This window comes from Acidimicrobiales bacterium (genome assembly GCA_040219085.1).
Classification (GTDB): Bacteria; Actinomycetota; Acidimicrobiia; order Acidimicrobiales; family JAVJTC01; genus JAVJTC01.
The window spans coordinates 56123-113793 of the sequence record JAVJTC010000003.1 but is presented as its reverse complement, the minus strand read 5'-3'; the positions used below and the strand labels follow the sequence as shown (position 1 = coordinate 113793).

The following is a 57671-nucleotide window of genomic DNA, read 5'->3' as shown; positions in this document are numbered from 1 at the left end:
CGACGACGGCGCCAAGAAGGGGCTGTTCAAGAAGGTGACCGGTGTACCGGTCGCTCTCGTGAAGACACCGCTCGTCGTCGTGACGCGTCTGGTGAAGGGGATCGTCCACGCCCTCGGCGAGGTCCTGAAGCTTCCGGTGCGCGTCATCGGCGGGTTGGCCCGGCCGTGGAAGGGAAAGAAGAGCGACTCCGACGGGGAGTGATCCGGTCCGTCGGGAACCGGCGGGCCCTCGACGTCGTCCAACCGGTGTACTGCAGCCGATGAACGGAGACAGACCCGTGCGACGCCCACTCGCAGCCCTGCTGATCCTGGTGGCCCTGATCGTGGTCGCCTGCGGTTCCGACGGTTCGGACACCGCGACGGGCGATGATGACACAGCCTCCGGCGGCGACGACACAGCCTCGGACGGTTCGCCCGACGATGGGCAGTCCGCGCCCGGCGGCGACGACAGCGCGTCGGATGCTCCGCTCGACGATGGACGGTCCGCCTCCGGCGGCGACAGCACAGCGACGCGGCCCGTGGACGGGGTCGACGCGTACCCGGTGGCGAATCTCGACGTCACGGTCACCCACCCGGACAGGGCGGCGGTCACCTACGTCGTGTCCTGTCTCGGGGACACGGCGACGGTGCTCGGGTCGACGTCGGTCCGAGCAGAGTCGGCCTGCCTCGCGCTGAACGATCCTGAGGTCGTCACGCTGCTCACCGAGGGGCCGGCGGTGGATCGGATCTGCACCGAGCAGTACGGGGGCCCCGACGAGGCCGTCATCGGCGGTCTTCTCGACGGTGTCGAGGTGGACGTGACGATCACCCGGACCAACGGGTGCGGGATCGACGACTGGGACCGTGTCCTGGCTGCCGTTCTGCCACCTGCGATAGGCGTCACGAGCTGATCCTGTTCGGCGATCCGTGACCCGACCGGGCCGCCGCTAGGCTCGGGACCCCATGTTCGAAACACTTTCCGAACGCTTCGAGGGGATCTTCTCGGGCCTCAAGGGCAAGGGACGCCTCAAGGACTCCGACGTCGACGAGGTTCTCCGTGAGATCCGAGTCGCCCTTCTCGAGGCCGATGTCAACGTCGGTGTCGTCCGATCCTTCCGTGACCGGGTGCGTGAGCGCTGCGTCGGTGCCGACCTGCACGCGGCGCTGAACCCTGCCCAACAGGTCATCAAGATCGTCCACGAGGAACTGATCGCGACCCTCGGCGGCGAGGCGATCCGTATCGAGTTCGCCAAGAAGCCGCCCACCGTCGTGTTGATGGCCGGCCTGCAGGGCTCGGGGAAGACAACCAACTCCGCGAAGTTGGCGCGGTGGTTCAAACAGCAGGGACGCAACCCGCTGCTGGTCGGTGCGGACCTCCAACGGCCCGCGGCGGTCGAGCAGCTCCGCACCCTGGGTGGCCAGATCGACGTGCCGGTGTTCTCGGAGCCGAGCGATCCCGTCGAGGTCGCGCGCCGGTCTCTGGAGGAGGCGGCCGCCACGGGGCGTGACGTCGTCATCTGCGACACCGCCGGACGTCTCGCCATCGACGCGGAGCTGATGGGCCAGGTCCGTCAGATCTCCGAGGCCATCGAGCCGGACTACACCTTCCTCGTCGTGGACGCGATGACCGGCCAGGACGCGGTCGGCGTCGCGCAGGCCTTCCACGAGACCCTCGAGCTCGACGGCGTGATCCTCACGAAGCTCGACGGCGATGCCCGCGGCGGTGCAGCGTTGTCGGTGAAGGAGGTGGTCGGGCGCCCGATCGCATTCGCCTCCACCGGCGAGCGCGTCGAGGACTTCGACCTGTTCCACCCCGACCGTCTCGCCGGACGCATCCTCGGGATGGGCGACATGCTCACCCTCATCGAGAAGGCGGAGGGCGCCTATGAGGCGGAGGAGGCCGAGAAGGCCGCCGAGAAGATCCTCGACGGCACGTTCACGCTCGACGACTTCCTCGATCAGATGCAGCAACTCAAGAAGATGGGCCCGCTGACGAGCCTGATGGGGATGCTTCCCGGCGTGCCGAAGGAGGTGCGCGACGCGGAGATCGACGACCGCCAGATGGCGCGTGTCGAGGCGATGATCACCTCGATGACCTTCGAGGAGCGCGCCAATCCCGAGATCATCGATGCCTCCCGCCGGTCACGGATCGCAAACGGCAGCGGCATGAACCCCTCCGATGTCAGCCAACTCTTCAAGCAGTTCCGTGAGGTCCAGCGGATGATGAAGCGGATGGGCGGGCTCGGGTCGAAGCGCCTCGCGAAGAAGAAAAAGAAGAAGGGCAAGAAGGGCGGGCGGGTCACGCCGTCGAAGGCACAGAAGGCGAACGCGGCGAAGTCGCTGTCGTTGCCCGGACTCGATGACGGGGCCGGCGGTCTGGACCTGGACGAACTGCGTCGCCTGGGCGGCGGTTGACGTCGCTGCGGCCGGTCTTTCGCCCTCTGGGAAACCGCGGCGGCCCGACATGATTGAAGTCGTCGCACAATCCGGCACAATGGTTCGCTGCGTCCAACGGCTGATCGCCGTGCACGGGCGCCGACGATCTCTCATCTCCGACTTCGAACAAGGATCACGAACGCCGTGGCAGTGAAGCTCCGCCTGATGCGGATGGGCAAGAAGAAGCAACCGACCTACCGGGTGGTGGCAGCCGACGCGCGTTCGCCGCGCGACGGGCGGTTCATCGAGATCGTCGGGTTCTACGATCCGCGCCGTGACCCGTCGGTGGTCAAGATCGACAACGACAAGGCGTTGCGCTGGTTGCGCGACGGTGCGAAGCCCACCGAGCGGGTCGAGAAGTTGTTGAAGATCTCCGGTGCCTGGGAGGAGTTCAGTGGCGAACCGCCCCCGCCGGCCGTGACCCGCATCGCTGACGCCGCTTCGGATGCCGCGGAGGCTGTCGCCGACAAGGTCACCGATGCCGCGGAGGTCGTGGCCGACAAGGTCGCCGACGTCGCCGACGCCGTGGCTGACAAGGCCGAGGACGTGGCCGAGGCTGTTGCGGATGTCGCTGCGACGGCTGCGGACAGCGTCGCTGACGCCGCAGAAGAGGTCGCTGATTCCACGGACGACGCCGCTGAGGCAACCGACACCAGCGACGAGGGTGCCGATACCCCCGCCGACGACACAGACGATTCGAAGGAGACCGCGTGAGCAACGACATCGGTGCAGCAGAGGCCGTACTCGATCTGATCGTGCGCTCCATCGTCGACGATCCCGACGCCGTCGACATCGAGGCCAGCGAGAACGAGAACGCGCTCCGTCTGGATGTGCGCGTCGGTGACGGCGACATGGGGCGCGTCATCGGCAAGCGTGGCCGCATGGCCAACGCCATCCGCACCGTCGTGGCCGCTGCCGCTGCCACCGACGGCGAAGAAGAGGTCGAGGTCGAGTTCATCGACCAGTGAGGCCGTGTCGCCCGTGAACACCCCGGGTGACGACAACGTGATGCTCGAGGTCGGGACCGTGACCCGGGCTCACGGACTGCGCGGTGAGGTCGTGGTGCAACTCGTCACGGATCGCCTCGAACGCGTTCAGCCCGGATCGGTCCTCACGGTGGCGGGCCGCGAACTCGAAGTCGTCGGCTCGCGTCGCGACAAGAACCGGTGGCTCGTGCGGTTCGCAGGTGTCTCCGACCGGGATGCCGCCGAGGGTCTGCGGGGGCCGGTGACCGCGCCCGCCCTGGACGACCCCGATGTCCTCTGGGCCCACGACCTGATCGGGCTTCGCATCCTCGAGGGCGGAGTCGACCGCGGTGAGGTCGTCGCACTCCAGGAGAACCCGGCGAGTGATCTGATCGTGTCCGACTCGGGTGTTCTCGTGCCCCTGCGATTCGTGACCGAGGTATCGGACGGTGCGGTGAGTGTGGAGGTCCCGCCCGGGCTCTTCGAGCTGGGTGACGATGATGACACCGGCGAACCCGCCGGGGACGATGGCGGGTCCTGAGACCGTGCGCATCGACGTGCTCACCATCTTTCCCCGCCTGGTCGACGACTTCGCATCCGAGAGTCTGATCGGCAAGGCACGGGCCGCGGGGTTGCTCGACGTCCGTGTCCACGACCTGCGTGCGGCCACCCATGATGTGCACCGCTCCGTGGACGACACGCCCTTCGGCGGGGGGCCGGGCATGGTGCTGACCGCGCCACCCATATTCGAAACGGTCGAGGCCGTCGAACCGCCCCGGCCTCTGATCCTGCTGTCACCGTCGGGTCGGCGTTTCGATCAGGCCGAGGCGCGTCGCCTCGCGTCCCTCGGTGGGTTCACGATGCTGTGTGGCCGCTACGAGGGCGTCGACGAGCGGGTCCGCACGGCTCTCGTCGACGAGGAGTTGTCCGTCGGGGATTTCGTGGTGTCGGGGGGCGAGGTGGCGGCGCTCGTCGTCCTGGAGGCCGTCGGTCGGCTCGTACCGGGGGTCATGGGCAACGTCGGGTCGGCGACCGAGGAGTCTTTCAGCGACGACCTGCTCGAGTATCCGCAGTACACGCGGCCCGCCGAGTACCGCGACATGGTGGTCCCGGAGGTCCTGCGCTCGGGTGACCATGGACGGATCGCACGCTGGCGCAGGGCCCAGGCTCTGCGCCAGACGATGCGACGCCGACCGGACCTGATCGAACGGCGCGGAGGCCTGACCGACGCCGAACAGACGCTGCTCGACACCGAACTCGACGGGTGAGCGCCGTCGCCCACCGTCGAGTCGAGACGGAAGTGGGCGTCACTGATTGGTGTCCGCACCGCAGGCCCGTATCATTGTCGGGCCGTACGGTCCCGTCCGGACCGACCGCTCCGAGGAGCTCTGCGATGAACCCCACCGACCTGGTCGACAAGGCCAACCTGCGCGACGACATCCCCGAGTTCGCGCCCGGCGACACCGTGCGCGTCCACGTACGTGTGGTCGAGGGAAACCGCGAGCGCGTCCAGGTGTTCGAGGGTGCTGTCATCGCCCGCCAGGGCTCCGGCGTGCGTGAGACCTTCACAGTCCGCAAGGTGAGCTTCGGTGTCGGCGTCGAGCGCACCTTCCCGGTCCACTCGCCCATCATCGCCATGATCGAACGGGTGGTCCGCGGCGATGTCCGCCGGGCGAAGCTCTACTACCAGCGTGACCGCATCGGTAAGCGCGCGAAGATCAAGGAGAAGCGGGACCGCTGATCCCCCGACGGTCGCCCCGCCGGTGGACCGTCACACCCTCGATCTAGCGTCGTGGCGTGTCCCACTCCCGATCACAGCGAAGGCCTCTCCGGTGACCGCTGGTCGCCGCCGAACCGGCTGTCACGGTGAGGACCGGGCCGCAGCGTGGTACAGCGAGAACGGTTTCACCGTCGTCGCCCGCAACTGGCGCTGCGATGTGGGCGAGATCGACGTCATCGTGCGGCGCGGCCCGCTCCTGGTCGTGGCAGAGGTCAAGACCCGCACCTCGGACCGCTTCGGCCATCCGGCTGAGGCCGTCGATCACCGCAAGCAGCGGCGGCTGCGGCGTCTGGCGGCCCGCTGGCTCGCCGAGTCCGGCGAATGGTTCGAGGAACTCCGCTTCGACGTCGTGGCGGTCACTCCGCGCACGGTCGAGGTGATACCGGCGGCTTTCTGATCCTGCGCCGGCTCGTCGTTACGACAGCGGCCGCCGCCGGGTCCTGCGCTGCCAGCAGCCGTGGTGCCAGTGTCGACGCAGATCGGGAGCCTCGGGAGGGACGGCCACGACGTGCCCGGTCCCGGGACCGATGTCGCGGTTGCACCCCGGACAGAGGTACGTCTTCGTCGCCTCGTACGGCTGGACGCGGCGCGGCTCGGCATCGGCCCAGAGGGCGTCGACGGGATCCATCTCAGCCGAAGAGTGCCCAGGCGACGAGGGCGACCGCCACGAGGATCCCGGCCACGACGAAGACGACGTCGAATCGGGTGCGTTGGTGGCGGCGCGTCGGATCGAATCCCACGGTGGCCAGTATCGCCGGTCCGCCGTGGGTATCGTCGGGTACGTGCGAGACCCCCTTGTGAAGAGCCGCAGTTCGCGCGCCACCAGACGTTGGCGGCCGGTTGCGATCATGGCCCCCGTCGTGTTCACGGTCGCTGCGCTGACTGCCGCATGCGGTGCTTCCGAGCCCCCCGAGATCCCGCTCACCAACGACGGACAGGCCGACCCCGTCCTCGTCGAGGGCGCCGAGGTCTACAGCGCCCGGTGCGCCGCGTGCCACGGCGACGACGGCGGTGGTGGGCGCGGTTCCAAACTCGCCGACGGTCGCATGGTCGAGGTCTATCCCGACGTGGCCGACCAGCTCGAGGTCGTCAACGCCGGCCGCCGTGCCATGCCGCGCTTCGACGACAAGTTGACCCCCGCCGAGATCGAGGCCGTCGTCAGATACACCCGCGAGGTCCTCTGACCGGCGTATTCGGGCGCCGGTGCAGGGTTCCGGGGCTTCTCTGGCGAGGGTGTCCGTGCCGGGCCCTTTCGCCTGTCACTGTGCAGGGCTAGGTTCCTTCTCACCGGATGGGGTCGCCCATCTGGTTTCGAGCTTCCCCCACGTTCCACCTTCTGGTTCGAGGAGAAGCTCCCGTGCTCGCCACCGTTCCCGCCGCCACCCTCCATGGCGTCACCGGCCGTCCCGTCGTCGTCGAGGTCCATGTCGCATCGGGCCTTCCGTCGTTCCACATCGTCGGCCTGCCGGATGCCTCCTGTCGCGAGGCCCGTGACCGGGTACGCGCGGCGATTGCCTCGTGCGAGTTGCCCTGGCCCCAACGTCGGATCACGGTGAACCTGGCGCCGTCCACGTTGCGCAAGGAAGGTGCGGGACTGGACCTCGCCATCGCGGTGGGGATCCTGGCGGCGACGGGTGAGATCCCGGCCGAAGCCGTCGCCGATGCTGCGTTCGTGGCTGAACTCGGTCTCGACGGAGCGCTCCGACGCGTCCGGGGAACGCTGAGTCTCGTCGACGCGGTGGACCGTCCCCGGGTCGTTGTCGCCCCGGACGCCGTTGCCGAGGCGGCCCTGGTGGGCCGCCACGAGGTGTTGACCGTGCGGGACCTCGGCGGGGTGGTGCGTTGCCTGCGGGGCGACGCTCCGTGGGCCGACCCCCCGGAGCCGGCTCCGGTCCCGTCGCCGGAGGACCTACCGGACCTCGCTGACGTCCGCGGGCAGGAACTGGCGCGGCGGGCGCTGGAGATCGCCGCCGCCGGCGGACATCACATCTTGATGGTCGGTCCCCCCGGGGCCGGCAAGACCATGCTGGCGCGGCGACTGCCCGGGCTGTTGCCGCCGCTCGACCGGGAGGTCGCCCTCGCCGCCACGAGGGTCCACTCGGCATCCGGGCTTACGCTGCCGGCCGGTGGACTCGTGACGATGCCGCCGCTACGGGCACCGCACCACTCGGCGTCGATGGTGGCGCTGGTCGGTGGCGGAGCCGGCGCGATGCGCCCCGGAGAGGTCTCCGCAGCACATGGGGGCGTTCTGTTCCTCGACGAGTTGGGCGAGTTCTCGCCGGTGGTCCTCGACGCACTACGGCAACCTCTGTCGGAGGGCGTCATCCGGGTGAGCCGTGCCAATGGCCGCGCGACCTACCCCGCCCGTTTCCTGCTGGTGGCCGCTATGAACCCGTGCCCCTGCGGTGAAGGCTCGGCCCCGGGGGCGTGTCGCTGCTCGGAGGTCGCCCGGTCGCGCTACGTCCGGCGCCTCTCAGGCCCGCTTCTCGACCGCTTCGACCTGCGAGTGGCCGTGGGGCGCCCGTCGCCGGAGGACCTGCTGCGAGGCGGCCCGGGCGAGTCCTCGTCCACTGTGCGTCAGCGGGTCCGCGCTGCACGCGAGCGCGCCGCGCAACGTGGAGTCAGCGTCAACTCGCTTCTCGACGGTGACCAACTCCTGCGGTGTGCGCCCTTCGACCGGGCGGCGACGACGGTGGTCGAGCGCCGACTCGCGGCCGGGGGCCTCAGTGCACGGGGACTCGTGCGCATCCGCCGTCTGGCGCTGACCCTCGCGGACCTGGCTGGTGTGGAACCGCCGTTGTCGGAACAACAGGTCATCATGGCCCTGACACTGAGATCGGACCCCTTCGGCGTCGCATCGGCGGGGGCTGCGTGAGGTGGGCGCCGACATGGGTGCCTGTCCCGACGACGACGAGGTCGCCGCGGCCCTCCTCGCAGGCCTGCCCGGGATCGGCCCGGCCCGACTGGCGCGCCTCCTGGAGGGTCCGCCTCCGGGTGCGGTGCTGGCCTCGTTGGTGGAGCGGCGGCCCATCGTCGGGCACGAGCCCGGGTTGGTACAACGGTGGCGCGACGCTCTCGACCGCGTCGACCCGGGGGACATTCGGGAGGCGCTCGAGGCCGGCCCCTATCGGGTCGCCTGGCGCGGCGCGCAGCGCTATCCACGACGCCTCCACGGCGACCCCGAGCCTCCCGGTGTGCTGTTCTTCGCGGGACGGGAACTCGGCGAGGGTCCCCGTGTCGCAATCGTGGGGACGCGGCGGTGCACACGCTACGGGTTGGACGTGGCCCGCGAGCTCGGACGGTCGCTGAGCGTCGCCGGGGTTTCGGTCGTCTCCGGCCTGGCTCGCGGCATCGACGCGGCTGCTCACGCGGGGAGCCTCGACGTCGGGGGAACGGCGCCCGTCGCCGTGGTCGGTAGCGGGGTGGACACGGTCTACCCGACCTCGAATCGCGAACTCTGGGCGCGCGTCGCGAGCGCCGGGACCATCGTGAGCGAATCGCCGCTCGGTGCGACGCCGAAACGGTGGCGGTTCCCGGCTCGCAACAGGCTGATAGCGGGTCTCGCAGATGCGGTCGTGGTCGTGGAGTCCCGCGAGCGGGGAGGGTCGATGTCGACGGTCGAGGCGGCGTTGCGTCGAGGCGTCGACGTCTTCGCCGTCCCCGGTCCCGTGCGTTCCGCGGCATCGGCGGGAACGAACCGGTTGATCGCGGACGGGGCTGCTCCCTTGTGTGACGTGGGTGACGTCCTCCTCGCGATCGGCCTCGACCCGGTGCGTCACGCGTCGCTGGCGGCATCGTCACGTGCGCCGGCGGGCGACGAGAAGGCAGTGCTCGACGCCGTCGGTTGGGCGCCTGTCACCGTCGACATGGTCGCCCGGGCGGCGCAGATCGACCTCGAAGATGCCGCGGTGATCGTGGAGCGGCTGGTGGTCACCGGGCGCCTCACCCGCACGGGCCAGTGGATCGAACAGGTGGCGGGCCCATGAGTCGAACGCCTCTGCGATACCGGCCAGGCCGGGGTGGCACCGGTACCGTGTATCTCCGTGGCTTGGTCGGTCGAGGATTTCGCAGCGTCGTTGACGTCGGTGGCTCCGTCGACCGCGGCCGTGTACAGCCGCGACGCACGGGATTTCTCACAGTGGGCCGACGAGTTCGTCGCCGGTGGGCCCGACGCGGTGGACCGAGCCGTGATTCGTCGGTACCTGGCGCACCTGGCGGCCCGGGACTACGCCCGAGCCACCGTCGCCCGGAAGGTCTCCGTGCTGCGTCGCTACTTCGACTGGCGACGACGGACGGGGCGCAGCGGGGTGGATCCGACGGTGGGGGTGTCCGCTCCCACGGGACACCGACGGTTGCCCGAGGTTCTCGACGGGCCTTCGCTGGGCGCGCTGTTGGACGCCAGCCGGCCGGGTCTGGCCGACGAACCGGAGCACCGTCGTCGCCGCGACGACGCCGTGGTGGAACTCCTGTACGGGTCCGGTCTGCGCGTCAGCGAACTGTGCGGAATCCGCCGGGGCGACGTGGACCTGACCCGGAGTCGGGTGATCGTGACGGGGAAGGGCGCGAAACAGCGCTACGTACCGCTCTCAGATCCCGCCTCGGCGGCGGTCGGCGAGCACCTGGAGACCACGACGGGTGGGCTTGGCGACCCGCTGTTCCACAACGAGCGCTCGAAGCCGCTCACCCCCCGCGACGTGCGGCGGATACTCGACCGGCGGGCCGTGCGCCCGACTCACCCCCACGCGCTGCGGCACACCTTCGCCACGCACCTTCTCGATGGTGGGGCAGACCTGCGGTCGGTCCAGGAGTTGCTCGGGCACTCGAGCCTCACGAGCACCCAGATCTACACACATGTCAGCCGGGAGCGTCTGCGGACCGTCCTGGAGAACGCCCACCCGAGGGCCTGACCGCCCATGATCGAACCATCGCTCGAGTCGATCTGGAAGGACTTCCTGGACGGGGACTCGCCCACGGCGCGGGACCGGCTGATCGTGAACTACGCGCCGCTCGTCAAGTACGTGGCCGGGCGGGTCGGCGCAGGTCTTCCCAACAACGTCGAGCACGCGGATCTCGTGAGCTACGGGATGTTCGGCCTGATCGACGCGATCTCCCGTTTCGATCCGGGTCGGGGATACAAGTTCGAGACCTTCGCCATCCCCCGGATCAAGGGGGCCATCCTCGACGAGTTGAGGGCGATGGACTGGGTGCCCCGGTCGGTCCGGGCCCGGGCCCGGTCGGTGGAGAAGGCGATCGCGGAGTTCGAGTCCGAGCACGGCCGTTCACCCGAGGACGAGGAGGTCGCGGCGGCCATGGCGATCAGCGTCGAGGAGTTCCACCGGCTCCTGTCCGACGTGTCGCTCGCCGGGATCAACGCGCTCGACGAGACGCTGGGTGGCGAGCGTGGGGACTCGGTGACCCTCGGCGACACGGTCGCGGATTCCGGTCCCGGCCCGGTCGGCCAGTTCGAGGTCCAGGAGATGCGCCACATCCTGGCGGAGTCCATCAACAGGCTGAGCGAACGCGAGAAGATCGTCCTGACGCTCTACTACTACGAGGGCATGACCCTCGCGGAGATCGGCGAGGTGCTCGGCGTGACCGAGAGCCGGGTGTGTCAGATCCACACGAAGGCCGTCCTGCACATGAGGTCGCGTCTGAGCGCCGCGGACCGCGGCTGACGCCAGGGCCCTCGGTGGGGGTCACCGCAGCGCTTCTCGCGGTGCTCGTCGCGGTACTGGCGGTCGTGCTCGCCGCTCCGGCTTCGGCCGGACACGCCCGGGGAGCGATGGCTTCACCGGACGAAACCGTGGATCGCGTCGTGTACCAACCACCGGTGGATGCGGCGGTGGTCGACCCCTTCCGTGCCCCTCTGCACTTCGCAGGGCCGGGGAACCGTGGCCTGGAGTACAGCCCCGCCCCGGGGACGGGGGTGGGGGCCGTTGCGGACGGCCGCGTCGTGTTCGCAGGGCCCGTGGGTGGCGATCTCCATGTGACGGTTCTCCATGCGGACGGCGTACGGACGTCGTACTCGTTCGTCGCGCGGATCCTCGTCTCCACGGGTGACGTCGTGTCGCGCGGGGAGGCCATCGCCGTGTCGGGGTCCGTGCTGCACCTGGGCGCACGCGTCGGCGACGACTACATCGACCCGGCGTCGTTGTTCGAGCGGACCCGGGCCCGCCTGGTGGGAGTCGGTTCCGCTCCGGCGCGGCCCGGGCCGGAACCGGGGGGCTCCGTCGTCCGAACCGCGGGACCCGCGGCATGGCCGGACGCGGCCGTCACCGCCGTGGTGCAGGTCCGCGAGCTGTTCAGGCGGTGGGGGGACCTCCTCCCGACGTGGTCCCGGTAGTATCGGGGGCCGTGCCCGGGACGTCCGGGCGCACCACGACAGATCCTCTCCGGTCCCACCCACGGTCGCCTCACGGCGCGGGACGCGGAGTCCGCCCAACCGATGGGGAGAAGAAACCATGGCTCCGGTCGTCACTATGCGCCAGCTGCTCGAGGCAGGCGTCCACTTCGGTCATCAGACCCGACGGTGGAACCCGAAGATGCGCCGCTACATCCACGGCGAGCGCGCCGGGATCTACATCATCGATCTCAAGCAGACCCTCGGACACATCGAGAACGCGTACACGTTCGTGCGCGACATGACCGCCGAAGGCGGCACGCTGCTGTTCGTCGGCACCAAGAAGCAGGCCCAGGACCCGGTTCAGTCCTTCGCCGAGCGCTGTGGGATGCCCCACGTGAGCCATCGCTGGCTCGGCGGCATGCTCACGAACTTCCAGACCATCTCGCGCCGGGTCGGCAAGATGGCTGAGTACCAGCGCATGCGTGATTCGGGTGAGCTCGCCGCGATGCCCAAGAAGGAAGCTCTGTTGATCAGCCGCGAGCTCGAGAAGCTCGAGCGGAACCTCGGCGGCATCCGCAACATGACCGGGCTGCCCCAGGCCATCTTCGTGCTCGACACCAAGAAGGAGCACATCGCCGTCACCGAGGCGAACAAGCTCGGCATCCCCATCATCGCCGTGGTGGACACCAACTGTGACCCCGACGTCGTCAAGTTCGTGATCGCCGGCAACGACGACGCCATCCGGTCGGGCCAGCTGATGTGTCGCATCATGAGCGATGCGGTCATCGAGGGCCGCTACGTGAAGTCCCGTCGCGAGGACGCGGTCGAGCGCAGCGAGGCCGAGGAGGCCGAGGTCGCCCGTCAGCAGGCCGAGGCGCGTGCCGCGGCTGCCGCCCAGGCCGCCGAGCGCGAGGCACGTCTGGCTGCGCAGGCCACGGCTGAGGCCGCCCCCGAGGCGCCCACTGCCGCACCGCAGGCCGAGGCGCCCACTGCCGCACCACAGGCCGAGGCCGCCCCCGAGGCGCCCACTGCCGCACCACAGGCCGAGGCGACCCCCGAGGCGAGTGACGCCGCGGGCGAAGCTTCTTCCTGACCCGGTCGACGACGACCAATCGACGAATGAAGACGACGATGCACAAGGAGTCGGCGACAGATGGCTGACATCAGCGCCAAGGACGTGAAGGCTCTCCGTGACGCCACGGGTGCCGGGATGATGGACGCCAAGAAGGCGCTCACCGAGGCCGGCGGCGACATGGATGCCGCGAAGGACATCTTGAAGACCAAGGGTCTGGCCAAGGCCGCGACCCGTGCCGACAGGGAGAACGCCGAAGGAGCGATCGCCGTCCTCTCCGACGGGTCGACCGCGGCGCTCGTGCAGCTGCGGTGCGAGACCGACTTCTCCGCCAAGGCGGAGGACTTCGTGGCACTGGTCGACCGGATCGCCGACGCCGTGCTGGCCGAGGGCGAGGACGCCGCGGCTGGTTTCGCCGACGACATCGATGAGCTGAAGCTGTCGAAGAAAGAGAACATCGAGCTGGGTCGGGTCGTGCGCGTCGTGGCCGCCGACGGTGCGCTCCTCGACACGTATCTGCACCTGCAGGACGGCCGCGGGGTGAACGGCGTCATCGTCGAGGGAACGGGCGTCGACGCGGACACCCTGCACCAGGTGGCTCTGCACGTGGCGTTCGCCAAGCCGCAGTTCCTCAGCAGCGACGAGGTGCCGGCCGAGGAGGTCGAGCGCGAGCGTGCGTCGGCTCTCGAGATCACCAAGGCCGAGGGCAAGCCCGAGCAGGCCTGGGACAAGATCGTCGACGGTCGCCTCAAGGGCTGGCTGAAGGAGCGGGTTCTGCTCGAGCAGGGTCTGCACGGCGACAAGATCACCGTCGCTGAGACCATCGGGTCGGGAACCATCGCCCGCTTCGTGCTGGCCTACGTCGGAGACTGACGCACGACTCCGGGGGATGCCCCGCTACCACGGCCGGCGAGGTGTAGCGTCGTCTCGACCATGAATCACTCCACAACCGGACCGCACGCGCCCGGAAAGACCAAACCGCGCTGGGGACGAATCGTCCTCAAGCTCTCGGGCGAGGCCTTCGCCGGAGACCAGGCCTACGGCATCGACGGGGCGATCGTCGCCGCACTCGCCCGTGAGATCCTCGACGTCCGTGAGGAGTTCGAGGTCGACATCGCCGTCGTCGTGGGTGGCGGGAACATCTGGCGGGGGATGTCGGGAGCGGGCGCCGGTATGGACCGCGCCCAGGCGGACTACATGGGAATGCTCGCCACCGTCATCAACGGGCTGGCCCTGCAGGACTGCCTCGAGCAGATCGGCCAGGACACCAGGGTCCAGACGGCGATCCACATGGCTCAGATCGCCGAGCCCTACATCCGCCGCCGGGCCATCCGCCACCTGGAGAAGGGTCGGGTCGTGATCTTCGCCGGAGGCACCGGAAACCCGTTCTTCACCACCGACACGACCGCTGCGCTGCGCGCGGTCGAGATCGAGGCGGACGCGCTGCTCAAGGGCACCCACGGGGGCACCGACGGCATCTACACCGACGACCCGAAGACCAACCCGGATGCCACGCTGCTGACCGAGTTGAGCTACATCGACGTCCTCAACCGGGGCCTTCGGGCGATGGACTCGACCGCCATCACCCTGTGCATGGACAACGACCTGCCCATCGTGATGTTCGACCTCATGTGCAGCGGCAACGTGCGGTCCATCCTCGCGGGCGACACCATCGGTACCCTGGTCCGCTGAAGGGACGGCGATGAGCGACGAGTTGATCCAGGTCATCCTCGACGAGGCCACCGAGCAGATGGCCAAGGCCGTCGAGCATGCGAAGCAGGAATTCGCGGGCATCCGGACCGGGCGCGCCACCTCGGCCCTGGTCGAGAAGCTGCCTGTCGAGTACTACGGCAGCGAGGTGCCGATGCAGCAGCTCGCCAGCTTCAGCGTGCCCGACGCCCGCCAGCTGGTGATCTCCCCGTTCGACAAGGGGGCGATCGAGGCGATCGAGCGGGCGATCCGCATCGCCGACCTGGGTCTGAGCCCCTCCAACGACGGCGTCGTGATGCGCCTGGTTTTCCCGCCACTCACGACCGAACGTCGCCGTGAATTCGTCCGTCTCGTCAAGTCGATGGCCGAGGACGGCAAGGTGAGTATCCGCAACGCCCGACGTTCGGGCCGACAGGACCTCGAGGAGTTGGACAAGGCCGGCGACGCGTCCTCCGACGACGTCCAGCGTGCGAGCAAGCGCCTGGACGACGTCACCCACTCCTACGAGGCACAGATCGACGAGTCGCTCGCGCACAAAGAGCGCGAGCTGCTCGAGGACTGAGGACACGTGGACCAGGACCGATTCGGACCCGATGACGAACCCGACGACGATGGGCTCCGGCTCATCGGCGGGGACGACGATCTGCCGCACTGGGGAGATCCCAGCGGGGCGTCGCCGACAGTCGGCGACGACAGTGACTCGTGGAACGCTCTGGGGAGCGCGCCGCGCTGGCGCGGCGCGGCGGGCGACTACGACGACGCCGATGACATCCGTCACCTCGCCGAGGTCCACGAGATGCCCACGGCCGGCTACGGCGACGACCTCGAGTTCGACCCGCCGATGTTGCCGCCCGACACCGACCACGACCCCGACGAGTTCGGCGCTGTCCCCGTGGTGCGACCCGGTGCGGGGCCACAGCCGACCGCGAGTGGCGCGCCGAGAGGTCGACGTGGTCCCGGCGGTGGCGCGCCCGGTGGCGGTGCCGGTGCCGGTGGCAGCGACCGCAACATCCCGATGGCGATCGCCACCGGTGTGGGTCTCGCGGTCGTCGCAGGGATCGTCCTGCTGATCGGCGAGGGACTCGCCGTCGCGTTCATCACGGTCCTGCTGGTCATGGCCGCCGCGGAGTTCTTCAACGCCGTGCGGAGGGTCAGCTACCACCCGGCCACACTCGTCGGGTTGGCGACCGTCGCGTCGCTGCCCGCAGCGGTGTACTGGCGCGGACCGGCCGCCTATCCGGTCGTGTTGTTCCTCGCGATGGTCGCCGCGGTGCTCTGGTACCTCATCGGCGTGAGCGACGAACGCCCTGTTCCCAATCTCGCCGTGACGTTCTTCGGCATCTTCTACATCGGCGTTCTCGGGTCGACCGCAGCGCTGTTGCTCAGCTACCCGAAGGGCTCAGGGATGCTGCTGGCGCCGATCATCGCCACGGCCGGCTACGACATCGGCGGATGGCTCGTCGGTCGCAGCGCCGGGCGTTCCCCGCTGTCGGCGGCGAGCCCGAACAAGACCGTCGAAGGGCTCGTGGGCGGCGCGATCACGGCCATCGCGCTGACCGTCGCGGTCGTGGGTCTGGGTGAGATCGATCCGTGGGGCGCCAACAACGGTTCGATGTCCGACGCCATCCTCCTCGGCATCGTGGTGGCCATCGTCGCCCCGATCGGGGATCTGGCCGAGTCGATGATCAAGCGGGACCTCGGCATCAAGGACATGGGCACGATCCTGCCGGGTCACGGCGGTCTGCTGGACCGCTTCGACTCCCTTCTGTTCGTGCTGCCGGCGGCCTTCTGCGCCGCACTCGTGCTCGACGTCGGTTTCTAGGCGCCGGGACCGCACACACCGGCCGGGCGCGAAGGCCGGTACGCCCTCGTGGCGCCTACGCTGATGGTTCCCCCGTACCTGCGAGAAACGACCCCTGCATGACCACGGTCGCGATCTGCGGATCCACCGGATCGATCGGCACCCAGACCCTCGATGTCATCGCCGCGTCCGACGGGGATCTCGAGGTCGTCGCCATCGGAGCGGCGCGGTCGGTCGATGTCCTCATCGAGCAGGCCGAGGCGCTGCGACCGAGAGTGGTGGCGATCGCCGACGAGAGTCGGGCAGCCGAACTCGAGGCGCGTGTCCCGGCCGGAACCGAGGTGTGGGCGGGGCCCGACGCGCTCGCCGCTGCGGCCCGGACCGCCGAGACGGTCGTGAACGGCGTGGTCGGTTTCGCCGGTCTTCCCGTCACTCTCGCGACCCTCGAGAACGGGGCCCGTCTCGCGCTCGCCAACAAGGAGTCGCTGATCGCGGCCGGTCCGGTCGTGCAGAGGGCACGCGAGACACCGGGTGCCGAACTCGTACCGGTCGATTCGGAGCACTGCGCGGTGCACCAGTGCCTGCGTGCCAATGAGACGCTCGACGACGGGGACCGCCTCGCGCAGCTCACCGAGATCGTGCTCACCGCCAGTGGGGGACCCTTCCGCGGTCGAACCCGCGCGGAACTCGCCGAGGTCACCATCGACGACGCGCTCGCGCATCCGACCTGGTCGATGGGGCCGAAGATCACTGTGGATTCGTCGACGCTGATGAACAAGGGGCTCGAGGTGATCGAGGCGAACGAACTGTTCGGTGTGGGTTATGACCGCATCGACGTCGTCGTCCACCCCCAGTCCGTCGTCCATTCCATGGTGACCTACCGCGACGGTGCCACGATCGCCCAACTGTCGATGCCCGACATGCGACTGTGCATCGCCTATGCGCTCGCCTACCCGGACCGCCTCGACGCTGCGTTCGGAACGATCGACTGGCGCGAGCTCTCCCGGCTGGACTTCGAGCCGCCCGACCTCGAGGCGTTCCCCTGCCTGCGCCTCGCCTACGAGGCCGGCCGTCTCGGTGAGACGGCCCCTGCGGCGCTGAGCGCGGCGAACGAGGTCGCCGTGGACGCGTTCCTCTCCGGACGGATCTCCTGGCTGGCCATCTCCGAGGTGATCGACGCCACACTCGAGCGGCACCCGGGAATGCCGGCCACCGATCTCGACGTTGTCCTGCACAGCGACGCCGAGGCGCGGCGGACCGCTGCCGACATCATCGAAGCGAGAGCCGCCGCATGACGACCTCCGATTCAGAACTCCAGCCGCCGGCCGAGCCGTCGGTGGCGCGGCGCCAGAAGCGGGTCGTCGAGTCGCGCCCGGAGCCCTCGGACCCCGACGAGGGCCGCCCCGGTGGGTTCATCGGGCTGTTCGCGCTGGTCGGCCTGCTCGTCCTTCTGGGTGTGTGGGGCGGCGTGCCGTTGCTGATCGTCGTGCTCGGCATCGTCGTGATGATCTTCCTGCACGAACTCGGGCACTATCTGACGGCCAAGTCCGCGGGGATGAAGGTCACCGAGTTCTTCCTGGGGTTCGGGCCGCGGTTGTGGTCGTTCCGCCGGGGCGAGACCGAGTACGGCATCAAGGCCATCCCGGCGGGTGCGTACGTGAAGATCATCGGGATGAACAACCTCGAGGAGGTCGATCCCGCCGACGAGGATCGCACCTACCGCCAGAAGCCCTACTGGCGCCGCCTCTCGGTCGCGGTGGCCGGTTCGGCGATGCACTTCCTGCTCGCCCTCGGCCTTCTGTGGGGGTTGTTCACGTTCGTCGGTTTCTACGAACTCGACGAGGAACCGGACTGGCAGGTCGCGTCGCTGACGGAGAACTCCTCGGCTGAGGACTTCGGGATCCTGCCCGGTGACGTCATCACCGAGATCGACGGAGTCCGGATCGACTCCTGGAACGACGTCGGAACCGTCATCCCCGACCTCGGCGGCGAGACCGTCACGATGACGGTGGTCCGTGACGGGGAGGTGCTGCGTCTCGACGGCACGATCGGCCGCCAGGGCGAGCGCACCGACCCCGATCGTCCACCGCCGCGGGTCGTCGACCCGGACGCCGGCTTCCTCGGCGTCGGCCGCGAACTCCTGCCCGCTCCCACCGTGGACCCGCTGACGGGTCTCGGGAAGTCCTTCGAGACCTTCGGTGACCTGACGGTCGAGTCGACCAAGGCGCTCGGTCGCTTCTTCTCGCCGGACGGACTCGGCTCGTTCTTCCGCAACGTCTTCGGTGTCGACGACGAGCCCACGCTGGTCTCGGGCGACGATCAGCCCGCCCTGTCGGGCGGTTCCAACTCCGGCGGCACGAGTGTCGACAGCGGTGACGACCGGGTGCTGTCCATCCTCGGCGCGGCGCGCCTCGGCGGGGACCTCGCCGACGAGGGGATCGAGGCGCTGCTGGCGTTCTTCGTCCTGTTGAACGTGTTCATCGGCCTGTTCAACCTGATCCCCGTGCTGCCGCTCGACGGCGGCCACGTCGTGATAGCGACCTACGAACGGATCCGGTCCCGCAACGGGGTGCGCTACCACGCGGACGTCGCGAAGATGCTGCCGATCGCGTACGCGGTCGTGTTCGTGTTGATCACCGTCGGGCTCGGCGCGATCTACCTCGACATCGTCGACCCGGTGAGCCTCTCGGGCTGATCTCTGTGCCCGGTCGGTTCCGCGGCCGCGAGGCGTCGGCGGGGTGGCTCCGCAGCGTGGGGGTGCCATGCTGGAGCCATGGACGTCGCAGCGACATTCGAACGCCGGAAGACCCGCCAGATCATGGTGGGCGACGTGCCCGTCGGCGGGGGTGCACCGGTCACGGTCCAGTCGATGACCACGACAAAGACGGCCGATGTCGAGGGAACCCTCGCTCAGATCTACGCCCTGGCCGCGGCCGGGGCCGACATCGTGCGCTGCACCTGCAACGAGATCGAGGCCGCCGAGGGGCTCGCGCGCATCGTGCCCCGTTCGCCGGTGCCGATCGTCGCCGACATCCACCACCAGTACAAGATGGCGCTCGCCGCGCTCGAGGCGGGTGTGGCGTGCCTGCGGCTCAACCCGGGCAACATCCGTCGACCCGAACACATCAAGACCGTCGCCAACGAGGCCCGTGACCGCGGTGTGCCCATCCGCATCGGTGTGAACGGCGGCTCGCTGCACCCCGATCTGTACGCGAAGTACGGCGACCGGGTCACGCCCGAGGCGATGGTCGAGTCCGCCATGACGGAGCTGGCCTACTTCGAGGAGGTCGATTTCGACCAGGTGAAGATCTCGGTGAAGGCGTCGAGCGTCCCGCTGATGATCGAGGCGTACCGTCAGCTGTCCGAGGCGACGGACCACCCGCTGCATCTCGGCGTGACCGAGGCCGGACCTCCGCCGGCGGGACTCATCAAGTCCACGGCGGGGATCGCGACTCTGCTGGCTGAGGGGATCGGCGACACGATCCGGTTCTCACTCACCGCGGATCCCGTGCAGGAGGCCCGGGCGGGTCGCACGCTGCTCGAGTCCTACGGGCTGCGTGAACGCAAGAACGTGGACCTCATCGCCTGTCCGAGCTGTGGCCGCGCCGAGATCGACGTCTACGCGGTGGCCGAGCAGGCCCAGGCGGCCTTCGGTGACCGTGAGATCCCGTTGCAGGTGGCGGTGATGGGCTGCGTCGTGAACGGCCCGGGTGAGGCCCGCGACGCCGACCTGGGTATCGCGGCGGGCAACAAGCGCGGCCATTTGTTCGTCAAGGGCCGCAACGTCGCGGTGGTTCCCGAGGACGAGATGGTCGACCAGCTCGTCGAGTGGGCCGTGTTCATCCACGAGAACGGCTTCGAGGCCGCCCTGGAGCGGGTGGACACGACGGTTGCCGCCCGTGAAGCCGAGCGGGACCGCGCCGCGCTCATCGACTCCCAGGGCGACGACGTGAACGAGTCCGAGGCACGGGTGGACCTCATCCGCAAGGGAACCTGATCCCGCTCGCGTCCGGGCGGGCGGCTGATCGCTAGCCTGCGGGGCCATGGCCAAATCCGTACTCGCATCGCCCACCGAGGACTTCCCCCGGTGGTACCAGGACGTCATCGCCAAGGCGGAGCTCGCCGACAACGGCCCTGTGCGCGGGACGATGGTGATCCGGCCCTACGGGTACTCGCTGTGGGAGCGGATGCAGGCCGAGGTGGACCGGCGCATCAAGGACGCCGGCGCCGAGAACGCGTACTTCCCGCTGTTCATCCCGGAGTCCTTCCTGGCGAAGGAGGCCGAACACGTCGAGGGCTTCAGCCCCGAACTCGCCGTGGTCACCCACGGTGGCGGCAAGGAACTCGATGAACCGGTCGTCGTGCGTCCGACGTCGGAGACGATCATCAACGCGTTCTTCTCGAAGTGGGTGGACAGCTACCGGGACCTGCCCCTGCTCGTCAACCAGTGGGCCAACGTCGTGCGTTGGGAGATGCGGCCGCGGGTGTTCCTGCGCACGACGGAGTTCCTCTGGCAGGAGGGTCACACCGCCCATGCGACCAGGGTCGATGCGAAGGCCTACACGTTGCAGATCCTGCGCGACGTCTACGAGGACTTCATGACCGAGGTGCTCGCCATCCCGGTCCTGCCGGGGCTCAAGACGGCGGCCGAACGCTTTCCCGGAGCCATCAACAGCTACACCGTCGAGGCGATGATGGGGGATGGCAAGGCCCTGCAGATGGGCACGAGCCACGAGCTCGGTCAGAACTTCTCGCAGATGTTCGACATCACGTTCCTCGACGACACGGGGGAGCGCCGCCACGTCTGGCAGACGTCGTGGGGGGTGTCGACCCGGATGGTCGGTGGACTGATCATGGCCCACGGCGACGAGCGGGGGCTGCGTGTCCCACCGCGCCTCGCGCCCATCCAGGCGGTCGTGCTTCTCATCCGTGACGAGGACGGTGCCGGTGACGTCGCCCGGGCGCTCGTCGCCGACCTGGAGGCCGCCGGGGTCCGCGCACGCCTCGACGACCGCGACACCTCGTTCGGACGGCGCGCGACGGACTGGGAACTCAAGGGTGTGCCGGTGCGCATCGAGGTCGGGCCCCGTGATCTCGCGTCCGGCGAGGTCACGCTCGTGCGTCGCGACCGCGCGGAGAAGTCCCAGGTGGGTACCGAGGGCGTGGTCGCGATGGTGCCCGGCCTGCTCGAGGAGATCCAGGCGGCGCTGTTGAACGAGGCGCTGACGCGCCGCGACGCGGCGACTGTGGACGCTGCGGGCCCCGCCGACGCGGTGGATGCGGCTGCTGAGGGCTTTGTCCGGATCGGATGGTCGCAGTGCGGGCCCGAGGGTGAGGCCGCGATGGCCGCCGAAGGCGTGACCGTGCGCTGCCTGCAGAGAGCCGACGGTTCGCTGCCCGACGAGGTCGACGAAGAGGGCCTCGTCGCCATCTGCGCCCGCGCGTACTGACCGCGCCGAGCCGATCGGCGGCTCTGAGATCGTGGCCGCCGCGGTATAGTCAATTGGCTGTCGAGCGCCCCGGGCGTGTCGAAGATGGCGTGGGCTCTGCCCACGCCATTCGTTTTCGGGCTCTCGGCGCCGCCGGGAGTACGACACACGAGGGAGTGCGAGATGGGAGTCGAGGAGCGGGTGCGCGAACTCGTCGCGCCGCTACTCGACGACCTCGGACTCGAGCTCTTCGACGTGGTCTGGGGCGGAGGACGCCTCGTCGTCAGCGTCGATGCCGAGGGTGGCATCGACTCGGGCCAGCTCACCACCGCCACCCGAACCGTCTCCGCGGAGCTCGACGCCGCCGACCCCGTGCCGGGCCGGTACACCCTCGAGGTCTCGAGCCCCGGCCTGGAACGAACGCTGCGGCACCCCGAGCACTTCGCCCGTGCGGTCGGTTCGGAGGTGTCGGTCAAGCTCCGCCATGAGCGTGACGGACGCCGCCGCATCCGGGGCGTACTGACCGGCTCGGATGCTCAGACGATCACGGTGCTGACCGACGAGGGCGAACCCGTCGAGATCGACATCGCCGACATGACGAAGGCCCGCACGGTCTTCGATTGGAACGCCGGGGGCGGCGATTCGCGCCGCACGCCACCGGGTCGGAAGCCCAGCGCTTCCGACGGATCCGCCGGCGCGACGACTGGAGGCTCGAAGCGATGAACCCCGACATGATGGAGGCGCTGCAGGCGCTCGCCGCCGACAAGGGAATCTCCGTCGACACCCTGTTCGCCGCTCTCGCTGATGCGCTCGAGTCCGCCTACAAGCGGATGCCGGGCGCCTACGAGTATGCGTGGGTGACCATCGACCCCGACTCGATGGACATACGTGTCATCGCCCAGGAGATCGACGAGGACGGTGAGCCCGTCGGCGACGAGATAGACGTGACGCCCGACAACTTCGGCCGGATCGCCGCGCAGACGGCCCGCCAGGTGATGACCCAGCGCATCCGCGAGGCCGAGCGGGAGCTCAAGTACGAGGAGTACGCGGGGCGCGAGGGCGACATCGTCACCGGCATCATCCAACAGACCGATTCTCGCTACACCCTGTTGGACCTCGGCCGGGTGGAGGCACTGCTGCCCCAGGCCGAGCAGGTCCCCTACGAGCGGCCCGACCCGAACACGCGCCTCAAGGCCTACATCGTCGAGGTCCGCAAGACGGCCAAGGGCCCCCAGATCGTCGTCAGCCGCACCCACCCGGGCCTGATCAAGCGCCTGTTCGAGCTCGAGGTCCCCGAGATCGCGGACGGCGTCGTCGAGATCAAGGCGTGCGCGCGTGAGCCCGGCCACCGCACCAAGATCGCCGTGTGGTCCAACGACCCCAACGTGGACCCCGTGGGCGCGTGCGTCGGCGCACGCGGCTCGCGTGTCCGCATGGTCGTGAACGAGTTGCGGGGCGAGAAGATCGACATCGTTCCGTTCGCGGACGATCCCGTCGAGTTCGTCATGAAGGCGCTGTCGCCGGCGAAGGTGAAGGACGTCCTCATCGACATGGAGACCGGCACGGCCGACGTCATCGTGCCCGACTACCAGCTGTCGCTCGCGATCGGCAAGGAGGGCCAGAACGCCCGCCTCGCCGCCCGCCTCACGGGTTGGCGGGTGGACATCAAGTCCGAGACCCAGCTCGCCGAGGAGCAGTCCGGCGCCGTCGACACCGACGTGGACTGGGCCGAGGGTGAGTGGATCGTGGACCCCGAGACCGGCGAGCAGGTCTGGAAGCCCGCCGAGGGCGGCCCGGCGCTCTCCGCCGACGAGTGGACGGCGGCTGCGGTCGAAGAGGCCACCAACGAGGCCGTCGACGTGGCCGTCGACGCCGCCGAGTCCGGGGAGTCCGACGAGGCCGCTGACGCTGCTGACGCCGAGTCCGCGGAGTCCGACGATGCGGCTGACGCCGCTGACGCCGAGTCCGGGGAGTCCGACGACCGGGCCGACGCCGCCACCGACGACACAGCCGAGGGCGGGGACGACCCCGAGTCCCCCTAGGCTGAATGCTGCGCTGCGGACGAGGTGACTCGCGCCGCTCCGAAAGACCCGAAGACCACAAGGATCAGTCGGCACTTGCCAAGTAAGACGCGTGTGTACGAGCTCGCCCGCGAGCTCGGTCTCGAGAACAAGGAAACGCTGGACCTCTGCCAGGAGCTGGGGATCGGCGTGAAGAGCCACTCCTCATCCATGGAGGAGGCTCAAGCCGACCGCGTCCGCCGCAAGGCCGAACGTGAAGGCCTGATCCGCGACACCGGTGACGACGACGGTGACGACGACGGTGAAGCCGAGGCGGTCGAAGCGCCGGCGCCCGAGCAGTCGACACCGGCCCCCGTCGAGGCCGAGAAGTCCCCGGCCCCGGTCGACGAGCCCGCCGCGGCTTCAGAGCCCTCAGCGGAGACGAAATCCTCGAAGCCCGTGCCCACCACACCGCCGCCGGGACGCCGCGTCGTGACCTCGAGTGGATCGTCGGGGCCCACCCGTCCCGCCCCCGCCCCTGTCCGGGCCGAGACGCCTCCGTCGCCACCGGCGGCCCCGACGCGCGCCGCCGAAGCGCCGCCCGCAGAGGCCCCGCCCGCAGAAGCGCCGCCATCGGAGGCGCCCGCGCAGCCTGCCGCGACGGTCGATGCGCCGCCGGCCGACGACGCCTCGACGTCAGCGCCCGCGGTGCCGCCGACGTCCAAGACGGGCAAGCCCATTCCGCCTCCGCCCGCCCCACCCACCTCGCAGTCCGGCAAGCCCATTCCGCCTCCGCCCGGTCCGCGTACCTCGCGCGCCGCCGGTCGCCCTTCGGGTCCGCCGCCCGGCCGTCGCGCCGGCGCCCCTCCTTCTGGTTCGCCCTCCGGTGGTGGAGCCGCTCGTCCGTCCGGTGGCCGTCCCGGTGGCGGTCCGCCCCCCGGACGTTCGGGCCCTCCCGGTCGCGGAGGCCCCGGTGGTGGTCGTGGCGGTCCGCCGCGGCAGCCGCGCCGCCGCACGCGTCGCCGTCGTCGTCGCAACATCGACGATCTGCAGCCGGTCGACGTCCCGACCTACACGCCCGAGGACGCACCCGTCCCCGAGGGCGAGGTCGTCGTCGAGCGCATGTCGACGCCCCAGGATCTCGGTACGAAGATGAACCGCACGGCGGCCGACGTCGTCCGGTTCCTCATGCAACAGGGTGAGATGGTCACGGCGACCCAGTCGCTGAACGACGACATGATCGAACTGTTCGCGGCCGAGATCGGTGTCGAGATCCGTCTCGTCGATCCGGGCGAGGAGCAGGAGGTCGAGCTCCAGGAGATGCTGGACCTTCCCGACGAGGAAGACGAGGACGAGGAACATCGTCCGCAGGTCATCACGGTCATGGGTCACGTGGACCACGGCAAGACCAAGCTGTTGGATCGCATCCGCGACGCAGACGTGGTCGCCGGAGAGGCCGGTGGCATCACCCAGCACATCGGTGCCTACCAGGTCCACCGCAACGATCACAGCCTCACCTTCATCGACACCCCGGGTCACGAGGCTTTCACCGCGATGCGTGCCCGCGGCGCCGAGGCCACCGACATCGTGGTGCTCGTCGTCGCTGCGGACGACGGCGTCATGCCCCAGACCGAAGAGGCGATCAGCCACGCCCGCGCGGCCGAGGTCCCGATCGTCGTCGCCATCAACAAGGTGGACCGCGAGAACGCGGATCCGAACCGGGTGATGCAGCAGCTCGCCGAGCGGGACCTGATCCCCGAGGCCTGGGGTGGCGACACCGTGACCATCGAGGTCTCGGCCCTCCAGGGGCTCGGGATCGAAGAACTGCTCGACAGCCTCATCCTCGTGGCCGAGGTCGAGGAGCTGACAGCGCCGCCCGAAGGTCGTGCGACCGGCGTCGTGCTCGAGTCGCATCTCGACATCGGCCGTGGCCCGGTGGCCACACTGCTCGTGCAGCGTGGAACCCTCGCCGTCGGTGACCCCGTGGTCGCCGGGGCGGCATGGGGACGCGTGCGGGCGCTGATCAACGATCATGGCGAGCAGGTCAAGACGGCAGGGCCGTCCATGCCCGTTCAGGTGCTCGGTCTGTCCGATGTCGCCCATGCGGGGGACGAGTTCGTCGTCGCTCCCACCGACAAGGTCGCGACCAAGGTCGCCGAGACCCGCGAGCACTGGCAGCGTCTGGCGAGCATCGGTCGTGACTCGGCCGCAACGTCGAGCGGCGCAAAGCTCGAGGACATCTTCTCGGAGATCCAGGCCGGCGAAGCCGCCACCTTGAACCTCATCGTCAAGGCCGACGTGAACGGTTCGCTGGAGGCGCTCACCGAGAGTCTCCGCAAGGTGGAGCGCGAGGAAGTGAAGCTCGCCTTCGTGCACCGCGGCGTCGGTGGTATCACCGAGAACGACATCCAGCTCGCCGCAGCGTCCAACGCCACGATCATCGGATTCAACGTCCGCCCTGATCGCAAGGCCCGTGAGCTGGCCGAAGCCGAGTCCGTCGAGATCCGAACGTACGAGATCATCTACAAGCTGATCGAGGACATCGAAGCGGCTCTTGTCGGCATGCTCGTCCCCGAGTTCGAAGAGGTCGTCACCGGCGAGGCCGAGGTCCGCGAGATCTTCCGGATCCGTGGCATCGGCGCAGTCGCCGGCTGTTACGTCACCGACGGTGTCATCACCCGCGGCTCCAAGGTCCGCTTCCTGCGGGAGGGCACGATCATCTGGAAGGGGTCGGTCACCTCGCTCAAGCGGTTCACCGAGGACGCCACCGAGGTCCGTTCCGGTTTCGAGTGCGGTATCGGCCTGTCGGACTTCCAGGACCTCAAGCAGGGCGATGTGATCGAGACGTTCGAGGATCGCGAGATCGAGCGCACCTGACGCGCTGAGGCCCATGTCACCTGTCGTCGCCGCTCTGACGGTCGACGTGCACATCGCCACGGCGGCCACACTGAAGGACAAGCGGTCGGTGGTGCGCTCTCTCGTGGAGGGCATGCGCCACCGTTTCCCCGTCTCGGCCAGTGAGGCGGGCGGCCACGACCTCGTTCAGCGGGCGCTGGTGGTCGTCGCCTTCGCGGGCCCTTCGGTGCGTGGTGCCACCGACGTCCTCGACGCCGTGGAACGCTGGGTGTGGTCGCGGCCCGACATCGAGATCGGCTCGATCGACCGGCACTGGCTCGAGCTCGACATCTGAACCCCGATCGACACGAGGAGAACCCCATGGCACGACGTGGCGGAAGACGGGACCACGAGCGCACGGCCCGGGTCGGCGAGCTCCTCCGGGAGATCATCGCCGGTGAACTCACCCGGATCGACGACGAGGAACTCTTCCACGTGTCCATCACGGCCGTGGACGTCGACCGTGACCTCAACGTGGCGAAGGTGCACTTCTCGACCCTCGACGAGGATGCCGAGACGGTTGCCGCAGCCCAGGACGCGCTCGGCGCCCACCGTGGGCGGCTGAAGCGTCTGATCGGACAGGAGACGCGTATCCGCAAGGTCCCGAACCTCGTCTTCATGGCTGACACCGGCGTGACCGGCGGCGGCCGCGTCGAGGAGATCCTGCGCGAGCTGGGCCTCGGCGACGACGACGACGATTCCGACAGCGCCGCTCCGTGAGTGGACCGGGCCCGGACGGCTTCGCTGTCATCGCGAAGGAGGCCGGCTGGACCTCACACGACGTCGTGGCCAAGGCCCGCGGTGTCATCGGGACCCGCAAGATCGGCCACTCCGGGACGCTGGACCCACCGGCGACGGGCCTTCTGATCCTCGGCGTGGGTCGGGGCACCCGGCTGTTGCGGTTCGTCACGGCGCTGCCCAAGACCTACGTGACCACGGTCGAGTTCGGAGTCGCGACGACGACGCTCGACGCGGAGGGGGACGTGACGGCGACCGCCGACATGGGCGGCGTCGACCGCGCGGCGGTGACCGCCGCGGCGCAGCGCTTCGTCGGCGACATCGAACAGATCCCCCCGATGGTGTCGGCCGTGAAGATCGGCGGGCGGCGACTGCACGAGATCGCCCGGGAAGGCGGCGAGGTCGAGCGACCTCCGCGCCCGGTGACGATTCATCGACTCGATGTGGGGGACGTGACCGGCCACGGTGAGCACGGCCCGGTGGTGTCGCTGACGGTGCGGTGCTCGTCGGGCACCTACATCCGCACGCTGGCAGCCGACATCGGCGAGGCACTCGGCGGTGTCGCCCACGTGCGGACGTTGGCCCGCACCGAGGTCGGCTCGTTCACGCTGGCCGATGCCCATCCTGTCGAGTCGCCGACGCTCGTGAGCCTCGCCACGGGGGTGCGCGACCTGCCGACTCATGTCGTGCACGACCCGGCCGACGTCGCGGCCATCGGGCACGGCAAGAGGCTCGCCGTGCCCGAGGTGGACCCGCCGATGATCGACGGTGCCGAGGTGGCGCTCCTCGACGGCGAGGGGACGCTGCTGGCCGTGTGTTCGGTACGGGGAAGTGTCCTCGCTCCCGAGGTCGTCATACCGCCGGCGTGAGTCGACGGTTCACGTGTGCGGCGTTTGTGGCCACGGCGCTGGTAGCCTGACCACTCGGTCGGGCCGAACCCGACCATCGCGTCCGTCGGACGCGTTCACGAGATGGCTTCGCGGTTCGCACCGATCCTGAGATCGAACGGCCGGCGAAGCCGGGTCCGGACACCCGAGGAGCCACCATGGCCGAGAATCTGCCGCCCAAGGCTGACACGATCGCCAAGCATCGCCACCACGACACGGACACGGGCTCGCCCGAGGTCCAGGTTGCGCTACTGACCGATCGCATCAACCACCTGACCGAGCACCTGAAGGTGCACAAGAAGGACCATCACAGCCGGCGTGGCCTGCTGTCGTTGGTCGGTCAGCGGCGTCGGATGCTCGACTACCTGGCCTCGGTCAACGTCGAGCGGTACCGGGCACTGATCGCAGAACTGGGACTCCGCCGCTAAGGCGGGGTCTCCCCGAACATCGCCGCCGGCCGTACCGCACGGTGGCGCGCAAACCATCCAGCAGCGGTCAGTCAGCTGCCAGTTGAAGGGGCCTCGGCCGGAGGCCGGGACCTCTCCAACTGGGATCTGGCCTCGCTGCGACCGGCCTCGATGGCCGGGCAACAGGGGCGAGTGCCCCGGAAAGAGAGCAGCGATGAGTGACATCGTCTCCGTCTCGTCACCGGTCACCGGTGACGAGGAGAAATCCCTCGGTTTCGAGGCAGGTCGTTACGCATTCCAGGCCGACGGCGCAGTCGTCGGGCAGATGGGTAACACCCAGGTCCTCGTGACCGCCACCGCCAACAAGCGGGTGCGTGAGGGCATCGAGTTCTTCCCCCTGACGGTCGACGTCGAGGAGCGTTCCTACGCCGCGGGCAAGATCCCCGGCTCGTTCTTCCGCCGTGAGGGTCGTGCCAGCGAGCAGGCCATCTTGACCTGCCGTCTCACCGACCGGCCCCTGCGCCCGTCGTTTCCCGACGGGTTCCGCAACGACGTCCACGTCGTCGCCACCGTGTTGAGCGCGGACCAGGAGAACCCCTACGACGTCCTGACGATCAATGCGGCCTCCGCCGCGCTGTGCATCTCGGGCATCCCCTTCGACGGCCCCCTCGGCGCCGTACGCGTGGCCTACAGCACCGAAGGCGAGTGGATCCCGCACCCGACCTACCAGGAGGGTGAGGCGTCCACGTTCGAGATGGTCGTCGCCGGCCGTATCACCGACGACGGCGAGGTCGCCGTCATGATGGTGGAGGCAGGCGGTACCGAGAACGCGTGGGACTACTACGAAGACGGTGCCCCGAAGGTCAACGAGTCGGTGATCGCCGGCGGCCTCGACGCATCCAAGACCTGGATCCGTGAGGCCATCGAGGTCCAGCGTCGGCTGATCGCCGCCGCGGGCGTGAAGCCCCCCATCGACTTCGACGTCCAGGTGGACTACAGCCCCGAGGTCCGCGCCGCGGTCGAAGAGGTCGGGCGCGACAAGCTCACAGACACCCAGAAGATCGCCGACAAGGCAGCGCGCAGCGCGGCCGAGGACGAGGCGAAGGCCGAGATCCGTGCCGCACTGGCAGACCGGTTCGCAGATCTCGACGGTGCCGACAAGCAGGTCGGCAACGCCATCCGCGCTCTCACCAAGGAGATCGTGCGCAGCCGCATCGTCAACGACGGTGTGCGCATCGACGGTCGCGGTGTGACCGACATCCGTCAACTGTCCGCCGAGGTCGGCATGGTCGCCATGGCGCACGGTTCGGGCCTGTTCCAGCGGGGCGAGACCCAGGTCCTCAACGTGACGACCCTGGGCACCGGTCGTATGGACCAGATGATCGACGGGATCGACCCGACCACCCGCAAGCGCTACATGCACCACTACAACTTCCCGCCGTTCTCCACCGGCGAGGCGGGCTTCATGCGTGGCCCCAAGCGTCGCGAGATCGGTCACGGCGCGCTTGCAGAGCGTGCCCTTCTGCCGGTCGTGCCGAAGATGGACGAGTTCCCGTACACGATCCGCCTGGTCTCGGAGGCTCTGTCCTCCAACGGTTCGACCTCGATGGCGTCGGTGTGCGGTTCCAGCCTGTCGATGATGGACGCGGGCGTGCCGATCAAGGCAGCCGTCGGCGGCATCGCGATGGGTCTCGTCCACCACGAGGGCAAGTACACGACCCTCACCGACATCCTCGGAGCCGAGGATGCGTTCGGCGACATGGACTTCAAGGTCGCCGGCACCGAGGACTTCGTGACGGCTCTCCAGCTCGACACGAAGATCTCCGGCATCCCCGCCGACGTGCTCGCCGCCGCCCTCGAGCAGGCCTACGAGGCGCGCATGAAGGTGCTCGAGGTCATGAGCGAGGCGATCAGTGAGCCTCGCGAGGACGTCGGCCCGACGGCCCCGAAGATCGTCAGCTTCGAGATCCCCGCCGACAAGATCGGTGAGGTCATCGGTCCCAAGGGCAAGGTCATCAAGGCCATCCAGGAGGACACCGGTGCCGAGATCAACGTCGACGACGACGGCATGGTCGGCGTCGTGTCGGTGGCGTCCGCGGACCGCGATGCGGTCGACGAGGCCGAGCGTCAGATCCGTCTGATCCTCGATCCGCCTCAGGCCGAGGTCGGAGCCGTCTACATGGGACGGGTCGTGAACATCACCAGCTTCGGTGCGTTCGTGAACCTGATGCCCGGCCGTGACGGCCTGCTCCACATCTCCAAGATCGGTGGCAAGCGCCGTATCGACAAGGTCGAGGACGAGCTCAACCTCGGCGACGAGATCGAGGTGCGAGTCGACGACATCGATCCGCAGGGCAAGATCAGCCTGACCCCGACCGGCGACGACGACGGTGGTTCCGACGACTCCGGGTCCGACGACTCGGACAGCTCCGAGGATTCGCGGGACTCCGACGACGACCGTGGCTCGCGCGGCGGTCGTGACGGTGGCCGGTCCCGTGACCGTGGCGATTCCGACGACGACCGCGGTTCACGCGGTGGTCGTGACCGGGATCGTGATCGTGATCGTGGCCGGTCCCGCGACCGCGGCGGTCGTGACCGCGGTGGTCGCGACGGCGACTCGGACAACGGTGACGGCGGCAAGCGCACCGAGATGTCCTTCGAGGAGGATTTCCGCAAGGAGCTCGAGGCCGAGGTCGGCGATCTCGGTCCCGCCCAGCCCGCTCGACGTCCCGGTAGGGGCGGCGGCGGTCGTGGCGGCGGTGGCGGCGGCCGTGGTGGCCGTCGACGTCGCTGAGTTCACCGCGATGATCCGGGTCGCCGTCGTCGGTGCCGCCGGTCGCATGGGTGCGACCGTGTGTGCCGCGGTGCGCGACGACCCGGAACTGGAACTGGTCGCCGCGGTCGATTCTGTCGACCGCGGCGACAGTCGCGTCCCGGGCACCGATGTCGTCATCTCCCCGGAGCTGGACGCCATCACCGACGCCGGCGCCGAGGTCGCCGTGGATTTCACGGTTGTCGAGGCGGCCCGGGTCACGCTTCCGTGGTTGGCCGGGAACGGCGTCCACGCGGTGGTCGGGACGACGGGATTCGAGGACGACGACCTGGATACGTTCCGGGCGGCGTTCACGTCGAGCCGGTGTCTGATCGCCGCCAACTTCGCCATCTCGGCGGTGCTGATGATGCGGTTCGCGGAACTCGCCGCGCCGTGGTTCGAAACGGCCGAGATCGTCGAGTTGCATCACGACCGCAAGATCGACGCTCCGTCGGGGACGGCGCGGGTCACCGCTGAGCGGATGGCCGCGGCGTCGGGGGAGTGGGCGCCGGACCCGACCACCGACGAGGTGCTCGACGGTGCACGTGGTGGCGTCGCCCCCGGCGGCATCCACATCCATTCGCTGCGCCTCCGGGGGCTGGTCGCCCACCAGGAGGTCATCCTGGGGTCCGAGGGGCAGTCGCTGACGATCCGCCAGGACTCTTACGACCGTTCGTCGTTCATGCCCGGCGTCGTGCTGGCGGCCAAGAAGGTCGCCGGGCTCCCCGAGCCGCTCACGCTCGGCCTGGATTCACTGCTCGACGTCTGAGCGGGCTCCCGCGGCCCGGCGCTGCGCGTCGAGGGAGCCTTCGCGCGACGTTCCTCTCTCAGAACCGGGGCCCGATGTACGCGATCGCGTACATCGGCGGTCGATCTCTTTGCGCAAGTGCCCGCCAGGTATCCGCAATAGCGGATATCGGGCACCCGTTCGCGAACGAACGTCGCGATGCGACCTGCGCGTCGGTCCGGGTCGTGCGAACGGTGACCCGCCAGCCGCACGGTGACCTGCGACCGGCCCGAACCGGGGCCCCGACCGGCCTACAGGGCACAGCGGTCCCTACGATGGGACCCGGTGTACCGATTCCTCCTGAAGCCGCGCTGGATCGCCTCGCACGTGTTCGTGCTGGCCGTGCTGGTGACGTTCGTGAGTCTCGGGTTCTGGCAGCTGAACCGCCTCGACGAACGCCGGGACGAGAACGCGACCATCACGGCGCGCTTCGACGAGCCCCCGGTTCCGGCCACCGACGTCCCACTGGACGAGACCGACGAGGACCTCGAGTTCCGGATCGTCGAGGCCACCGGCACCTACGACCGCTCCGGAGAGGTACTGATCCGCAACCGGTCCCGCGGTGGCGCTCCCGGTTACTGGGTCCTCACGCCGCTGATCCTCGAGGACGGGACGGCGCTCGCTGTCAACCGGGGCTGGATCCCGCTGGGGTTCGATCCCGACCAGCCCCGACCCGACGTCGACCCGCCGACGGGAACCGTCACCGCCGTCGGCTTCCTGCGCACCAGCGTGGAGCCCGGTCGCCTCGCCCAGGCCGACCCGGCCGAAGGCGCCCTCTCCTCGCTCGCCCGGCCCGACCTCGCCCGCCTCGACCAGCAGATCGACGCCGACGTGCGGATGCTCTACCTCCAGATCGAGTCCCAGTCCCCGGTCCAGACCGGCGAACTTCCCTTCGTCCTCGAACGCCCCGAGCTGAACGAGGGCCCGCACCTCAGCTACGCGGGTCAGTGGCTCATCTTCACCCTGATCGGCCTCATCGGGTATCCGCTGGCGGTGCGACGAATCGCCCGGTCACGGGCCCGAGCCGAGAGCGGGGAACAGGACATCTCCGACCCCCTCGACTGGGAACTGGCAGAGCTGAACCGGTCGGTGCAGGACCGCGGCGGGCCCGCCTGAGGAGTCCCAGCGTCGCCAGCGGCCGGCTCTCCACTACCGTTGTCGGGGCGTTCCGCCGGTTCCGTGGGTGGACACTGACCTTGGAGGCTGTGCGATGGCCAGGTTCGGGAGGGTGCTCACCGCCATGGTGACGCCGTTCGACGCCGACGGCGGTCTGGACCTCGACGGGGCCGCGGAACTCGCGGCGTGGCTGGTCGAGCACGGCAGCGACGGTCTCGTCGTGGCCGGGACGACAGGTGAGGCCCCGACGCTCACCCATGCCGAACAGGCCGACCTCATCGCCACCGTCGTCGACGCCGTCGACGTGCCTGTCATCGCAGGAGCGGGTTCCAACGACACCCGTGCTGCCATCGACCTCACGAAGCGGGCGGGTGAGGCCGGCGCAGAGGCCATCTTGTCGGTCACGCCGTACTACAACCGCCCGTCCCAGAAGGGCCTCCTCGCACACTTCACCGCCGTCGCCGGCGCCACCGACCTCCCGGTGGTCCTCTACGACATCCCGGTGCGCACCGGACGCAAGATCGAGACCGACACCCTCATAGAGCTCGCCCACACCGTCGACAACATCGTCGCGCTCAAAGATGCCGCGGGAGATCCGGCCGAGACCGCCCGTTTCGCCGCCCACGCTCCTGACGGTTTCGAGGTCTACTCCGGCGACGACAACCTGACGCTCCCGCTCCTGGCCATCGGCGCGGTGGGCGTGATCGGTGTCGCCACCCACTGGGCCGGTGCCGAGCACCAGCAGATGGTCAGCGCGTTCGAACGCGGCGACGTCGCCGAAGCCGCCCGGATCAACCGGGCACTGCTGCCGTCGTACCGCTTCGAGACCTCCCCCGACGCTCCCAACCCGATCCCGACGAAGGCGATGATGCGCGTGCTCGGTCTCCCCGGTGGCCACTGCCGCCCGCCCATGCACGACGTGCCCGACGGTCTCGAGCACCATGCCCGTGACGTCCTCACCGGTGTCGAGGTCGGCCGGGAGTTCCTCGGTGGCTGACCCGGTCGAGATCACCTTCCTCGGCGGACTGGGCGACATCGGACGCAACTGCGCCACGATCGAACAGCGGGGCGAGATGCTCATCTTGGACTGCGGTCAGATGTTCGCGTCCGAGATGCGACCCGGCGTGGACTCGGTGCTGCCGGCGCTCGAGCACATCGTCGACAATGGCGACAAGGTCATCGGGATGATCGCCACCCACGGCCACGAGGACCACGTCGGCGCGATCGCGCATGTCCTTCCCCACGTGCCGCTCACCATCTACGGCACCCCCTTCACCCTCTCCCTCGCCCGCAACCGCGCCGAGGAGGCACGGCTGCTGGACCGGGTCACCTTCGTGCCGGTCGAGGACGGCGACCGCCTCAGCATCGGCTCGTTCGAGTGCGAGTTCATTCCCGTCACGCATTCCGTGCCGGGCGGGCTGATCTCGGCCATCACGACCGACCAGGGGCTCGTCCTGCACTCGAGTGACTTCAAGCTCGACCACCACCCGATCGACGGCCGACGCACGGACCTTCCCCGCATCGGCGCCCTCGCCCACGATCCCGGTATCCGTCTCATGCTCGCCGATTCGACGAACGCGGACGAGCCCGGGTCCTCGCAGTCCGAGAGCGAGATCGGCCCCACCCTGCGCCTGCTCTTCGAGCAGCACGCCGGGCGCAGGATCATCACGGCCTGCTTCTCGTCACACCTGCACCGGGTGCAACAGATCGCCAACGCCGCGATCGCATCCGGTCGCAAGATCGCCACGCTCGGGATGTCGATGAAGCGCAACGTCGCCGCCGGACGTGAGACGGGCGTGATCCGTCTCCCGGACGCGTCGATCATCGACATCGGTGACATCGGCGACTACGACCCGGGCGAGATCTGTGTCATCTCGACGGGATCCCAGGGTGAGGAGCGGTCCTCGTTGGCGCTCGCCGCCGCGGGCAGGTCCAGCTGGATTCAGATCGGTCCGAACGACACGATCCTGTTGTCCTCGACGCCCATCCCCGGCAACGACCTCAAGATCGCCCAGATGATCAACCGCCTCGTCGAGGTCGGCGCGATCGTGGAGACCGCGGGCGCGCTGGACCTGCACACGAGCGGACACGGCAAGCGTGACGAGCTGACGGTGCTGCACCTCGTGGCGTCGCCCGAGTGGTTCGTCCCGGTCCACGGCGAACTGCGCCACATGACCGCCCACGCCGAGCTCGCCCAGGACCTCGGCATGTCACCGGACCGCACGCTCGTCGCCCGCGACGGCGACAGCGTCGTGCTGAGCGACGACGGCCTCGCTCTCCACAAGGACGTCGCCCCCGGCCACCACCTCCTCCTCAACGGGCCGTTCATCGGCCCGGACCGGGGCCTCGTGGGGGAGCGGCAGATCCTCGGTGAGTACGGCACGGTCATCGCCACCGTCTGTATCGACCCCGACCACCGCGCCCTCGTCGCCGAGCCGGTGATCGTCGCCCGTGGCTGGCTGGACCACGCCGACGAGCGGGATCTGATCACCGAGATGACCCGCCAGCTCGGCGGCGCGGTGGAGGAGTTCCTCGACGACACGAAGGACGCCCACGACACCGATGAGCTCGGTCGCATCGTGCGTCGGACCATCGGGAGCGCCGTCAATGACCTCACCGGGCGCCGCCCGATGATCGTGCCGGTCGTCCTTCTCGCCGACGACTGAGCCGGCGCTCGCCGCCATTGCCCGTGCTGGACGCGCCGGTGCGCTAGCCTCATGGGCGGAGTAGGGGCCGGACCCAGTCGTCGTCTCGACAGGTACGGACACCCGTGGCCAACAAGCCTTCACGTACGAAGACATCGTCTTCCCGTTCAACGCGCTCAGCGCGCCCGCACGCGGCCGCCTTCGGCGACCACCGCGCCGACGTATGGGGTCTGTTCGCCGTCGTCGCGGGTTTCGTCACCGCGCTCGCCACCTACGGCGGTGTGGCCGGGCCGGTGGGTGACGTCATCGACGACGGCCTCGGACTCGGGATCGGCATCGTCCGCCTCGTGATCCCGCTCGCTCTCGTTGCTGCAGGCTTCGCCCTCATCGCCTGGGATCCGACCGACCGGGAGGACAAGAAGGCGGGCGAGTCGCTGCGCATGGCCCAGCTCAGCGTCGGAGCGGTCCTCATGACCCTGAGCGGGACCGCGCTGGCCCACGTGGGCCGGGGCAACCCCGGGTGGGGCGACTCGGTGAACGACTTCGCACAAGCCGGAGGTGTGCTCGGGTGGGCACTCGGCGCGCCCCTGCGGGCCGGCACCGGTCCCTGGGCCGCCACGGCGATCCTGCTCGGTATCGGCGTTCTCGGCCTGGTCGCCGTCACGCAGGCCTCGCTGCGCAGCGTCGCCAGTCACGCCGCGCGGTGGACCGGGCCCGTCCGGGTCGGGTTCTCCCGCTTCGTCGCCGCGCTGATGGGCGAGCCCGACCCCGTCGACGCCGTCGACCGGTCACTTCCCGACGGCGAGGAGGTGATCGGCGGTGCAGCGGTCTTCGACCAGGACGTCGCCGGTCCGTCGCCGATGCTCGGGACGGCGCCCCCGGCGGACGCACCCCGTCCGGAGAAGGCCCCGAAACCCCCGAAGAACGACGAACCGGTCGTCAAGATCGGCGCGGGGGGCGAAGAGGGTGAACCCGCGCAACTCGAGATGGAACTCGGCCCGGCGGCCAAGGGCTCGCCGTGGAAGCTGCCGTCCATGAAGGTCCTGGACCGTTCGGGCGCGGTGAAGGTCGATCAGCGGGCCGTGCAGGAGCGGGGGCGCATCCTCGAGCAGGCCCTCGCGGCGCACGGCGTCGAGACCCACCTCGTCGGCATGGTGGTCGGCCCGACGGTCACCCGCTTCGAACTCGAACTCGGCGAGGGCGTGAAGGTCGCCCGGCTGACCAGTCTCCACAAGGACATCGCCTACGCGATGGCCTCTCCCGACGTCCGCATCCTCGCGCCGATCCCGGGCCGTCAGGCCATCGGCGTCGAGGTCCCGAATTCGAGCCGCCAGGTCGTGGCACTCGGCGACATCCTCGCCTCACCGGAGGCCCGCCGGGCCACCCACCCCCTCGAGGTCGCCGTCGGCCGTGACATCAACGGCGTGTCGGTGATGATGAACCTGGCGAAGATGCCCCACCTGCTCATCGCCGGCGCCACGGGAGCCGGCAAGTCGTCGTGCATCAACTCGATCATCACGTCGATCCTGATGCGGTCCACTCCCGACGACGTCCGGATGATCCTCGTCGATCCCAAGATGGTCGAGATGAGCCAGTACGAGCGGGTACCGCACCTTCTCACCCAGCCGGTGACCGACCCGAAGAAGGCCGCGAATGCGCTGTCCTGGGCGTGTCGGGAGATGGACCGGCGCTACGAACTGCTCTCCAGCGTCGGCGTGCGCGACATCGACGGCTACAACGGCGCGTTCGACCGCGGCGACCTGCAGCCGGGCCTCGGTGAGACCGATGCCGCCGGTGAACCCCTCACCTACAAGCGACTTCCCCTGATTCTCGTCGTGGTCGACGAGCTGGCCGATCTGATGATGGTCGCCGCCCGCGATGTCGAGGACTCGATCTGTCGCATCGCCCAGAAGGCCCGTGCGGTCGGCATCCACCTGGTGATCGCCACCCAGCGCCCGTCGACCAACGTCATCACCGGCGTCATCAAGGCCAACATCCCGACGCGCCTCGCCTTCGCCGTGTCGAGCCTCACCGACAGCCGCGTGATCCTCGACCAGCCTGGAGCCGAGCGCCTCGTCGGACAGGGCGACATGTTGCTGCTCGGCGCGTCGTCGAGCACACCCAACCGCATCCAGGGTGCGTGGGTGACCGAGGAAGAGGTCCGCAAGGTCGTCGGTGCGTGGCGTCGGCAGTCCGTCGAGACCGAGACCCTCTCGGGTATCGACTCCGAGTCGGTGACCGAGACGCCGTCGTCGGGCAGCGCCGGTGGTGGTGGCGACGACGATGACGAACTGCTCGCGGAGGCCATGGAGCTCGTCGTCGGGAGCGGGCTGGGGTCCACGTCGATGCTCCAGCGCAAGCTCCGCGTCGGCTTCGCCCGGGCGGGACGGCTCATGGACCTGCTCGAACAACGCGGGGTCGTCGGCCCGTCGCTCGGGTCCAAGGCCCGTGAGGTGCTGATGAGCCCGGAGGAAATGGCCGGTTCATCGGCCGAACCCGGCTGAGCGGGGCCCGACCCGGCCATCGGGACGCGAGGGGCGCTCGGCGCCGCCGGTAGTCTGCCGGCGTGGTCCTGCCCGTCGTCTTCGTCCTGATCGGCGTCGTCCTGCTCGCCAAAGCGGCCGACGAGTTCGTCGTCGGTGCTGCGACCATGGCCATCAAGTTGCGGATCTCGCCGGTCGTCATCGGCGCGGTCATCGTCGGCTTCGGTACGAGCCTTCCCGAGATGCTGGTCTCGGGACTCGCCGCGGGCCGTGGCGACCGTGATCTCGGTGTCGGCAACGTCATCGGTTCGAACGTGGCGAACCTGTCACTCGTTCTCGGAGTGGCGGCCCTCATCATGGCGATACCGGTCGACCGGGCGACCATGCGCCGCGAGGCCCCGCTGTCGCTGCTGTCCGTCGGGCTGTTCGCCCTGCTCGTTCAGGACGGCTTCGAGCGGTGGGAGGGCGTCGTCCTCGCCGTCGCACTCGTCACGGCGCTGTTCATCATCCTGCGGGCCGAAGTGGCTGGCGGCGACCCGATCGTCGAGCAGCTCGAGGAATTGCCGCTCGAGGAGGACAAGCCCGTCAGGGTGGTCCTGTTCCGAACCTTCCTGGGTCTGGCGGGCACCGTCCTCGGCGCGCAGCTGCTCGTCGAGGGTGCGCTCGACATCGCCGAGGAGGTGGGTCTCGGGGCGGGCTTCGTCGGGTTGACGCTCGTCGCCATCGGCACGTCGCTACCCGAGCTCGTGACCGCTGTGATCGCGGCACGCAAGGGTGAGACGGGCCTGATCGTGGGGAACCTGCTGGGTTCGAACCTCTTCAACAGCCTGGCTGTGGGAGCGGTGATCGGTCTCATCGGACCGGGCCCGCTCATCGACTCCAACCTCGCCGGACTCGCCACCTGGATCATGGTGGGGGTGTCCGTGGCGGGCGCGCTGTTCATGTTCACCGGGCTGAAGGTGGTGCGGTGGGAGGCAGCCCTGCTGCTCGTCGTCTACGTCGCGACCATCCCCTTCCTCGTCTCTGACGATGAGGACGAGGAAGGGTCGGTCGGATCTCAGGCTGTGATCGCGGAGGTTCAGCCGGACGCCGGAGCGGCGGACCCGGCCGGGGCCGGATCCTCCGCGCTGTCGTCGCCGGCCTGATCGCCGCTCGTCTCCACTCCGTCGGCGAGTTCTCGGAGGCGGTCCGCCAACTCCGGTCCCTCGAGGCTCCCGAGGTAGTCGGGTAGGCGCACGCCGACGTTCGCGGCCAGTTCATGCAGCGGCGGGACCGAGCCGACGAGGCCGGAAAGGAAGTTGGCCGTCGAACCTCCCGGGCCGTCGCCTGTTCCCTTGCCGCCGCCGGAGTCCCAGACGGTGACCTTGTCGATCTTGAGGTTGGAGATCGCCTTGACCTGTTCGGCGACCAGTTCGGGCAGCTTCTCGGTGACCATCAACAGCGCGGCCAGGTCGCCCGACCCGCCAACCTGGTTGACCATCTCGCCGAAACCCTCGGCCCGTCGTGACAGCAACGCCAACAGACCGAGCGCTTCGGCCTCCATCAGGGCCCGCTGGCCGTCGGCCTCACCCTGGCGGATGCGGCGGATCTTGTCGGCCTCGGCGTCGGCGAGCGTGCGGACACGCTCACGCTCGATCTCTGCGGGTACGACGATGTTGGCGTACTGCGACGCCTTGTCGCGCTCGGCACGGGTGCGCTCGGACTCCTCTTCGGCCCGGTAGGACTCCTGGGCGGCCCGGGCGGAGTTGACCCGCTCCGAGGCGCTCGCGAGGCGCTCGGCGTCGGCCTCTGCCTGACGGCGACGCGAGTCTGATTCGGCGACGGACACCTTGGCTTCGTTCTCGCCCTCTGTTGCCCGTGCGTTGGCCGCGGCGACCTGGATGCGCTGCTCGCGCTCGGCGTCGGCCCGGCCGATCTCACCGTCACGTTCCTGCTGGGCGACCTTGATCTTGGCGTCGTTGATTGCCCGGGCGGCGGCCTCACGGCCGAGGGCGTCGATGTAGCCGGACTCGTCGGTGATGTCCTGGATGTTGACGTTGATGAGGCGCAGGCCGACCTTGCGCAGTTCCACCTCGACCGAGTCCGTGATGTTGGCGATCATCTTCTCGCGATCGGCGTTGATCTCCTCGATCGGCATCGTCGCGATCACCACGCGCATCTGACCGAAGATGATGTCGCGGGCGAGCGCCTCGATCTCGGTGAGGTTCAGACCGAGGAGACGTTCGGCTGCGTTCTGCATGACGCCGGGCTCGGTCGACACGCCGACCGTGAAGGTCGACGGCGTGTTGATGCGGATGTTCTGTTGGGAAAGTGCGCCCTGGAGGATGATCTCGATCGGGATCGGCGTGAGGTCCAGGAACTGGTACCCCTGCACGATCGGGACGACGAGGGCGCCGCCGCCGTGCAGGCAGCGCGATGACTCGCCCTGGCCGCCGACGCGGCCGTAGACCACGAGGATGCGGTCCGACGGGCACCGCTTGTAGCGCGTCGCGAAGGCGAGCAGTACCACCAACAGGAGCGCGGCGGCACCGACGACGATGATGATGACGGCCATCTCGGGTCCTTCCGTACGGGTATCGGGTGGAGCTTATGGCATCGGCCCCCGTGGGGCCGGACCCGGTGGGGATCGGGTGTCGGTCAGATCCGTTCGACGAGCACGGTCGACGAGTCGATCACCTCGACGACCCGGACCCGGGTCTTGGACGGGATGTCTTCGTCCTGGCGGGTGTAGGCGTCCACGACGGCGAGTCGGCCCTGCACCATGACCTCGACCTTTCCGGCGCGCCCCCGGTTGGCGGCGATCGGCAGGTAGACGCTGCCTGTGACGCCGACGGCGTTCGCGTAGTCCACGGACCCGGTCTCCTGGAGCTTGGTGAACTGGCGCCACAACAGACCCACTCCCAGGAACATCGCCAGTCCCACGGCGACGGCCACGCCGACCGCGGCGGGTGTCGACTGGTCGGCCTCTTTCATGATGACGCCGGTCCAGCCGAACGCGAAGAAGAACGCCGTGAGCGTCCGCAGGGACAGGAAGCCGACGTCGAAGCCGCCGTCGCCTCCGTCGAAGTCCACATCTGCGTCGAAGCCGAAGCCGAAGGCCAGCAACACCAGCTGGAACAACAAGAAGACGCCGGCCACGATGCCGATCACGTAGAAGACCTGGAGATCGCCGGTCAGGTCGTCGAACCAGCCACCCATGATCGGCCCCTTTCCGTGGCGTCGCGTGCGGAGCCTCCACGGTAGCCGTCGGGGCGCGGCCTGGACCGGACCGGAGGCGGGTACACAATGCATGTGCTCCGAGTTCACTTTGCCGCCTCCGCCGTGCTCCTCCTGCTCCTCCTCCTCGCCGCGGGTTGTGGCGCGAGTGCGGTGGCCACGGACTCAGTGGTCGATCGGGGCGAGATCACCTCGACGGATCCCGTGTCGACCCCGACGGCAGGTTCGTCGGCGGGGGAGTCGGTCGACGTGCCGGGGGACGGGCCCACGCGCGCCACGACGCCCATGCCTTCCGGCCCGGCCCGGACGTTCACCGTTGCCGGCGACTCCATCTCGGTCGGCCTCGGCCGTCAGCTGGTCGGCCTCGTCGGCGGGGGCGTGACGGTGGATGTCATCGGAGTCCAGGGGACCGGCCTGGCCTTCCCCAACGGCTACGACTGGCCGGCCCGCGCCGAGGAGATCGCCGAGGGGAATCCGCCCGACGTCTTCGTCTTCTCCGTGGGAACCAACGACTTCGTCGACCTTCTCGACGACTCGGGTGCCGTGGTCGCCCGGTGGGGCGAGCCGGGGTGGTCCGTCGCGTACGCGGCGCGCCTCGCCCGGGTCTTCGACGCGTTCTCCGACACGGGCACGCAGGTGTGGTGGGTCGGCCACGTCTGCGTCGAGCGGGCTGTCATCTGTGAGACGAATCGGGAGATCCACGCGTTGGCCGTGGCCCTGGGCCGGGATCGCCCGTGGGTTCGCATCGCCGATCTCGGTGAACTCCTCGGATTCGGCGATGAGCCTGCGACCGGTTGTCTGGCGGCTGACGGGATTCATCTCGACGCAGAGTGCCTTCACGACGCCGCCGCGGAGCTGCTCGCTCCCGCCGTGCCGGCGGTGCGGTGACGGCGCTCGCCACTGCAGCCGGGCCGGGGTCGCGCCGGTAGGCTCGCCCCCGTGACACGGCGGTTCTGGCTCGAGACTCTCGGCTGCCCCAAGAACGAGGTCGACTCGGCGAAGCTGACCGGCACGCTGCTCGCCGACGGCATGCAGGCCGCCGCGAGCCCCGAGGAGGCCGACCTCGTCGTCGTCAACACCTGCGCCTTCGTCGAAGAGGCCCGCGAGGAGTCGATCGACACGATCCTGACGCTCGGTGAGCGTCGTCGGGCAGGTGCCGAGCTGGTCGTCACCGGGTGTATGGCTGAGCGGTACGGCGACGAGCTGGCCGACGCGATCCCCGAGGCCGACGCCGTCGTGGGTTTCGGCGTGCCCGTCAGCATCGGTTCGAAGCCGTCGCTGCCGTCGTTCGACCTGTTGAATCTGCCCCGGCCGCGGTCGTCGGTTCCCTGGGCCTACGTGAAGATCGCCGAGGGCTGCGACCGGGCGTGCGGCTACTGCGCGATCCCGTCGTTCCGGGGCCCGCAGCGGTCACGTACGATCGCCGACATCGTCGCCGAGGTCGACGCTCTCGGGGCGCGCGAGATCGTCCTGGTCGCCCAGGACCTCGCCGTGTTCGGGCGCGACCAGGGGGTGGGTGAGCGCCGGATCGTCGAGCTCGTCGAGACCGTCGCAGAGCGCGTGCCGTGGGTGCGCCTGCTGTACCTGTACCCGTCTGATCTCAGCGACGCGCTGATCGACGCCATCTGTGCAACCGGCGTGCCGTACTTCGACCTGTCGCTGCAGCACGTGTCCCGTCCGCTGCTGCGGCGCATGCGCCGCTGGGGCGACGGCGACCGGTTCGCGGCCCGAATGGAGGCCATCCGAGCGCGCGAGCCGGGGGCCGCGTTCCGGACCAACTTCATCGTCGGCTACCCCGGCGAGACCGAGGAGGACCACGACGCCCTCGTCGAGTTCGTGTCGTCCGCCCGTCTCGACTGGTGTGGCTTCTTCGGGTGGTCGCCCGAGGAGGGCACCTACGCGATGGACCTGGACGGTCGTGTCCCCGACGACCTCGTCGCGGAACGTCTCGCGGAGTTGCGTGACATCCAGGACCTCGTCACCGAGGCGCGACGTGACGAATTGATCGGTCGCGAGGTCCAAGTACTCGTGGATGAACCCGGCGTGGCGCGCACCTACCGTGAAGCCCCTGAGATCGACGGCATCGTGACCGTCCCCCACGACCTGACGGTCGGCGAGTTCCACACCGTCGAGGTGGCCGGTGCCGTCGGCCCTGATCTGGTGGGGGAGCGGCCGTGACCTCTGTCAACCCCGCGTCGGAATCGGTGTCGTCGTCGTACGCGTGGCTGTTGCGACCGGCCAACGTCGTCACGCTCAGCCGGATCGCCGCGTCGCCGCTGCTCTTCTGGTTCATCATCGACGCCGAACCCGACCGGGGCGCGTCGTGGGGTGCGTTCATCTTCGGCTGGATCCTGGGTGCGAGCGACGTCTACGACGGCCGCCTCGCCCGTCGCGCCGACGACGTCTCGCGTTCGGGCGCGTTCCTGGACCCTCTCGCCGACAAGATCGTGGTGATCGGGGCGATGGTCTGTCTCGTCGCCGTGGACGGGTACTGGTGGCTGCCGGTCGCGATCATCGCCGCCCGGGAACTGTGGATCAGCGTTCAGCGGGTCCGGTTCGCCCGCGAGGGCCTCGCTGTGCCCGCACGCCGGTCCGCCAAGTACAAGACCTTCGTGCAGGGCCTGGCCCTGGCCATAGCGGTCTTCCCGCCGCTCTCCGACGAGCGCACCGTCGTGGCCGCGGCGCTGTGGGTCGCCGTCGCGTTCACCGTGGCAACGGGACTCCAGTACCTGGTCGACGGCCGGACCGCCACGAGCCACACCGGCGGGTGAGCCGGCTGCGCCGTCCCGTGGGGCCCGGTGGCGTCGCGCGAGTACGGTCCGCACCGTGAACTGTGAAGTCGTGGCGGTCGGCACGGAGTTGCTGCTCGGGCAGATCGTCGACACCAACTCGAGTTGGATCGGCGAGCAACTCGCGCTGAGCGGGATCGATTCGCACCACCAGACCAAGGTCGGTGACAACCTCGCCCGGATGGTCGCCGTGCTGGCACAGGCGTTGGACCGCAGCGACGCCGTGATCTGCTGCGGCGGCCTCGGACCGACCCAGGACGACATCACCCGTGAAGCGATCGCCGCGGTGATGGGCGTCGACCTCGTCCGCGACGACGGCGCGGTCGGACGCATCTCGAGGTTCTTCGCGGACCTCGGTCGGCCGATGTCGGACAACAACCTGCGCCAGGCCGACGTACCCGTCGGCGCTTCGCTGATACCGGTGATGCCGGGAACCGCTCCGGGGCTCGTGTGCCCCGTTGGCGACAAGGTCGTCTATGCCGTGCCCGGGGTCCCCTGGGAGATGCAGCGGATGGTCGGCGAGTTCGTGGTCGAGGACCTGAAGCGACGGGCCGGGATCACCGCCGTCATCGGCTCACGGGTCCTGCGGACCTGGGGGGAGTCCGAGTCCGGTCTCTCAGAGCGGCTCCAGGCCGAGATCGAACGGCTGGACGCCTCCGGCGATGCGACCATCGCGTTCCTCGCGTCGGGCTGGGAGGGCCTCAAGGTCCGGATCACGGCAAAGGCGGACTCGCCGGCCCACCTCGCCGCCGTCCTCGACGCCGAAGAGGCCCGGCTGCGCGCGCTGCTCGGAGACGAGCTCATCTTCGGGGTGGACGACGAGACGATGGAGTCCGTCGTGCTGGACCTGTGTCGCGACGCCGGCCTGCGGCTCGCCACGGCGGAGTCCCTGACCGGCGGGCTCATCGGTGCCCGTCTGACGATGATCCCGGGGGCCAGTGACGTCTTCGTCGGCTCGGTCGTCTCCTACGCCGCAACCGTCAAGCACGACGTCCTGGGTGTGCCCGACGTGCCCGTCGTCTCCGAGGAGGCAGCCGTCGCGATGGCCCGCGGCGTCGCCGACGTCCTCGGCGCCGACTGCGCCATCGCCGTCACCGGGGTGGCCGGCCCGGACCCGGTCGACGGTCTCGCCCCGGGCACCGTGTGGATGGCGACGCTTCTCGACGGCGAGGTCAGCACCCACCGCATGGCGTACCCGACCGACCGGGAGCGGGTGCGCCAGTTCACGACCATCTCCGCCCTGTCGGACCTGCGCGTGCGGCTCCTGCGGCGCGCGCAGCTCGTCGGCTGAACCCCCGTGTCGGACCTGCACGCCGCGATCGACATCGGGACCAACTCGATCCACCTCGTCGTGGCACGGGTGCGTCCCGAAGGTGGCTTCGAGATCGTATCCCGCGAGAAGACGTCCGTACGTCTCGGTAGCGGTCCCGGCGATCTGCGGAGCCTCGAGCCCGACGCCATCGAACGCGGGGTGGAGGCGATCACCCACTACGCGCGCCTGGCCGAGAGCCTCGGAGCGGACGTCACCGCCGTCGCGACGAGCGCCGTCCGTGAGGCCTCCAACCGCGACGAGTTCCTGCGCCGAGTGGCACGGGAGTCCGGGGTGGACGTCGAGGTCATCTCCGGTGTGGAGGAGGCCCGGCTCATCCATCTCGGTGTCCTGCAGGCGGTGCCGGTCTATGACGAGCAACTGTTGCTGATCGACATCGGCGGCGGCAGCACCGAGCTGCTGGTGGGACTCGGCCCCCGCGTCCTGGCCGCACGCAGTGTGAAGCTCGGCCACATCCGACTCACGGACCGGTTCTTCGCGGACGGCCGGTCCCGCTCCAAGAAGGTGGCGGAGTGCCGCCGCTACCTGGCCGCGTTCCTGGCACCGGTGGCCCGTGACATCGCCGAGGTGGGTTTCGAGCGGGCGGTCGGGAGTTCCGGCACGATCGCGTCGATCGCCACGATGGTCGAGCACCACCACGGGCGGGAACCGACGAGGTGGGTGAACAACGCGACCTTCGACCGCGAGGATCTCGGTGTCGTGGTCGACGAGATCCTCGCCGCGAAGACGACCGAGCGGCGAGGCTCGCTCACGGGGCTCGATCCGCGGCGCGCCGATGTCATCGTCGCCGGCGTGTTGCTGCTCGAGGCACTGTTCGACGAGTTGTCGATCCCCGCGATGACCGTCTCGGAGTACGCGCTGCGCGAGGGGGTCCTCCTGGACAGGATCGCGGCGGGTGACCGGGGCGACGTCATGCGCCAGCTGAGCGACATCCGGCGCGACTCGGTGCTGGGCATGGCCGACCGCTTCAGCGCGGACCGCTCCGAGGTCGAGCACGCGACCGACCTGGCGCTCGAGATGTTCGACCAACTCGGCGATCATCACGGCTACGGCTCAGCCGAACGGGACCTCCTCGAGGCCGCGGGCATGCTGCACAACGTCGGGCTGTTCATCTCCCACGCCGCCCATCACAAGCACAGCTACTACGTGATTCGTCACACCGATCAGCTGGTGGGGTTCACCGAGGGCGAGATCGAGCTCATCGCCCAGGTCTCGCGCTATCACCGTCGTTCGGCCCCCAAGACCAGCCACGAACCCTTCGTGGCGCTCGACGAGGCGGACCGTGCCCTGGTGCGGATGCTCGCCGGGCTGCTGCGGGTGGGTATCGCCCTGGACCGCAGCCGGTCCGAGGTCGTCGCCGACGTGGAGTGTCGCCTCGGCGACGAGTTGGAGATCGTCCTTACCATCGCGCCGGGGGCCGACGCCGACGTCGAGATCTTCACGGCCACCGATCGCACGGACCTGCTCGCCGACGCCGTGGGAAGGCCCGTACGGATCGTCGTCGCGTGAGGACGCCGCCGTCCGGTCGTCCGGTCAGCGGTTCTCGCGTCGCCACACGAGCCGCAGACCACTCCAGGTGTCGTCGATGGCGCAGACCTTGTTGTCGACGACGCCGAGGGGGAGCGCCTCGGCGCGCACCACGTCCTCGGTCATGTCGGTGGGCACACCCGAGGCCCGTTTCGGCCAGGCGACCCAGGCTCCACCGGCGGGGAAGATCGCCCGCGTCAGCGGTCCGAGGCGGCGCCGGAACGCGGCCCGCGAGGTGAAGAACACGACCGCCACGTCCACAGCGGCACGCAGGTCGTGGCGGATGACCACGTCGTCGGGCAGCGGGGCGAGGATCTCGCCCAGGTGGTCCGGACCGTCGACGAGGGCCACGGTGTCGCCCGGCGTGATCCCGAGCTTGCGGGCGAGCGGTGTCGACGAATAGCCGGCCATCGCCCGACGCTACCCCGTCGGGAGGTCCCGATTCGTCCGGCGCGGCGCGGGCCTTCGTAGCGTTGGTGCCGCCCCCTGAGGTGTGCGACCTGTTGGAGGCGCTTCCCCGGTGGGAACAGCCTGGGCTGCGTTGGACGAGCCGTGAGCAGTGGCACGTGACCCTGCGGTTCCTCGGGACGGTGGATCTCGACGGGGCGACCCGGGCCCTCGCCGGGTTGGCGTATCCGCCGGTCGATGTCGAGCTGGGACCCACCGTGGAAGTGCTCGGGACCTCGATCGTGATGGTGCCGGCGTCGGGGGTGGACGGCCTCGCGAGGGCCGTGGTGGGCGCCACCGCGAGCGTGGCTGAGGCGCCAGACGGGCGCGACTTCCGGGGTCATCTCACCCTCGCGCGTACGAGGGGCCCGGCGGGCGGTGTCGATCTGATCGGGCACCGGGTGACGGCTCGATTCACCGCGGCAGAGGTCCATCTGATGCGCAGCGAGACGCGCCACGACGGGCCGGTCTATTCGGTGGTGTCGACGGTGACGCTGCGCTGAGGGGCGCGGCAACAGTCGGGTCGGTCCCGGCGGCGACTCATGAGCTTCCGCTCGGGCCTCGTCGGTCAGGCCTCGTCGGTCGAGGGGTCCGCGTCAGCGGCGTCGCGATCGAGGCGCAGCGAGGCCGAGTTCATGCAGTAGCGCTCGCCCGTGGGCCGGGGGCCGTCGGGAAAGACGTGGCCGAGGTGGGCCCCGCAGTTGCCGCACACCGCCTCGGTGCGCACCATGCCGAGGCTGACGTCGCTGTGGCGGTCCACCTTTCCATCGTCGATCTCGGAGTGGAAGCTCGGCCAGCCGGACCCGGAGTCGTACTTGGCCTCGCTCGAGAAGAGGGGCTCGTCGCAGACGACGCAGCGGTAGATCCCAGGGTCCTTCGTGTCCCAGTACTCGCCGGTGAACGCACGCTCGGTGCCGGCCTCCTGGGTGACGTGGTACTGCTCGGGGGTGAGTCGGTGACGCAGGTCGTCGGTGTCGCTGGTGGACATGGTCCTCCTCGTGGAGAGCGGTCCGCGGCGGGTGCGGACCTGCTTCGAAGGTATCAACGCCCCGGGGGGCCGATCCGTTCCCCGAATCGGCCGGATCCGCCCACGCCGGCGAAGATCCGGCGCGTCCGGGCCGAAAGGCTTGATCGAACAACCGTTCGAAGTTACGCTGCTGTCATTCCGGCGCCGGACCGACCCGCTCCGGAGACTGTCACCCCCCGTCCGTAGGGTCGGGTTCAACACGGCTCCGGTGCACGCCGAGCCCGACGACATTCCCCGAAACCCCCGAAGTCACGAGAGGAACGAACAGGTGGAGCGAGAGAAGGCACTCGAGATGGCGATGCGCCAGATCGAAAAGCAGCACGGACAGGGTGCCGTCATGAAGATGGGCGAGAGGGGTATCACCGCCATCGCCTCCATTCCGACCGGTGCGTTGGCGCTGGACCTCGCCCTCGGCATCGGGGGTCTTCCGCGGGGCCGGGTCACCGAGATCTACGGGCCGGAGTCCTCGGGTAAGACCACCCTGGCGCTGCACGTCGTGGCCGAGGCGCAGCGCAACGGCGGCGTGTGTGCGTTCATCGACGCCGAGCACGCACTGGACCCCATCTACTCGCGGGCCATCGGCGTGGACGTCGACGAGCTGTTGATCTCCCAGCCCGACACCGGCGAGCAGGCGCTCGAGATCACCGACACCCTCATCCGCTCGGGTGCGCTGGACGTGATCGTGATCGACTCGGTCGCCGCGCTCACCCCACGGGCGGAGATCGAGGGGGAGATGGGCGACAGCCACGTCGGTCTCCAGGCACGGTTGATGTCGCAGGCGCTGCGCAAGCTCACGGCCAATCTCAACAAGTCGAAGACCATCTGCATCTTCATCAACCAGTTGCGGGAGAAGATCGGGGTCATGTTCGGCTCGCCGGAGACCACTCCGGGTGGACGGGCCCTGAAGTTCTACTCGTCGGTACGTCTCGACATCCGCCGGATCGAGTCCATCAAGGACGGCGTCGAGGTGGTTGGCAACCGCACACGTGTGAAGGTCGTCAAGAACAAGTGCGCCCCGCCGTTCCGTCAGGCCGAGTTCGACATCATGTACTCCCAGGGCATCAGTCGTGAGGGTTCGGTGCTGGACAAGGGCGCGGAGCTGGACATCGTCCGCAAAGCGGGTGCCTGGTACACCTACGAGGGCGAACAACTCGGCCAGGGCAGGGAGAACGCCAAGACCTTCCTGCGTGACAACCCTGAGATGATGGTCGAGATCTCCGAGCGGATCATGGCCGCGGTGCGTCCCGCCGAGGAGCCCGAAGAGGGTGAAGAGGGCTTCAGCGAAGCCGATGAGGAGCCGATCAAGATAGAAGAGTGAAGTATCGCTCTGCCGGCGTCGACGTCCCCTGGGAGTTCTCCCGGGGGACGTCGGCGAACTCTACGCAACGTCGCGTCGCTGAACGGACCAGAGTCCGACGACCGTCGGGACCAGCGCCCAGACCATGAGGCCTCCGACCGCAGAGATCGCGTCCACCTGACTCTCGAGCCCGGCCGCCTCGGCGTCGACCCCGGACAGGGCGATGGCGAGCGGAGCGGGGATCCAGCGGCTGGCGTCGCTGATGAGTTGCACGATCAGTGGCGGGCCGATGACCAGGGCGAGCACCACCCCGACGACTGCCCCGCCGGTGTTGCGGACGACGGCACCGATTCCTCCGCCCAACAGTGCGCCGACCGCGCCCGAGAAGGCTGCCGCGGCGATGACTCGGACCACACCGGCTGCCGAGACGGAGAACCCGAACTCGGTGGTGGTGAGCGAGGCCGCCACTGCGGCCACTGTGAAGCCCGCCCCCAACAGGCCGATGACAGCGCCACCCAGTGCGATCGCGCTCGATTGGGCCGTCGTGGCACGATGCCGCCGTGGGGAGCTCAGGAACGTGGGGATCACCGTGCCATGTGCGTACTCGCGGGACACGGCGATCGCGCCGTAGAGCGCTCCGATGACGGTGGCATTCGCCGCAAAGGCCACCAGGGACCGCTGATCGGCCGCGGTGGAGACGAACGTCTTGGTCCCGTCGAAGTCCTTTCCCCAGATCACGGCGCTCGCCGTGGTTGCGCTGATGGCAGCGAGCACGACGACGAATGCGAGGGGCATTCTCGTCGAGGTGAGCTTGCGGATCTCGGCCCGCAGAAGCCGGCGCCAGATCATGGTCCTGACACCTCCGTAGCGTCGTCGAGGTCGGCTCCGCTCCGATCTCTGGTCCACTCGAGGAATCTGTCTTCCAGCGAACTGGTGTGCGGAGACAGTTCGTACACGGCGATGCCGGCGTCGAAGGCCCTGCGGCCGATCTCGTCGACCGTGAGTCCCTGCACGATGAGGCCGTCGTCTCTCGGTTCGACCGCGGCCCCCGCATCCTCGAGCACGCGTTGTAGCGGTTCCGTAGTCGCTGTGCGGACCCACGCCGTGGCCTCGCGCATGTCGCTGAGAGCGCCGGTCGTGACGAGTTGGCCCTGATTCACGACGACGACGTCGTCGGCGAGCAGCTCCACCTCGCCCAACAGGTGACTCGAGACCAACACGGTGTCCCCTCGGGCGGCCCGGGCGCGCAGTATGTCTCGCATCTCGTGGATGCCCTGGGGGTCGAGTCCGTTCGCCGGCTCATCGAGGATCAGCACGGGTGGGTCGCGCAGCAGAGCGCCCGCGAAGCCGAGGCGCTGACGCATCCCGAGCGAGTAGGCGCCCACCCGACGATCTGCGGCGTCGCCGAGGGCGACCTCCTCGAGGAGGTCATCCACGCGGGACGGGCCCACTCCCGCCGCATCCGCGAGGACCAGAAGATGGTTGCGTCCACTGCGGCCCGGGTGGAAGGCATTCGACTCGAGGAGCGCTCCGACGACCGCTGTGGGGTCACCCATCTCCCGGTACCGGGTGCCGTCGATGGTCACCCGACCGCTGTCGGCTGAAGCCAGATCGAGCATGATCTTCATCGTCGTGGACTTTCCCGAGCCGTTCGGTCCGAGGAACCCGGTCACCCGCCCCGGGCGTGCCGTGAACGAGAGGTCACGCACGACGGCCCGGTCGTGATAGCGCTTGGTGAGGCCATGCACCGTGATTCCCGGTGCCGAGATATCGCTGCTCATCTGACCGACCGATCCGATCTCTGGCTGCGGGCTACGTCGACCGGCGAACATCCGGTCTCACTGCTGTCCCGATGCGCTGCTGCGCGTTGCGCCCCACCGGGACAACTCTCCCAAACCACCTCTCCGGTGATGAGAGTCCAAGGTCCCCGTCGGCGCAGGTTGCGCCGTAGCCTGAATACGTGGCCGACCGCTACCTGGTGCGCACCTTCGGGTGCCAGATGAACGAACACGACTCCGAACGGATCGCGGGTCAGTTGGAGGCCGACGGTCTCGAACCCGCCTCGGGGGTCGACGACGCCGACGTGATCGTTCTCAACACGTGCTGTATCCGTGAGAACGCCGACAACAAGCTCTACGGGCACCTCGGCCAACTCAAGGCCGACACCGCCGGCCGCGATGTGACCATCGCCGTGGCGGGTTGTCTCGCCCAGAAGGACCGCGAGCGCATCCGTGAGCGCGCCCCCCACGTCGACGTCGTCTTCGGCACCCACAACGTCGGCCACGCGGCCGATCTGATCCGTCGCTCGGCCACCGAGGGACCCATCGTCGAGATCCTCGACGAGATCGCCCGCGAGGACGCGGAGACGTTCTCGTCCGCGCTCGGAGCCCGACGCGAGGCGGACTGGGCGGCGTGGATGACCATCCAGATCGGCTGTGACAACAGCTGCGCGTTCTGCATCGTGCCGGCCGTGCGCGGCCCCGAGATCAGCCGCCCCTTCGACGAACTGGTCGCCGAGGCCGAGGCGCTGGCCGCCGACGGAGTGTCCGAGGTCACCCTGCTCGGCCAGAACGTCAACTCCTACGGGCGTGACATCGCCCTCGCGCGGCGTGCGGCGGGTGAGTCCGTCCCCGCCCGACCGATGTTCGCCGACCTGTTGCGGGCAGTCGGCGCGGTCGAAGGGATCTGCAGGGTCCGCTACACCTCCCCGCACCCCAAGGATCTGCGCCCCGAGACCATCGCGGCCATGGCCGAGACGCCCGCGGTGTGCGAACACCTCCACCTCCCGCTGCAGTCCGGTTCGGACCGGGTTCTCGCGGCCATGCACCGGGGCTACACCGCCGAGCGGTACCTGGAGCGCCTCGCGGCGGCCCGTGCCGGCATCGAGGACCTCGCGGTGACCACGGATCTGATCGTCGGTTTCCCAGGGGAGACCGAAGAGGACTTCACCCGCACGCTCGAGGTGGTTGCCGAGGCCGGTTACGACAGCGCCTACACCTTCATCTTCTCGCCCCGCGAGGGCACCGAGGCCGCCGAGATGACTGCGCACTTCGTAGACCGTGACGTGATCGCGGACCGCTTCGAACGCCTGCGCGTCGTCGTCGAACGTTCCGCCACCCTGCGCCACGCGGCGCGGGTCGGACGCGTTGAAGAGGTGGTCGTCGAGGGGCCCTCCAAGCGCGACGCCGCCGTCACCAGCGGGCGGACGCGCCAGAACAAGTTGGTGCACTTCGCGACTGCCGAAACTCTCCGGCCCGGGACCGTCGCCACGGTCCTGATCGAGACCGCGGCTCCCCACCACCTCGGGGGTTCCCTCGTGGAAGTCGTCGCGCGCCCACGGCACCGCACCCGCATCCCGGTGGTCGCCCTCTGAGTCCGCCCGACGCGCCGATCGCAGTGGTGGGTGCCACCGCCACGGGCAAGTCGGCGTTCGCATTCGAGTTGGCGGTGCGGACCGTCGCCGAGATCGTCTCGGCCGACTCGATGGCCGTCTACCGCGGAATGGACATCGGCACCGCCAGCCCGGGTCCCGACGAGAGAACGCGGATACGCCACCACTGCGTCGACGTCGCCGACCCGTCGCAGGACTACACGGTCGCCCACTACCAGGCCGACGCCCGCGCGGCGCTCGCCGCAGTCGACGAGGCCGGGGCCGGGGCCGGGGCGATCCTGGTGGGTGGGACCGGGCTGTACGTCCGCTCGGTCGTCGACGACCTGGAGATTCCCGGGATCTACCCGCAGATCCGCGACGAACTCGGCGACGATCCCGACACGGCGGCCCTCCACCGGCGCCTGACCGAACTGGATCCGGTGGCGGCCGCTCGGATGGAGCCCTCCAACCGGCGCCGGATCGTGCGGGCGCTCGAGGTGACCCTCGGGGCCGGCCGTCCGTTCAGTTCGTTCGGCCCGGGCCTGGACACCCACGGCGCCACCCGGTTCCGTCTCATCGGCATCGCACGGTCACGCGAAGAGATCGACGAGCGGATCGCCCGCCGTTACGAGGCGCAGATGGATGCGGGATTCCTCGACGAGGTGAAGACCCTCGCCGCCCGCCCCGAGGGCCTGTCCCGCACCGCGCGCCAGGCGCTGGGGTACCGCGAACTGCTGGCGCACCTTGCGGGGGAGATGACACTCGCCGCCGCGCTCGAAGAGGCCGTGCGGCGCACCCGGCGCTTCGCCCGCCGCCAGGAACGGTGGTTCCGGCGGGACCCCCGCATCACGTGGCTGGACGCAACGGGTCGAAACCCGCAGTCGCTCGTCGACGACCTCATGGGAGACTCGACGCCGTGCAGATGACGAAGCTCCACGGGCTCGGCAACGACTTCCTCGTCGTGGTCGACGAGACGGCGGCCGGCCCACGCCCGGACGCCGCCTTCGCCGTGGAGGTCTGCGCCCGCCACACCGGTGTGGGTGCCGACGGGCTGATTCTCGCGACGGTGGACCCCTCGGATTCCACCGCTGTGACCATGACCCTGTGGAACGCGGACGGATCGATGGCGGAGATCAGCGGCAACGGGATCCGCTGTCTGGGCCATGCCATCGCCCGCCACCGGAGCGTGGACGACCTCGAACTGACCGTCACGACGGGCGCTGGTCTGCGGCGACTCGCCGTCACCGGCGGGACGCTCCCGGAGGCCTCGGTTCGTACCGAGATGGGAAGCGTGGTCGTCGCCGAAGTCGATGTGTCGGGTGAGGTCCGGGCAGTCGTCGCGGCGGCCGGCCGTGTCGCGACCGCGTCGGTGGGCAACCCCCACGTCGTGGTCGAGGTCCCCGATCCGTCGCTGATCGACCTCGCGACCGCGGGTCCTGCGATCGAAGCCCGACTCGGCCCGATCAACGTGGAGTTCATCGCCGTGGACGGTGGGGCCCGGCGGATCGACCTGACCGTCTGGGAACGCGGCGTGGGCATCACCCAGGCGTGCGGTTCCGGCGCGGTGGCCGCGGCCACCGTGGCGAGTGGCTGGAACGGTTCCACCGGGCCGGTGACGGTGGCGATGCCGGGAGGGATCGTCACCGTGGAGCCTGCGGACCCGGCGATCCTCACAGGTCCGTCGGTGGTCATCGCGGACGTGGACGTCGCATGGCCCCGGGAGTCAGCCCCAGGGTCGGTCGATCATGGGTGAGCCGAGCGAGGAGGCCACGGCCCGTACAGCGCCCGAGACGCACCGTGGCGCATTCGGGGAGTTCGGCGGCGAGTCGGGTGCCTTCATCGAGCGGACGTTCCGTGAGCGCATCGCCATCGTCGGCGTCACCATCCCGCCGGCGGGGATGGAGGAGACCGAGATCTCCCTCGACGAGCTCGAGCGTCTGGTGGACACCGCCGGCGCCGACGTCGTGGCCAGGCTCCACCAGCGGCGCAGCGCGCCGGACGCGGCCACGTTCATCGGCCGAGGCAAGGTCGACGAACTCAAGGCGGAGGCCGAACTGCACGACGTCGACACGGTCGTCTTCGACGACGAATTGTCGCCCGCGCAACAGGCGAACCTGACGAAGATCCTCGGCCGTACCGCCATCGACCGCACCGCGGTGATCCTCGACATCTTCGCCCAGAACGCGGCGAGTCTCGAGGGCAAGGCGCAGGTGGAGTTGGCGCTCCTGCGGTACCGCCTGCCGCGCCTGCGCGGCGGGGGTGTCACCATGAGCCAGCAGGCGGGCGGCATCGGGACCCGTGGTCCCGGTGAGACCCAGCTCGAGGTCGACCGCCGTCGCATCCAGCGCAGGATCAACACGCTTCAGGCCCAGCTGCGCTCCGTTGAGGGGCACCGGGCGACCCAGGCGAAGCAGCGGCAGCGGTCCGCCAACGACGCGGTGGCGATCGTCGGGTACACCAACGCCGGGAAGTCTTCCCTGCTCAACCGTCTCACGGGTGCGGGGGTCGTCGCGCAGGACCGCCTGTTCGCCACGCTCGACGCCACCACCCGCCGCCTGGCCCTTCCGGGTGGCGAGACCGTCTTCGTGACCGACACCGTCGGCTTCATCCGCAAGTTGCCCCACCAGCTGGTCGAGGCGTTCCGTTCGACGCTCGACGTGGTCATCGACGCGGACCTCCTGGTCCACGTGGTCGATTCCTCCTCGGCCGATCCGGAGGCCGAGATGCGCGCCGTCCACGAGGTCCTCGCCGAGATCGGCGCGGGTGACGTCCACGAGCTGGTCGTGTTCAACAAGTCGGACAGAGTGGCCCATGTCGATCGTCTGGTCGCCACCCACCCGGGCAGCGTCGCGGTGTCGGCAGCCACAGGGGACGGGATCGAGCAACTGCTCGCAACGATCGGCGACAGGCTCCGGGCGGCGACCGAGCTCGTCGAGGTGCTCGTGCCGTTCGGCGCAGGTGATGTCATGGCTGAGGTGCACCGTTCGGGCCACGTGCTCGGCGAGCGTCCGGTCGAAGGCGGAATGCTCTACGAGGTCCGTCTCGATGCCGCATCCGCAGGGCGCCTGGCGGAGTGGATCGTCGATCGCGCGGACGTCGAGTGACCGGGGCGGGTCGCCGGGCCGACACGGCGGCCCCACACGTGGTCGAATGGTGCCTGTGAGCGCCCCGGTCTTCGAACTCCCCCCGTACCCCTACGACCGGCTGTCGCCGGCGCTCGAGGCTGCCGCTGCACTCGACGGTGGCGCGGTGGACCTGTCCGTCGGGACACCGTGTGATCCGCCCCCTGCCGCCGTCGTGAAGGCGCTGGGGAACTCGGGTCTCGAACGTGGCTATCCGCCCTCGGTGGGGCTACCGCGGTTCCGCGAGGCCGCCGCGGGCTGGCTGCGCCGTCGCTTCGCGGTGACAGCGGACCCGGCGGCCATCGCCGCGTGCATCGGCACCAAGGAGTTCGTCGCCGGTCTGCCTCAGCTGCTGCACCTCCGTGACCCTGCGCGTGACACCGTTCTGTATCCCGCCGTCTCCTATCCGAGTTACGCCATGGGCGCCTCGCTCGCCGGGCTCCGGGCGGTTCCGGTGCCTGTCGACGAGCAGTGGCGGCTCCGTCTCGCTGACGTCACCGATTCCGACGCCGACCGGGCGCTGTGTCTGTGGGTGAACACCCCCGGCAATCCCGCGGGTGGCCTCGACGACCTCGGCGAAGTCGCCGCATGGGGGAGGGCAAGGGGCGTCACGGTCTTCAGCGACGAGTGCTACATCGAGTTCACCTGGCAGACCCCGTACGGCCCCGGCGGCGGAACCTCACCCGGCCGGTCGATCCTGGAGACGGGCCCCGACGGCGTGGTCGCGGTGCACTCGGTGTCCAAGCGGTCGAACATGGCGGGGGTGCGCTCCGGCTTCTACGCCGGGGACCCGGCGATCGTCCACTGGCTCTCGGAGGTCCGCAAGCACGCGGGTGCCATGACGCCCGGTCCGGTGCAGATCGCTGCAGCGGTCGCGCTCGACGACGACGACCACGTCGAGGCTCAGCGCGTCCGCTACCTCGGTCGCCTGGAGCGGATGGCCGCGCTGCTGGGTCGCATCGGTCTCGACGTCGCCATGCCCGGTGGCGCCTTCTACCTGTGGGTCGCCGCCCCGGGCGGGGACGCATGGGGGCTCACCGAACGCCTGGCCGGCGACCTCGGGATGATCGTCGCGCCCGGGGAGTTCTACGGCGACGCGGGTGCGGGCCACGTGAGGGTTGCCGTCGTGCAACCCGATGACCGCATCGCGCTGCTCGAGCGGCGTGTGGAGGAGTCCGGTCGATGAGCAACGTGCCCCCGCCACCGAGACCCGCACCGCCGCTGCCTCCCGCAGTCGCCGCACTGCGGAGCATGGCGTCAC

The 57671-nt window shown here is 69.4% G+C and carries 58 protein-coding genes (2 of these 58 running past the window's edge); 51 read left to right on the top strand and 7 right to left on the bottom strand.

All coding sequences use genetic code 11. The features are described from left to right. The 9 genes from RIE08_01380 to RIE08_01340 all read left to right on the top strand — a co-directional run. Nucleotides 1-202, top strand: the 3' portion of a protein-coding gene (locus RIE08_01380) for a hypothetical protein (protein ID MEQ8716237.1). The gene continues 59 nt to the left of window position 1, outside the view; only the last 202 of its 261 coding nucleotides appear in the window; its start codon lies beyond the left edge, outside the window; the stop codon is at nt 200-202. Between the two features lie 76 nt (nt 203-278). Further along, entirely contained in the window at nt 279-890 is a 612-nt protein-coding gene (locus RIE08_01375) for a hypothetical protein (protein MEQ8716236.1), read from the top strand. 52 nt (nt 891-942) lie between these two features. Then, nucleotides 943-2394, top strand: coding sequence for a signal recognition particle protein (gene ffh / locus RIE08_01370; protein ID MEQ8716235.1), 1452 nt, complete (start codon nt 943-945; stop codon nt 2392-2394). 165 nt (nt 2395-2559) lie between these two features. Further along, a complete protein-coding gene (gene rpsP / locus RIE08_01365) occupies nt 2560-3129 on the top strand; it encodes a 30S ribosomal protein S16 (GenBank protein MEQ8716234.1) in 570 nt (189 codons plus the stop codon). After that, the gene (locus RIE08_01360) at nt 3126-3383 is read left to right on the top strand and encodes a KH domain-containing protein (protein MEQ8716233.1); all 258 of its coding nucleotides are present in this window, start codon (nt 3126-3128) and stop codon (nt 3381-3383) included. The genes rpsP and RIE08_01360 overlap by 4 nt, the downstream gene beginning before the upstream one ends. Nucleotides 3384-3396: 13 nt before the next feature. Continuing rightward, complete coding sequence (locus RIE08_01355) at nt 3397-3921, top strand: hypothetical protein (protein ID MEQ8716232.1); 525 nt, start codon at nt 3397-3399, stop codon at nt 3919-3921. Continuing rightward, a complete protein-coding gene (trmD, locus tag RIE08_01350; protein ID MEQ8716231.1) occupies nt 3881-4648 on the top strand; it encodes a tRNA (guanosine(37)-N1)-methyltransferase TrmD in 768 nt (255 codons plus the stop codon). The genes RIE08_01355 and trmD overlap by 41 nt, the downstream gene beginning before the upstream one ends. Before the next feature lie 125 nt (nt 4649-4773). After that, complete coding sequence (gene rplS / locus RIE08_01345; protein ID MEQ8716230.1) at nt 4774-5121, top strand: 50S ribosomal protein L19; 348 nt, start codon at nt 4774-4776, stop codon at nt 5119-5121. A gap of 91 nt (nt 5122-5212) precedes the next feature. After that, the gene (locus RIE08_01340) at nt 5213-5557 is read left to right on the top strand and encodes a YraN family protein (GenBank protein MEQ8716229.1); all 345 of its coding nucleotides are present in this window, start codon (nt 5213-5215) and stop codon (nt 5555-5557) included. Nucleotides 5558-5575: 18 nt separating this feature from the next. Here RIE08_01340 and RIE08_01335 read toward each other — a convergent pair whose 3' ends face one another. After that, on the bottom strand, nt 5576-5788 hold the full coding sequence (locus RIE08_01335) for a hypothetical protein (GenBank protein ID MEQ8716228.1): 213 nt from the start codon (nt 5786-5788) through the stop codon (nt 5576-5578). Nucleotides 5789-5942: 154 nt separating this feature from the next. Here RIE08_01335 and RIE08_01330 point away from each other — a divergent pair, with 154 nt between their 5' ends. From RIE08_01330 to RIE08_01190, 29 genes are all read left to right on the top strand, one after another. Then, on the top strand, nt 5943-6344 hold the full coding sequence (locus tag RIE08_01330; protein ID MEQ8716227.1) for a c-type cytochrome: 402 nt from the start codon (nt 5943-5945) through the stop codon (nt 6342-6344). A 173-nt stretch (nt 6345-6517) separates the two neighbouring features. Further along, the gene (locus RIE08_01325; protein MEQ8716226.1) at nt 6518-8035 is read left to right on the top strand and encodes a YifB family Mg chelatase-like AAA ATPase; all 1518 of its coding nucleotides are present in this window, start codon (nt 6518-6520) and stop codon (nt 8033-8035) included. Between the two features lie 13 nt (nt 8036-8048). Beyond that, the gene (dprA, locus tag RIE08_01320; protein ID MEQ8716225.1) at nt 8049-9146 is read left to right on the top strand and encodes a DNA-processing protein DprA; all 1098 of its coding nucleotides are present in this window, start codon (nt 8049-8051) and stop codon (nt 9144-9146) included. A 57-nt stretch (nt 9147-9203) separates the two neighbouring features. Then, nucleotides 9204-10067 carry a tyrosine-type recombinase/integrase gene (locus tag RIE08_01315; protein MEQ8716224.1) on the top strand — a complete coding sequence of 288 codons (864 nt, stop codon included), beginning with the start codon at nt 9204-9206 and terminating at the stop codon, nt 10065-10067. 6 nt (nt 10068-10073) lie between these two features. Beyond that, nucleotides 10074-10835 (top strand): FliA/WhiG family RNA polymerase sigma factor, encoded by a 762-nt coding sequence (locus RIE08_01310; GenBank protein MEQ8716223.1) that lies wholly within the window; start codon nt 10074-10076, stop codon nt 10833-10835. A gap of 14 nt (nt 10836-10849) precedes the next feature. Beyond that, a complete protein-coding gene (locus RIE08_01305; protein MEQ8716222.1) occupies nt 10850-11503 on the top strand; it encodes a M23 family metallopeptidase in 654 nt (217 codons plus the stop codon). A gap of 118 nt (nt 11504-11621) precedes the next feature. Next, the gene (gene rpsB, locus RIE08_01300) at nt 11622-12596 is read left to right on the top strand and encodes a 30S ribosomal protein S2 (protein ID MEQ8716221.1); all 975 of its coding nucleotides are present in this window, start codon (nt 11622-11624) and stop codon (nt 12594-12596) included. A 60-nt stretch (nt 12597-12656) separates the two neighbouring features. Beyond that, nucleotides 12657-13448: a translation elongation factor Ts gene (gene tsf / locus RIE08_01295; GenBank protein MEQ8716220.1), complete on the top strand. Its 792-nt coding sequence runs from the start codon at nt 12657-12659 to the stop codon at nt 13446-13448. A 60-nt stretch (nt 13449-13508) separates the two neighbouring features. Then, nucleotides 13509-14267 carry a UMP kinase gene (gene pyrH, locus RIE08_01290; GenBank protein ID MEQ8716219.1) on the top strand — a complete coding sequence of 253 codons (759 nt, stop codon included), beginning with the start codon at nt 13509-13511 and terminating at the stop codon, nt 14265-14267. A gap of 10 nt (nt 14268-14277) precedes the next feature. Then, on the top strand, nt 14278-14847 hold the full coding sequence (gene frr, locus RIE08_01285; protein ID MEQ8716218.1) for a ribosome recycling factor: 570 nt from the start codon (nt 14278-14280) through the stop codon (nt 14845-14847). Nucleotides 14848-14853: 6 nt separating this feature from the next. Then, the gene (locus tag RIE08_01280) at nt 14854-16107 is read left to right on the top strand and encodes a phosphatidate cytidylyltransferase (protein ID MEQ8716217.1); all 1254 of its coding nucleotides are present in this window, start codon (nt 14854-14856) and stop codon (nt 16105-16107) included. 98 nt (nt 16108-16205) lie between these two features. Then, nucleotides 16206-17381, top strand: a complete 1176-nt coding sequence (dxr, locus tag RIE08_01275) for a 1-deoxy-D-xylulose-5-phosphate reductoisomerase (protein MEQ8716216.1) — start codon at nt 16206-16208, stop codon at nt 17379-17381. After that, the gene (locus tag RIE08_01270; protein ID MEQ8716215.1) at nt 17378-18781 is read left to right on the top strand and encodes a M50 family metallopeptidase; all 1404 of its coding nucleotides are present in this window, start codon (nt 17378-17380) and stop codon (nt 18779-18781) included. Before dxr ends, RIE08_01270 begins: the two co-directional genes overlap by 4 nt. Nucleotides 18782-18859: 78 nt before the next feature. Next, nucleotides 18860-20083, top strand: a complete 1224-nt coding sequence (gene ispG / locus RIE08_01265) for a flavodoxin-dependent (E)-4-hydroxy-3-methylbut-2-enyl-diphosphate synthase (GenBank protein ID MEQ8716214.1) — start codon at nt 18860-18862, stop codon at nt 20081-20083. Between the two features lie 46 nt (nt 20084-20129). Continuing rightward, nucleotides 20130-21536 carry a proline--tRNA ligase gene (proS, locus tag RIE08_01260; GenBank protein MEQ8716213.1) on the top strand — a complete coding sequence of 469 codons (1407 nt, stop codon included), beginning with the start codon at nt 20130-20132 and terminating at the stop codon, nt 21534-21536. A 162-nt stretch (nt 21537-21698) separates the two neighbouring features. Further along, complete coding sequence (locus RIE08_01255; GenBank protein ID MEQ8716212.1) at nt 21699-22238, top strand: ribosome maturation factor RimP; 540 nt, start codon at nt 21699-21701, stop codon at nt 22236-22238. Beyond that, nucleotides 22235-23557 carry a transcription termination factor NusA gene (nusA, locus tag RIE08_01250; protein MEQ8716211.1) on the top strand — a complete coding sequence of 441 codons (1323 nt, stop codon included), beginning with the start codon at nt 22235-22237 and terminating at the stop codon, nt 23555-23557. The genes RIE08_01255 and nusA overlap by 4 nt, the downstream gene beginning before the upstream one ends. Before the next feature lie 75 nt (nt 23558-23632). Next, nucleotides 23633-26392, top strand: coding sequence for a translation initiation factor IF-2 (gene infB, locus RIE08_01245; protein MEQ8716210.1), 2760 nt, complete (start codon nt 23633-23635; stop codon nt 26390-26392). A 13-nt stretch (nt 26393-26405) separates the two neighbouring features. After that, a complete protein-coding gene (locus RIE08_01240; protein MEQ8716209.1) occupies nt 26406-26705 on the top strand; it encodes a DUF503 domain-containing protein in 300 nt (99 codons plus the stop codon). Nucleotides 26706-26731: 26 nt separating this feature from the next. Then, nucleotides 26732-27130, top strand: a complete 399-nt coding sequence (rbfA, locus tag RIE08_01235) for a 30S ribosome-binding factor RbfA (GenBank protein MEQ8716208.1) — start codon at nt 26732-26734, stop codon at nt 27128-27130. Continuing rightward, entirely contained in the window at nt 27127-28017 is an 891-nt protein-coding gene (gene truB, locus RIE08_01230; GenBank protein MEQ8716207.1) for a tRNA pseudouridine(55) synthase TruB, read from the top strand. The genes rbfA and truB overlap by 4 nt, the downstream gene beginning before the upstream one ends. Before the next feature lie 176 nt (nt 28018-28193). Then, on the top strand, nt 28194-28463 hold the full coding sequence (gene rpsO / locus RIE08_01225) for a 30S ribosomal protein S15 (GenBank protein ID MEQ8716206.1): 270 nt from the start codon (nt 28194-28196) through the stop codon (nt 28461-28463). A 193-nt stretch (nt 28464-28656) separates the two neighbouring features. Beyond that, nucleotides 28657-31236, top strand: coding sequence for a polyribonucleotide nucleotidyltransferase (locus tag RIE08_01220; GenBank protein MEQ8716205.1), 2580 nt, complete (start codon nt 28657-28659; stop codon nt 31234-31236). Beyond that, complete coding sequence (gene dapB / locus RIE08_01215; protein MEQ8716204.1) at nt 31193-32023, top strand: 4-hydroxy-tetrahydrodipicolinate reductase; 831 nt, start codon at nt 31193-31195, stop codon at nt 32021-32023. Before RIE08_01220 ends, dapB begins: the two co-directional genes overlap by 44 nt. 303 nt (nt 32024-32326) lie before the next feature. After that, nucleotides 32327-33157, top strand: coding sequence for an SURF1 family protein (locus RIE08_01210; GenBank protein ID MEQ8716203.1), 831 nt, complete (start codon nt 32327-32329; stop codon nt 33155-33157). Between the two features lie 94 nt (nt 33158-33251). Then, nucleotides 33252-34154, top strand: coding sequence for a 4-hydroxy-tetrahydrodipicolinate synthase (gene dapA, locus RIE08_01205; GenBank protein ID MEQ8716202.1), 903 nt, complete (start codon nt 33252-33254; stop codon nt 34152-34154). Continuing rightward, nucleotides 34147-35823 (top strand): ribonuclease J, encoded by a 1677-nt coding sequence (locus RIE08_01200; GenBank protein ID MEQ8716201.1) that lies wholly within the window; start codon nt 34147-34149, stop codon nt 35821-35823. The genes dapA and RIE08_01200 overlap by 8 nt, the downstream gene beginning before the upstream one ends. A 104-nt stretch (nt 35824-35927) precedes the next feature. Next, on the top strand, nt 35928-38306 hold the full coding sequence (locus RIE08_01195; GenBank protein MEQ8716200.1) for a DNA translocase FtsK: 2379 nt from the start codon (nt 35928-35930) through the stop codon (nt 38304-38306). A 62-nt stretch (nt 38307-38368) separates the two neighbouring features. Continuing rightward, nucleotides 38369-39430, top strand: a complete 1062-nt coding sequence (locus tag RIE08_01190) for a calcium/sodium antiporter (protein ID MEQ8716199.1) — start codon at nt 38369-38371, stop codon at nt 39428-39430. Here RIE08_01190 and RIE08_01185 read toward each other — a convergent pair. Both RIE08_01185 and RIE08_01180 read right to left on the bottom strand, forming a co-directional pair. Next, the gene (locus RIE08_01185; protein MEQ8716198.1) at nt 39364-40839 is read right to left on the bottom strand and encodes an SPFH domain-containing protein; all 1476 of its coding nucleotides are present in this window, start codon (nt 40837-40839) and stop codon (nt 39364-39366) included. The genes RIE08_01190 and RIE08_01185 overlap by 67 nt on opposite strands. Nucleotides 40840-40922: 83 nt before the next feature. After that, nucleotides 40923-41483 (bottom strand): hypothetical protein, encoded by a 561-nt coding sequence (locus RIE08_01180; GenBank protein MEQ8716197.1) that lies wholly within the window; start codon nt 41481-41483, stop codon nt 40923-40925. 93 nt (nt 41484-41576) lie between these two features. On the opposite strand from RIE08_01180, the gene RIE08_01175 reads away from it, so the two are divergent. Genes RIE08_01175 through RIE08_01155 form a run of 5 tightly spaced genes read left to right on the top strand, consistent with a single transcriptional unit; the run spans nt 41577 to nt 47129 of the window. Beyond that, nucleotides 41577-42389 carry a hypothetical protein gene (locus RIE08_01175; GenBank protein MEQ8716196.1) on the top strand — a complete coding sequence of 271 codons (813 nt, stop codon included), beginning with the start codon at nt 41577-41579 and terminating at the stop codon, nt 42387-42389. Nucleotides 42390-42440: 51 nt separating this feature from the next. After that, nucleotides 42441-43679: a 30S ribosomal protein S12 methylthiotransferase RimO gene (gene rimO / locus RIE08_01170; protein ID MEQ8716195.1), complete on the top strand. Its 1239-nt coding sequence runs from the start codon at nt 42441-42443 to the stop codon at nt 43677-43679. Continuing rightward, on the top strand, nt 43676-44272 hold the full coding sequence (locus RIE08_01165; protein ID MEQ8716194.1) for a CDP-alcohol phosphatidyltransferase family protein: 597 nt from the start codon (nt 43676-43678) through the stop codon (nt 44270-44272). Before rimO ends, RIE08_01165 begins: the two co-directional genes overlap by 4 nt. A gap of 55 nt (nt 44273-44327) precedes the next feature. Continuing rightward, a complete protein-coding gene (locus tag RIE08_01160; protein MEQ8716193.1) occupies nt 44328-45581 on the top strand; it encodes a competence/damage-inducible protein A in 1254 nt (417 codons plus the stop codon). Between the two features lie 6 nt (nt 45582-45587). Then, complete coding sequence (locus RIE08_01155) at nt 45588-47129, top strand: Ppx/GppA phosphatase family protein (protein MEQ8716192.1); 1542 nt, start codon at nt 45588-45590, stop codon at nt 47127-47129. Nucleotides 47130-47153: 24 nt separating this feature from the next. Here the strand turns inward: RIE08_01155 and RIE08_01150 are convergent, their stop codons facing one another. Beyond that, nucleotides 47154-47558, bottom strand: a complete 405-nt coding sequence (locus RIE08_01150) for a DUF3052 domain-containing protein (protein ID MEQ8716191.1) — start codon at nt 47556-47558, stop codon at nt 47154-47156. A gap of 65 nt (nt 47559-47623) precedes the next feature. Between RIE08_01150 and RIE08_01145 the strand changes: the two genes are divergently transcribed. Then, entirely contained in the window at nt 47624-48097 is a 474-nt protein-coding gene (locus RIE08_01145) for a 2'-5' RNA ligase family protein (protein ID MEQ8716190.1), read from the top strand. Between the two features lie 65 nt (nt 48098-48162). On the opposite strand, the gene msrB is transcribed toward RIE08_01145, so the two are convergent. Then, the gene (gene msrB / locus RIE08_01140; protein MEQ8716189.1) at nt 48163-48582 is read right to left on the bottom strand and encodes a peptide-methionine (R)-S-oxide reductase MsrB; all 420 of its coding nucleotides are present in this window, start codon (nt 48580-48582) and stop codon (nt 48163-48165) included. A 307-nt stretch (nt 48583-48889) separates the two neighbouring features. Here msrB and recA point away from each other — a divergent pair, with 307 nt between their 5' ends. Beyond that, the gene (gene recA, locus RIE08_01135; GenBank protein MEQ8716188.1) at nt 48890-49939 is read left to right on the top strand and encodes a recombinase RecA; all 1050 of its coding nucleotides are present in this window, start codon (nt 48890-48892) and stop codon (nt 49937-49939) included. Between the two features lie 60 nt (nt 49940-49999). Here the strand turns inward: recA and RIE08_01130 are convergent, their stop codons facing one another. Together RIE08_01130 and RIE08_01125 are read right to left on the bottom strand one after the other, a co-directional pair. Next, entirely contained in the window at nt 50000-50767 is a 768-nt protein-coding gene (locus RIE08_01130; GenBank protein MEQ8716187.1) for a hypothetical protein, read from the bottom strand. Continuing rightward, nucleotides 50764-51699 carry an ATP-binding cassette domain-containing protein gene (locus tag RIE08_01125; GenBank protein ID MEQ8716186.1) on the bottom strand — a complete coding sequence of 312 codons (936 nt, stop codon included), beginning with the start codon at nt 51697-51699 and terminating at the stop codon, nt 50764-50766. The genes RIE08_01130 and RIE08_01125 overlap by 4 nt, the downstream gene beginning before the upstream one ends. A 179-nt stretch (nt 51700-51878) precedes the next feature. On the opposite strand from RIE08_01125, the gene miaB reads away from it, so the two are divergent. The 6 genes in view from miaB to RIE08_01095 are tightly spaced (at most 55 nt apart) and all read left to right on the top strand, a layout consistent with a single transcriptional unit that may run on beyond the window. Next, complete coding sequence (gene miaB, locus RIE08_01120; protein MEQ8716185.1) at nt 51879-53291, top strand: tRNA (N6-isopentenyl adenosine(37)-C2)-methylthiotransferase MiaB; 1413 nt, start codon at nt 51879-51881, stop codon at nt 53289-53291. 26 nt (nt 53292-53317) lie between these two features. Beyond that, nucleotides 53318-54214, top strand: coding sequence for a tRNA (adenosine(37)-N6)-dimethylallyltransferase MiaA (gene miaA, locus RIE08_01115; GenBank protein MEQ8716184.1), 897 nt, complete (start codon nt 53318-53320; stop codon nt 54212-54214). After that, nucleotides 54211-55041: a diaminopimelate epimerase gene (gene dapF, locus RIE08_01110; protein MEQ8716183.1), complete on the top strand. Its 831-nt coding sequence runs from the start codon at nt 54211-54213 to the stop codon at nt 55039-55041. The genes miaA and dapF overlap by 4 nt, the downstream gene beginning before the upstream one ends. Next, complete coding sequence (gene hflX, locus RIE08_01105; GenBank protein ID MEQ8716182.1) at nt 55034-56392, top strand: GTPase HflX; 1359 nt, start codon at nt 55034-55036, stop codon at nt 56390-56392. Before dapF ends, hflX begins: the two co-directional genes overlap by 8 nt. A 55-nt stretch (nt 56393-56447) precedes the next feature. Next, the gene (locus RIE08_01100) at nt 56448-57596 is read left to right on the top strand and encodes an aminotransferase class I/II-fold pyridoxal phosphate-dependent enzyme (protein ID MEQ8716181.1); all 1149 of its coding nucleotides are present in this window, start codon (nt 56448-56450) and stop codon (nt 57594-57596) included. After that, on the top strand, nt 57593-57671 hold the 5' portion of the coding sequence (locus RIE08_01095; GenBank protein MEQ8716180.1) for a hypothetical protein. Its footprint extends 1886 nt past the window's final position; the window shows 79 of its 1965 coding nt (coding positions 1-79); it begins with the start codon at nt 57593-57595; its stop codon lies beyond the right edge, outside the window. Before RIE08_01100 ends, RIE08_01095 begins: the two co-directional genes overlap by 4 nt.

Coding starts and splice junctions, on each gene's coding strand:
- ffh (MEQ8716235.1), top strand. CDS start 943: ATGTTCGAAACACTTTCCGAACGCTTCGAGGGGATCTTCTCGGGCCTC.
- trmD (MEQ8716231.1), top strand. CDS start 3,881: ATGACACCGGCGAACCCGCCGGGGACGATGGCGGGTCCTGAGACCGTG.
- rplS (MEQ8716230.1), top strand. CDS start 4,774: ATGAACCCCACCGACCTGGTCGACAAGGCCAACCTGCGCGACGACATC.
- RIE08_01335 (MEQ8716228.1), bottom strand. CDS start 5,788: ATGGATCCCGTCGACGCCCTCTGGGCCGATGCCGAGCCGCGCCGCGTC.
- dprA (MEQ8716225.1), top strand. CDS start 8,049: ATGGGTGCCTGTCCCGACGACGACGAGGTCGCCGCGGCCCTCCTCGCA.
- RIE08_01310 (MEQ8716223.1), top strand. CDS start 10,074: ATGATCGAACCATCGCTCGAGTCGATCTGGAAGGACTTCCTGGACGGG.
- rpsB (MEQ8716221.1), top strand. CDS start 11,622: ATGGCTCCGGTCGTCACTATGCGCCAGCTGCTCGAGGCAGGCGTCCAC.
- tsf (MEQ8716220.1), top strand. CDS start 12,657: ATGGCTGACATCAGCGCCAAGGACGTGAAGGCTCTCCGTGACGCCACG.
- pyrH (MEQ8716219.1), top strand. CDS start 13,509: ATGAATCACTCCACAACCGGACCGCACGCGCCCGGAAAGACCAAACCG.
- frr (MEQ8716218.1), top strand. CDS start 14,278: ATGAGCGACGAGTTGATCCAGGTCATCCTCGACGAGGCCACCGAGCAG.
- dxr (MEQ8716216.1), top strand. CDS start 16,206: ATGACCACGGTCGCGATCTGCGGATCCACCGGATCGATCGGCACCCAG.
- RIE08_01270 (MEQ8716215.1), top strand. CDS start 17,378: ATGACGACCTCCGATTCAGAACTCCAGCCGCCGGCCGAGCCGTCGGTG.
- ispG (MEQ8716214.1), top strand. CDS start 18,860: ATGGACGTCGCAGCGACATTCGAACGCCGGAAGACCCGCCAGATCATG.
- proS (MEQ8716213.1), top strand. CDS start 20,130: ATGGCCAAATCCGTACTCGCATCGCCCACCGAGGACTTCCCCCGGTGG.
- RIE08_01255 (MEQ8716212.1), top strand. CDS start 21,699: ATGGGAGTCGAGGAGCGGGTGCGCGAACTCGTCGCGCCGCTACTCGAC.
- nusA (MEQ8716211.1), top strand. CDS start 22,235: ATGAACCCCGACATGATGGAGGCGCTGCAGGCGCTCGCCGCCGACAAG.
- RIE08_01240 (MEQ8716209.1), top strand. CDS start 26,406: ATGTCACCTGTCGTCGCCGCTCTGACGGTCGACGTGCACATCGCCACG.
- rbfA (MEQ8716208.1), top strand. CDS start 26,732: ATGGCACGACGTGGCGGAAGACGGGACCACGAGCGCACGGCCCGGGTC.
- rpsO (MEQ8716206.1), top strand. CDS start 28,194: ATGGCCGAGAATCTGCCGCCCAAGGCTGACACGATCGCCAAGCATCGC.
- RIE08_01220 (MEQ8716205.1), top strand. CDS start 28,657: ATGAGTGACATCGTCTCCGTCTCGTCACCGGTCACCGGTGACGAGGAG.
- dapA (MEQ8716202.1), top strand. CDS start 33,252: ATGGCCAGGTTCGGGAGGGTGCTCACCGCCATGGTGACGCCGTTCGAC.
- RIE08_01185 (MEQ8716198.1), bottom strand. CDS start 40,839: ATGGCCGTCATCATCATCGTCGTCGGTGCCGCCGCGCTCCTGTTGGTG.
- RIE08_01180 (MEQ8716197.1), bottom strand. CDS start 41,483: ATGGGTGGCTGGTTCGACGACCTGACCGGCGATCTCCAGGTCTTCTAC.
- RIE08_01150 (MEQ8716191.1), bottom strand. CDS start 47,558: ATGGCCGGCTATTCGTCGACACCGCTCGCCCGCAAGCTCGGGATCACG.
- msrB (MEQ8716189.1), bottom strand. CDS start 48,582: ATGTCCACCAGCGACACCGACGACCTGCGTCACCGACTCACCCCCGAG.
- RIE08_01130 (MEQ8716187.1), bottom strand. CDS start 50,767: ATGATCTGGCGCCGGCTTCTGCGGGCCGAGATCCGCAAGCTCACCTCG.
- RIE08_01125 (MEQ8716186.1), bottom strand. CDS start 51,699: ATGAGCAGCGATATCTCGGCACCGGGAATCACGGTGCATGGCCTCACC.
- dapF (MEQ8716183.1), top strand. CDS start 54,211: ATGACGAAGCTCCACGGGCTCGGCAACGACTTCCTCGTCGTGGTCGAC.
- hflX (MEQ8716182.1), top strand. CDS start 55,034: ATGGGTGAGCCGAGCGAGGAGGCCACGGCCCGTACAGCGCCCGAGACG.